Source organism: Pseudarthrobacter sp. NPDC080039 (genome assembly GCF_040702335.1).
Lineage (GTDB): Bacteria > Actinomycetota > Actinomycetes > Actinomycetales > Micrococcaceae > Arthrobacter > Arthrobacter enclensis_A.
The window spans coordinates 1-56,102 of the sequence record NZ_JBFBKY010000022.1; the positions used below are offsets into that span (position 1 = coordinate 1).

The 56,102-nt window shown below is 67.2% G+C and carries 54 protein-coding genes (1 of these 54 running past the window's edge); 32 read left to right on the plus strand and 22 right to left on the minus strand.

Annotated elements, in window-relative coordinates; genetic code table 11:
• The 8 genes from AB0313_RS17765 to AB0313_RS17800 form a co-directional block, all read right to left on the minus strand.
• A partial coding sequence (locus AB0313_RS17765; protein WP_366307168.1) for a Gfo/Idh/MocA family oxidoreductase occupies positions 1-702 on the minus strand: 702 nt, incomplete at its 3' end.
• 46 nt (positions 703-748) lie between these two features.
• Positions 749-1,876: a Gfo/Idh/MocA family oxidoreductase gene (locus tag AB0313_RS17770; protein ID WP_141944553.1), complete on the minus strand. Its 1,128-nt coding sequence runs from the start codon at positions 1,874-1,876 to the stop codon at positions 749-751.
• Positions 1,873-2,625 (minus strand): sugar phosphate isomerase/epimerase, encoded by a 753-nt coding sequence (locus tag AB0313_RS17775; RefSeq protein ID WP_141944551.1) that lies wholly within the window; start codon positions 2,623-2,625, stop codon positions 1,873-1,875. Before AB0313_RS17775 ends, AB0313_RS17770 begins: the two co-directional genes overlap by 4 nt.
• 64 nt (positions 2,626-2,689) lie before the next feature.
• Positions 2,690-3,580 carry a carbohydrate ABC transporter permease gene (locus AB0313_RS17780; RefSeq protein WP_141944549.1) on the minus strand — a complete coding sequence of 297 codons (891 nt, stop codon included), beginning with the start codon at positions 3,578-3,580 and terminating at the stop codon, positions 2,690-2,692.
• Complete coding sequence (locus tag AB0313_RS17785) at positions 3,580-4,542, minus strand: sugar ABC transporter permease (RefSeq protein ID WP_141944547.1); 963 nt, start codon at positions 4,540-4,542, stop codon at positions 3,580-3,582. Before AB0313_RS17785 ends, AB0313_RS17780 begins: the two co-directional genes overlap by 1 nt.
• Before the next feature lie 12 nt (positions 4,543-4,554).
• Positions 4,555-5,880, minus strand: coding sequence for an extracellular solute-binding protein (locus AB0313_RS17790; RefSeq protein WP_141944545.1), 1,326 nt, complete (start codon positions 5,878-5,880; stop codon positions 4,555-4,557).
• A 124-nt stretch (positions 5,881-6,004) separates the two neighbouring features.
• Complete coding sequence (locus tag AB0313_RS17795) at positions 6,005-6,835, minus strand: hypothetical protein (RefSeq protein ID WP_366307172.1); 831 nt, start codon at positions 6,833-6,835, stop codon at positions 6,005-6,007.
• Complete coding sequence (locus AB0313_RS17800) at positions 6,832-7,935, minus strand: Gfo/Idh/MocA family oxidoreductase (RefSeq protein WP_366307174.1); 1,104 nt, start codon at positions 7,933-7,935, stop codon at positions 6,832-6,834. The genes AB0313_RS17795 and AB0313_RS17800 overlap by 4 nt, the downstream gene beginning before the upstream one ends.
• Before the next feature lie 186 nt (positions 7,936-8,121).
• Between AB0313_RS17800 and AB0313_RS17805 the strand changes: the two genes are divergently transcribed.
• A complete protein-coding gene (locus tag AB0313_RS17805; RefSeq protein ID WP_141944541.1) occupies positions 8,122-9,339 on the plus strand; it encodes an ROK family transcriptional regulator in 1,218 nt (405 codons plus the stop codon).
• Positions 9,340-9,369: 30 nt separating this feature from the next.
• Here AB0313_RS17805 and treS read toward each other — a convergent pair whose 3' ends face one another.
• Positions 9,370-11,679, minus strand: coding sequence for a maltose alpha-D-glucosyltransferase (gene treS / locus AB0313_RS17810; protein WP_141944539.1), 2,310 nt, complete (start codon positions 11,677-11,679; stop codon positions 9,370-9,372).
• A gap of 277 nt (positions 11,680-11,956) precedes the next feature.
• On the opposite strand from treS, the gene AB0313_RS17815 reads away from it, so the two are divergent.
• Positions 11,957-12,841, plus strand: coding sequence for a GAF domain-containing protein (locus AB0313_RS17815; RefSeq protein WP_141944537.1), 885 nt, complete (start codon positions 11,957-11,959; stop codon positions 12,839-12,841).
• A complete protein-coding gene (locus tag AB0313_RS17820) occupies positions 12,838-13,770 on the plus strand; it encodes an SGNH/GDSL hydrolase family protein (protein ID WP_141944536.1) in 933 nt (310 codons plus the stop codon). The genes AB0313_RS17815 and AB0313_RS17820 overlap by 4 nt, the downstream gene beginning before the upstream one ends.
• Before the next feature lie 5 nt (positions 13,771-13,775).
• On the opposite strand, the gene AB0313_RS17825 is transcribed toward AB0313_RS17820, so the two are convergent.
• On the minus strand, positions 13,776-15,128 hold the full coding sequence (locus tag AB0313_RS17825) for a solute carrier family 23 protein (RefSeq protein WP_141944534.1): 1,353 nt from the start codon (positions 15,126-15,128) through the stop codon (positions 13,776-13,778).
• Positions 15,129-15,328: 200 nt separating this feature from the next.
• Between AB0313_RS17825 and AB0313_RS17830 the strand changes: the two genes are divergently transcribed.
• On the plus strand, positions 15,329-15,934 hold the full coding sequence (locus tag AB0313_RS17830) for a malonic semialdehyde reductase (protein ID WP_141944532.1): 606 nt from the start codon (positions 15,329-15,331) through the stop codon (positions 15,932-15,934).
• Positions 15,935-16,063: 129 nt separating this feature from the next.
• Entirely contained in the window at positions 16,064-16,591 is a 528-nt protein-coding gene (locus AB0313_RS17835; RefSeq protein WP_366307177.1) for a 2'-5' RNA ligase family protein, read from the plus strand.
• 3 nt (positions 16,592-16,594) lie between these two features.
• Here AB0313_RS17835 and pgm read toward each other — a convergent pair whose 3' ends face one another.
• Positions 16,595-18,259 carry a phosphoglucomutase (alpha-D-glucose-1,6-bisphosphate-dependent) gene (gene pgm, locus AB0313_RS17840; RefSeq protein WP_141944529.1) on the minus strand — a complete coding sequence of 555 codons (1,665 nt, stop codon included), beginning with the start codon at positions 18,257-18,259 and terminating at the stop codon, positions 16,595-16,597.
• 238 nt (positions 18,260-18,497) lie between these two features.
• On the opposite strand from pgm, the gene AB0313_RS17845 reads away from it, so the two are divergent.
• Positions 18,498-19,463 carry a nuclease-related domain-containing protein gene (locus AB0313_RS17845; protein WP_366307179.1) on the plus strand — a complete coding sequence of 322 codons (966 nt, stop codon included), beginning with the start codon at positions 18,498-18,500 and terminating at the stop codon, positions 19,461-19,463.
• Here AB0313_RS17845 and AB0313_RS17850 read toward each other — a convergent pair.
• Complete coding sequence (locus AB0313_RS17850) at positions 19,423-20,349, minus strand: LysR family transcriptional regulator ArgP (protein ID WP_307305356.1); 927 nt, start codon at positions 20,347-20,349, stop codon at positions 19,423-19,425. The genes AB0313_RS17845 and AB0313_RS17850 overlap by 41 nt on opposite strands.
• 95 nt (positions 20,350-20,444) lie before the next feature.
• Between AB0313_RS17850 and AB0313_RS17855 the strand changes: the two genes are divergently transcribed.
• Complete coding sequence (locus tag AB0313_RS17855) at positions 20,445-21,017, plus strand: LysE/ArgO family amino acid transporter (RefSeq protein WP_366307181.1); 573 nt, start codon at positions 20,445-20,447, stop codon at positions 21,015-21,017.
• 34 nt (positions 21,018-21,051) lie between these two features.
• A complete protein-coding gene (locus AB0313_RS17860; RefSeq protein ID WP_366307183.1) occupies positions 21,052-21,558 on the plus strand; it encodes a DUF4190 domain-containing protein in 507 nt (168 codons plus the stop codon).
• Positions 21,559-21,617: 59 nt separating this feature from the next.
• On the opposite strand, the gene AB0313_RS17865 is transcribed toward AB0313_RS17860, so the two are convergent.
• Positions 21,618-22,316: a FadR/GntR family transcriptional regulator gene (locus AB0313_RS17865; protein ID WP_141944521.1), complete on the minus strand. Its 699-nt coding sequence runs from the start codon at positions 22,314-22,316 to the stop codon at positions 21,618-21,620.
• A gap of 145 nt (positions 22,317-22,461) precedes the next feature.
• Between AB0313_RS17865 and AB0313_RS17870 the strand changes: the two genes are divergently transcribed.
• Genes AB0313_RS17870 through AB0313_RS17880 form a run of 3 tightly spaced genes read left to right on the plus strand, consistent with a single transcriptional unit; the run spans position 22,462 to position 26,594 of the window.
• Positions 22,462-23,832, plus strand: a complete 1,371-nt coding sequence (locus AB0313_RS17870; protein WP_366307185.1) for an SLC13 family permease — start codon at positions 22,462-22,464, stop codon at positions 23,830-23,832.
• Between the two features lie 34 nt (positions 23,833-23,866).
• Entirely contained in the window at positions 23,867-25,078 is a 1,212-nt protein-coding gene (locus AB0313_RS17875; RefSeq protein ID WP_141944517.1) for a CoA transferase, read from the plus strand.
• 1 nt (position 25,079) lies between these two features.
• On the plus strand, positions 25,080-26,594 hold the full coding sequence (locus tag AB0313_RS17880) for a carboxyl transferase domain-containing protein (protein WP_366307187.1): 1,515 nt from the start codon (positions 25,080-25,082) through the stop codon (positions 26,592-26,594).
• 86 nt (positions 26,595-26,680) lie between these two features.
• Here the strand turns inward: AB0313_RS17880 and AB0313_RS17885 are convergent, their stop codons facing one another.
• The 4 genes from AB0313_RS17885 to AB0313_RS17900 form a co-directional block, all read right to left on the minus strand.
• On the minus strand, positions 26,681-27,142 hold the full coding sequence (locus AB0313_RS17885) for a LapA family protein (protein ID WP_366307189.1): 462 nt from the start codon (positions 27,140-27,142) through the stop codon (positions 26,681-26,683).
• 202 nt (positions 27,143-27,344) lie between these two features.
• Positions 27,345-27,548, minus strand: a complete 204-nt coding sequence (locus tag AB0313_RS17890) for a hypothetical protein (RefSeq protein WP_366307191.1) — start codon at positions 27,546-27,548, stop codon at positions 27,345-27,347.
• A 157-nt stretch (positions 27,549-27,705) separates the two neighbouring features.
• Positions 27,706-27,930: a hypothetical protein gene (locus tag AB0313_RS17895; RefSeq protein WP_141944510.1), complete on the minus strand. Its 225-nt coding sequence runs from the start codon at positions 27,928-27,930 to the stop codon at positions 27,706-27,708.
• Positions 27,931-28,069: 139 nt separating this feature from the next.
• Positions 28,070-29,476 (minus strand): amidase, encoded by a 1,407-nt coding sequence (locus tag AB0313_RS17900; protein ID WP_366307193.1) that lies wholly within the window; start codon positions 29,474-29,476, stop codon positions 28,070-28,072.
• A 235-nt stretch (positions 29,477-29,711) separates the two neighbouring features.
• Here AB0313_RS17900 and AB0313_RS17905 point away from each other — a divergent pair, with 235 nt between their 5' ends.
• The 3 genes from AB0313_RS17905 (at position 29,712) to AB0313_RS17915 (ending at position 31,328) form a co-directional block, all read left to right on the plus strand.
• A complete protein-coding gene (locus AB0313_RS17905) occupies positions 29,712-30,038 on the plus strand; it encodes a rhodanese-like domain-containing protein (protein ID WP_366307195.1) in 327 nt (108 codons plus the stop codon).
• On the plus strand, positions 30,038-31,018 hold the full coding sequence (pheA, locus tag AB0313_RS17910) for a prephenate dehydratase (protein WP_366307197.1): 981 nt from the start codon (positions 30,038-30,040) through the stop codon (positions 31,016-31,018). The genes AB0313_RS17905 and pheA overlap by 1 nt, the downstream gene beginning before the upstream one ends.
• A 94-nt stretch (positions 31,019-31,112) precedes the next feature.
• Complete coding sequence (locus AB0313_RS17915) at positions 31,113-31,328, plus strand: hypothetical protein (RefSeq protein WP_141944503.1); 216 nt, start codon at positions 31,113-31,115, stop codon at positions 31,326-31,328.
• Positions 31,329-31,389: 61 nt separating this feature from the next.
• Here AB0313_RS17915 and AB0313_RS17920 read toward each other — a convergent pair whose 3' ends face one another.
• Positions 31,390-32,460: a diacylglycerol kinase family protein gene (locus AB0313_RS17920; protein WP_141944501.1), complete on the minus strand. Its 1,071-nt coding sequence runs from the start codon at positions 32,458-32,460 to the stop codon at positions 31,390-31,392.
• Between the two features lie 88 nt (positions 32,461-32,548).
• On the opposite strand from AB0313_RS17920, the gene serS reads away from it, so the two are divergent.
• From serS to AB0313_RS17935, 3 genes are all read left to right on the plus strand, one after another.
• The gene (gene serS, locus AB0313_RS17925; protein ID WP_366307199.1) at positions 32,549-33,829 is read left to right on the plus strand and encodes a serine--tRNA ligase; all 1,281 of its coding nucleotides are present in this window, start codon (positions 32,549-32,551) and stop codon (positions 33,827-33,829) included.
• Between the two features lie 1,175 nt (positions 33,830-35,004).
• Positions 35,005-35,892: an HAD family hydrolase gene (locus tag AB0313_RS17930; RefSeq protein WP_141944497.1), complete on the plus strand. Its 888-nt coding sequence runs from the start codon at positions 35,005-35,007 to the stop codon at positions 35,890-35,892.
• A 67-nt stretch (positions 35,893-35,959) separates the two neighbouring features.
• Positions 35,960-36,544 carry a histidine phosphatase family protein gene (locus tag AB0313_RS17935; protein ID WP_366307201.1) on the plus strand — a complete coding sequence of 195 codons (585 nt, stop codon included), beginning with the start codon at positions 35,960-35,962 and terminating at the stop codon, positions 36,542-36,544.
• A gap of 73 nt (positions 36,545-36,617) precedes the next feature.
• Here the strand turns inward: AB0313_RS17935 and AB0313_RS17940 are convergent, their stop codons facing one another.
• On the minus strand, positions 36,618-37,217 hold the full coding sequence (locus AB0313_RS17940) for a hypothetical protein (protein ID WP_366307203.1): 600 nt from the start codon (positions 37,215-37,217) through the stop codon (positions 36,618-36,620).
• Between the two features lie 258 nt (positions 37,218-37,475).
• Here AB0313_RS17940 and AB0313_RS17945 point away from each other — a divergent pair, with 258 nt between their 5' ends.
• A complete protein-coding gene (locus AB0313_RS17945; protein ID WP_366307205.1) occupies positions 37,476-39,902 on the plus strand; it encodes a phosphoketolase family protein in 2,427 nt (808 codons plus the stop codon).
• 1 nt (position 39,903) lies between these two features.
• On the opposite strand, the gene AB0313_RS17950 is transcribed toward AB0313_RS17945, so the two are convergent.
• The 3 genes from AB0313_RS17950 to AB0313_RS17960 form a co-directional block, all read right to left on the minus strand.
• Positions 39,904-40,659, minus strand: coding sequence for a DUF429 domain-containing protein (locus AB0313_RS17950; RefSeq protein WP_366307207.1), 756 nt, complete (start codon positions 40,657-40,659; stop codon positions 39,904-39,906).
• Between the two features lie 7 nt (positions 40,660-40,666).
• Positions 40,667-42,010, minus strand: coding sequence for a carboxylesterase family protein (locus tag AB0313_RS17955; protein ID WP_366307209.1), 1,344 nt, complete (start codon positions 42,008-42,010; stop codon positions 40,667-40,669).
• A 131-nt stretch (positions 42,011-42,141) separates the two neighbouring features.
• Positions 42,142-42,630: an inorganic diphosphatase gene (locus tag AB0313_RS17960; RefSeq protein WP_141944488.1), complete on the minus strand. Its 489-nt coding sequence runs from the start codon at positions 42,628-42,630 to the stop codon at positions 42,142-42,144.
• A gap of 155 nt (positions 42,631-42,785) precedes the next feature.
• Between AB0313_RS17960 and dacB the strand changes: the two genes are divergently transcribed.
• From dacB to AB0313_RS18030, 14 genes are all read left to right on the plus strand, one after another.
• Positions 42,786-44,291 (plus strand): D-alanyl-D-alanine carboxypeptidase/D-alanyl-D-alanine-endopeptidase, encoded by a 1,506-nt coding sequence (gene dacB, locus AB0313_RS17965; RefSeq protein ID WP_366307211.1) that lies wholly within the window; start codon positions 42,786-42,788, stop codon positions 44,289-44,291.
• Positions 44,292-44,558: 267 nt separating this feature from the next.
• Positions 44,559-45,716, plus strand: coding sequence for a zinc-dependent metalloprotease (locus AB0313_RS17970; RefSeq protein WP_141944486.1), 1,158 nt, complete (start codon positions 44,559-44,561; stop codon positions 45,714-45,716).
• A gap of 117 nt (positions 45,717-45,833) precedes the next feature.
• Complete coding sequence (tilS, locus tag AB0313_RS17975) at positions 45,834-46,907, plus strand: tRNA lysidine(34) synthetase TilS (protein WP_366307213.1); 1,074 nt, start codon at positions 45,834-45,836, stop codon at positions 46,905-46,907.
• Between the two features lie 30 nt (positions 46,908-46,937).
• Positions 46,938-47,489, plus strand: a complete 552-nt coding sequence (gene hpt / locus AB0313_RS17980) for a hypoxanthine phosphoribosyltransferase (protein WP_102977004.1) — start codon at positions 46,938-46,940, stop codon at positions 47,487-47,489.
• A 228-nt stretch (positions 47,490-47,717) separates the two neighbouring features.
• Positions 47,718-49,778, plus strand: coding sequence for an ATP-dependent zinc metalloprotease FtsH (ftsH, locus tag AB0313_RS17985; RefSeq protein WP_141944484.1), 2,061 nt, complete (start codon positions 47,718-47,720; stop codon positions 49,776-49,778).
• 9 nt (positions 49,779-49,787) lie between these two features.
• Positions 49,788-50,432, plus strand: coding sequence for a GTP cyclohydrolase I FolE (gene folE / locus AB0313_RS17990; RefSeq protein ID WP_141944482.1), 645 nt, complete (start codon positions 49,788-49,790; stop codon positions 50,430-50,432).
• A 9-nt stretch (positions 50,433-50,441) separates the two neighbouring features.
• Positions 50,442-51,380, plus strand: a complete 939-nt coding sequence (folP, locus tag AB0313_RS17995; RefSeq protein ID WP_307305419.1) for a dihydropteroate synthase — start codon at positions 50,442-50,444, stop codon at positions 51,378-51,380.
• 12 nt (positions 51,381-51,392) lie between these two features.
• Positions 51,393-51,785, plus strand: a complete 393-nt coding sequence (gene folB, locus AB0313_RS18000; RefSeq protein WP_141944478.1) for a dihydroneopterin aldolase — start codon at positions 51,393-51,395, stop codon at positions 51,783-51,785.
• A 28-nt stretch (positions 51,786-51,813) separates the two neighbouring features.
• Complete coding sequence (folK, locus tag AB0313_RS18005; protein WP_141944476.1) at positions 51,814-52,359, plus strand: 2-amino-4-hydroxy-6-hydroxymethyldihydropteridine diphosphokinase; 546 nt, start codon at positions 51,814-51,816, stop codon at positions 52,357-52,359.
• A complete protein-coding gene (locus tag AB0313_RS18010) occupies positions 52,356-52,901 on the plus strand; it encodes a DUF3180 domain-containing protein (RefSeq protein ID WP_307305423.1) in 546 nt (181 codons plus the stop codon). The genes folK and AB0313_RS18010 overlap by 4 nt, the downstream gene beginning before the upstream one ends.
• Positions 52,882-53,394 (plus strand): PH domain-containing protein, encoded by a 513-nt coding sequence (locus tag AB0313_RS18015; RefSeq protein ID WP_366307217.1) that lies wholly within the window; start codon positions 52,882-52,884, stop codon positions 53,392-53,394. Before AB0313_RS18010 ends, AB0313_RS18015 begins: the two co-directional genes overlap by 20 nt.
• The gene (locus tag AB0313_RS18020; RefSeq protein ID WP_366307219.1) at positions 53,391-55,049 is read left to right on the plus strand and encodes a PH domain-containing protein; all 1,659 of its coding nucleotides are present in this window, start codon (positions 53,391-53,393) and stop codon (positions 55,047-55,049) included. Before AB0313_RS18015 ends, AB0313_RS18020 begins: the two co-directional genes overlap by 4 nt.
• On the plus strand, positions 55,042-55,935 hold the full coding sequence (locus tag AB0313_RS18025; RefSeq protein WP_307305431.1) for a DUF2520 domain-containing protein: 894 nt from the start codon (positions 55,042-55,044) through the stop codon (positions 55,933-55,935). The genes AB0313_RS18020 and AB0313_RS18025 overlap by 8 nt, the downstream gene beginning before the upstream one ends.
• A protein-coding gene (locus tag AB0313_RS18030) for a pantoate--beta-alanine ligase (protein ID WP_141944466.1) crosses the window boundary here: on the plus strand, positions 55,935-56,102 show its 5' portion. 759 nt of this gene lie beyond the right edge of the window; 168 of the gene's 927 nt are visible here — the first part of the coding sequence; its start codon is at positions 55,935-55,937; its stop codon lies off the right edge, out of view. Before AB0313_RS18025 ends, AB0313_RS18030 begins: the two co-directional genes overlap by 1 nt.

The window sequence follows — 56,102 nt, forward strand, 5'->3', positions numbered from 1 at the left end:
GACGAACGTGTTGAGCCGGCCGGAGACTTCGGTGACCTGGTCGCCCAGCAGGAACAGGACCTGGTCGATGGCGTGCGAGGCGATGTCCCCCAGGGCGCCGGACCCGGCGGTTTCCTTCCGCAGCCGCCAGGTCATGGGGGCCTGGGCGTCGGCGAGCCAGTCCTGCAGGTACGCCGCGCGCACATGCCGCACGGTGCCCAGCCGTCCTTCGGCGATGAGTTCCCGGGCGAGGGCCAGGGCGGGGACGCGGCGGTAGTTGAAACCGATCATCGACTGCACGCCCCGGGCCCTGGCTTTGGCGGCCGCGGCGGTCATGAGTTCTGCCTCGGCCAGGGTGTTGGCCAGGGGTTTTTCCACCAGCACGTGCTTGCCCGCCTCGAGCGCCGCGATGGCGATCTCGGCGTGCATCCAGCCCGGGGCGCAGATGTCCACGATGTCGATGTCGTCCCGGGTGATCACGGTGCGCCAGTCCGTGGCCGATTCGGCCCAGCCGTACCTGGCCGCGGCCTCTGCCACAGCGGTGGCATCCCGGCCCACGAGGACTTTTTGTTCGAAGGCCGGGACGTCGAAGAAGCTGGCCACGTTCCGCCACGCGTTGGAATGGGCCTTGCCCATGAAGGCGTAACCAATGGCGGCCACGCCCAACGGGCGTGAAGCCGCTCGGGAGGCCCGGGGCTCGGACTGGTGTGCGGGTGTGGTCATGATGCGTTCCTGCGTGCTTCCTGCTGGCTGGGCTGGGTGTGCCGGGTTAGAGGGTGGCCGTTTCCGGTGCCCAGTCCTCGGGGAGGGCGGGGGATGCCGGGGCGCTGCTTTCGACGTTCACGAACGTGCCGGCGTCGATTGATTCGCTGATGGAGACCATCGTGTCCAACACGTGGTACGCCAGCTCGCCCGGTGCGCGGTGCGGAACGCCGGCCCGGAGGGAGCGTGCCATGTCCAGGACGCCCATGCCGCGGCCGTTGGCGGGCCCGGTGGCGGGAACGGTGGTCCAGTCCTCGTCGCCGGCGCGCCAGAGCTTGATGTCGCCCGTGAAGTAGTTGGGGTCCGGCAGCGAGATGGTGGCCTCGGTGCCGGTGATCTCCACGAATCCCATCCGCGTCCGGGGGGACTCGAAGGAGAAGACGCTGTGCGAGGACGCGCCCGACTCGAACTGGGCCATGGCGGAAACGTGCGTGGGCACCTCAACCGTGAACTCCTCGCCGGCCTTGGGGCCGGAGCCGATGACGCGCACGTCCTTGGCCTTGGACCCGACGGCGGCCACCTTGCGGATGGAGCCGAAGGCCTGGACCAGGGTGGTGAGGTAGTACGGGCCCATGTCGAACAGCGGGCCCGCGCCGTGCTGGAAGAGGAACGCCGGGTTGGGGTGCCAGGACTCCGGGCCGGGGGTCTGGAACGTGGTCATGGCGGTCAGGGGAGTGCCGATGTCGCCCCGGCGGATCAGCCGGAGCGCGGTTTGGATGCCCGCGCCCAGGAACGTGTCCGGGGCGCAGCCCAGGCGGATTCCTGCAGCGTCCGCGGTCTTGAGCAGGCCAAGCCCGGACTCGCGGTCCAGGGAGAACGGCTTCTCGGTCCAGACGTGCTTGCCGGCGTGGACTGCTGCGGTGGCCACTTCCACGTGCGCGGCGGGGATGGTGAGGTTGACGATGATTTCGACGTCGGGGTGGTTCAGGGCCTTGTCAACGCCGCCCCATTCCGGGATGCCGTACTCTTTGGCCCGTGCCTCGGCGGCGTCCTCGAAGAGATCGGCGATGACGTGGACTTTGAGGTCCGGGAACGCCGTGAGGTTGTCGAGGTACTGCTTGCTGATCACGCCGGCGCCGATGACACCGACGCCTACCGGGCCGCTGCGGGCCGGGTTGGCTGCGGGGGTGCTCACGCGTTGGCTCCTTCAGTTGCAGTGTTGCTGGTCAGGAAGGCGAGGCTCTGGGCGATGCCCTCGAAGATGTCGCCGCTGTAGTCATCGAACTCCACCACGCCCACTTCCAGGGATTTGGCGGCGGCGATGACGTCCAGGACAGGAACCTTGCCCTGGCCGGCGGGCTGCTGGGCCTTGTTGTCCTTGTTCAGGGGGCCGTCCTTGATGTGGATGAACTTCACCCGGTCCCCCAGCCTGCCCAGGAGCTCCACGGGGTCCTGGCCACCCACGGCCGCCCAGTAGGTGTCCACTTCCAGGACCAGCTCCGGGTCCAGCAGGCTTTCAAAGTATTCCAGGGCGGTCCGGCCCTCGATAGTGGACTCCAGCTCCCACGCGTGGTTGTGGTATCCCACCCGGATGCCGTATTCCGCGCCCTTCTTCGCGGCTGCGTTCAGCTTGGCTGCGGTGGCCTGGATGTCTTCGGCTTTCTGCCAGTGCTCCGCGGGAAGGAACGGGTCGATGACCGTGGTGATGCCCAGTTCCTTCGCAGCGGCGAAAATCCCGTCCTGGTCCTGGCTCATCAGGGGCGCATGGCCCGAGGGCGCGGTCAGGCCGTTCTCTTTCAGGGCCGCACCCAGTTCCTTGGCAGTGGCCACGAAGTTGTACGGCTCAACCTGGGTATAGCCGATCTCCGCCACCTTCCTGATGGTGCCGGGAAGGTCCTCGGAGAGGGCATTGCGGAGGGTGTAGAGCTGCAGTGAGTAGGACATGTATTTCCTTTTGCGGTTTGTGGTTGGTCGTTGGGGTGGGCGGGCGGTCTTCAGCGGACCGTGGTCAGCGTCCTGCCAGCGATCCGCCGATGCCGCCGACGCTGAAGTACTTGTTCAAGGTGGCGAAGACAATGACGGGCGGGAGCATCATCACCACGGCCAGGGCCATGACGGATGTCCAGTCAGTTGCATTCTGCTGGAAGAAGGACTGCACGCCCATGGGGAGGGTGAAGATTTCGTTCGAGCGCAGGAAAACGATGGCCACCAGGTAGTCGTTCCATGCCAGCAGGAAGGCGAAGATCGCTGTGGAGAGGACGCCCGGGAGTGAATTCCGGAGCACCACTTTGGTAAACGATCCGAAGACCGAGCATCCGTCGATCCAGGATGCCTCCTCGAGGCTGGCCGGGATGGAGTCGAAGTAGGCCGCCATCATCCAGGTGGCCACTGTCATGGTGGAGCCCACGTAGATGATGGTCAGGCCCAGGAGGTTGTCCACCAGGCCCATGCCGGCGAACAGGATGAAAAGCGGCACCACGGAGGTGATGATCGGCAGCGACTGCATCACGAACAGCAGCAGCGAGTAGCCGGACACCGCCTTGCTGCGGCCTCGGGAGAGGACGTATCCGGCGGGTGCTGCAACGGCCACGGACACTACTACGGTGGAGAGGGTGGTGACCAGGCTGTTCTTGAGCCATGTCGCGGCCAGGGTCTTGGAGAAGACGTTGGCGAGGTTTTCGAACGTGAGCCCGGTCGCGGTGCTGTTGGGTCCGGGCGTGAAGGCCAGCAGCACGGTGACCATGATGGGCACCAGCACGATTCCAGTGATGATGAGGATCGCGGCGAAGCGCCACCAGCGGCCCCGCTGGCCGGCTTCGGAGAGGACTTTGCGGCGCTTGCCGACGTCAACGCCCAGGCTCGGGCCGGACTCGGGATGGGCGTGAAGGACTGCGCTCATTATTCGACGCTCGACTTTCGGATCTGGCGGTACAGGATGACCGAGATGACCACCAGGGTCATGGTCATGAGGAAGGCGATGGCCACGCCGGGCCCGGTGGCGAAGTCCTGGAACACGGTCCGGTAAGCAAGGACCACCAGGGACGTGGTGGCATTGACGGGGCCGCCGCCGGTGAGCAGATAGATCGTGGGAAAGTCGTTGACGCAGAAGATGGTCATCAGGATCCAGCTGATGTAGGTGGAGCGTGCGATCAACGGCAGGGTGATCTGGGTGAACTGCTGCCAGCGGCTGGCGCCGTCCATGCTGGCTGCCTCGTACACCGTGGTGTCCACGGAGGCCAGGGCGGCCGAGATCATCATCATCATGAAGGGGAAGCTGACCCACACCTTGAACACCATCACGGTGACGGCGGCCAGGGTGGGATCGGCCAGGAAGAGCGGGGTGCCCATGCCCAGGTTCCGGAACAGCGAAGGAATCAGGCTGTCCGGGGTGGCCACCAGCCAGTTCCAGGCGGTGGAAGACACCACGATGGGCACCACCCAGGGCAGGAGCAGCAGGACCTTGAAGGTGCCGCCGCCCGGGATCTTGGTGCGCAGGAGCAGGGCCAGGCCCAGGCCCACCAGCCAGGATCCGAAGACCCCCACGATGGTGAACCACAGCGTGAACTGCGCTGCCTTCCAGAACGCCGGCGAGGTCAGGACGGTGGCGAAATTCTGGCCGCCCACGAAGTTGCCGGTCTGCAGCAGGTCCCCGTCGTGCGTCGCCTGCACGGCGGCATAGACCAGAGGGTAGCCGTGGATCAGGACAAGGAGGACCACGGAGGGGAGCAGGAGCCAGAAGAACGTCCTGGTGGCCTGCGCGGACAGCTTGCTCTTGCGTTTCCCGGGGACCGTCCCGGTCCCGCCAGGTGCAACCCCGCGGCGGGCCCGGGCCAGGCCGGACTGGGTGGTGGTGCTGGACATGGGCGGTCCGTCCTACTTCTTCAAGACGGATTCGAGGCCCGACTGGAAGGTCTGCAGGGCAGTCTTGGCATCTGCCTTGCCGGTGATGATGGTCTGGCTGAACTGGTTGAGTGCCTGGCCGCCGTCGAGCGCAGCCAGGTTGGCGTTGAGTGTGCTGCCCTGGGCAGCAAAAGTCTTGGCGATGGGCTGCCATTCCTTGACGATCTTCACGTTGTTGGGGTCGTTTGCGAACTCGGGCATCTCGGTGATGGACTTGAAGACCGGCAGGGCGGACATCAGCTTCTTCTGCCACAGCTGCTTCAGCTGGCCCAGGTAGTACACCAGGAATTCCTCTGAGGCGTCCTGCGACGGGGTGTTGGTGTACATCATGATGTTGTTCGGGAACACGATGGTGGCTTTGTCGCCGTGCGGCCCGGTGATGGGATCGGCCACCATGAGGTCTCCCGACGTGTCGCCGACGCGCTGCGGCACGTTGACCTGGAACAGGCCGTAGCCTGCCTTTCCGTCCTTCCACTGCGCTGACATGTTGTCCGTGGTGTAGCTGACGGCAGCGGGGTCGATGATGCCGTTGGACACGAGTTCCAGGACGAACTCCATGGCCTCGACGTTCCGGTCATTCATCAGGTCCAGCTCGCCGTCCTTGTTCCAGACACCGCCGCCGTTGTTGACCATCATCATGATCATGGAGTGGTTGGCGTAGTTGTTGCCTGCTCCTGCGCCGGTGGTGAAGCCAAACGCGCCGACCTTCTTCAGTGCCTTGCCCGCCTCCAGCAGGGACGGCCAGTCAGTGGGGAGTGCAACGTTTGCCTTGTCGAACAGGGACTTGCGGTACCAGAAGACGCGCATGTCCAGCTGCCACGGGACGGCCACGTAGCCCTTGGCCGACTTGAAGGGGTCCAGCACGCCGGGCAGGAAGTCGTCGAACTGGCCGTTGGCCTTCAGCTTGTCGATGACCTTGTCCGCGTAGGCGATCTGGCCCTGCTGTTCGAACTGGAAGGCCTGGAAGCCGCCGCCGGTGGAGACGGCCGGGCCTGTCTTCGAGGCGATCGCTGAGGAGAAGGTCTGGTAGAAGTTGTTCCACTGGATGATCTGGTAGCTCGCCTTGGCCCCGTTGGCGCCGGAGAAACCTTCCGCGATGCCCTTGGCGGCGTCATTGTAGGCCGGCGTTGCCCAGGGCATGTCCCAGAACTTGATGGTGCCGCCCGCTCCGCCTCCGCCGCCCTGCGATGCCGAGCCGCCGCCGCATGCAGCGAGGAGGGGTGCTGCGGCAGCGGCAGCCGTCAGGCCCAGGAAGCCGCGCCGGGAGAAGGAACGGCGCTGTTCGGAAGTTGCGTTCATGATGTGTCCTTTCGGGACCGTCCTGGCCTGCGCCGGTGGTGCGGTCCTGCTCATCGTCGAGAGTGGAGGTGGGACTGGACTGTGCTGCGGGGGTGCTTGTTCGGTTGCGTATCGGAGGGGCTGGTTACGGGGCGGCGAGGGTTGCGTAGAGGTCGGTCAGCCGGGCGAACCCGGCCAGATCGTCTGGACGGGTGCCGGCGTGAAGATGTTCCTTCAGGCGCCGCCACGCATACCGGTGGGCGGATTCGTAGAGGGTGGGGAGCAGGAGTTCGCCGTGCGCCCCCGTAACCCGGACTTCGGCGGGCCACGCTGCGTCCGGGTCGGGAACCTGGACAGCTACCCCGCCGTCGGCAGTGTAGAGGCGGATATCGACGCCGGCCGGGCGGGCAGCGGTGAGCACGCCCTGGGCGGTGAAGGGGGCGCCGTTGCCAAGTCGGCCGCCCACGGTGTATCCGGCGGCATTGCCGTTGAGCAGTGCCACGCCGTCGAGGGGGCCGCACACGGCCAGCAGCGCGGCCAGGTGCTCGCCCAGGATCCGCTGGGGGTCGCTGCCTGGAGCCGCCGTCGCAACGCTGTCCAGCAGGGACGCAGTGCCAAGTGCGCTGCGCACCGCGTCCCGGGCGTCCGGGTCCGCGGCTTCGCCCACCAGTGCGGGATTGGAAGCCCAGCGAAGGTCAAGGACGACGGCGGTACCTGCGGCACCTGCCGCGGCTGCCAGTTCCGAGGTGTCCTCGGGAACCGGGTTGGCCACCACAATGCCCCGGGCGCCGGAGCCGGTCGCGGCAGTGGCTTCGGCGGTCCAGCCGGATCCGCCGGCGATGACCACGACGTCGGCACTGCCTGCCCGGTCCTCCGGGGCTGGTCCGAACGTTGCGGGCAGGGATGCCATGGTCTGGGTGACGGCTCCGCCTGCCACGGCCCCGGGGTTTGCCCAGACGGTGTAGTGGCCGTTCATGCCGAAGCTCCTGCTTTGTTTGCGGCATCTGCGTGCAGTGCCGCCGCACCTGCCACCGTGGCATCCGCGATGGCGAGGGCGAATGTAAGGTCGTCAATCAGCGCCTGCGCGGAGGGAGCCGGCCGGGTTCCCCTGGCCAGTTCAGCCAATTCGCGCCACTCGCCCTCGTAGCCGTTGTGGCCGTAGGGACCGAAGACCGTTCTTTCGGTGCCGCTGCCACGCGAGAAGGCAGCGACGGCGGAGCCCGCCTGGACGTAGGACGGCGTGAAGTCGATATGCAGTGCCGTGTCGTCCGCGATTGCTTCGAACGACCATTCCGGCTTCCAGGTGCTGTTCATGACGGCCCGCAGTTCAATCGTGCGGCTTGGCGTGCGGAGCGAAATGGCGTAGCCGAACGGGCGGACGTGAAATACGTGGAGGAGCTCGACCTGCTGGAAGTCCGGCGTGAATCGGCGCACCAGGGGCAGGTCGTGGATTGCCAGGCCCATGACGCCGCCCTGCAGCGCGGTTTTGATGACCTCGATGTCCGAGTAGTCGGGCTGGGCGGCGGTGGGGCGGGTGATGATTTCAGTTGCGAAGTCTTCGAAGCGGGCATTGGGCGGCAGGACGATGGAGGACCGGATGGTGTGCACCTGCTCCGGAAGGTCGCCCCAGTTCTCTTCTGCCGCGAGCCAGCCGGGATCGAAAGTGTGCATGGCCCCGACGATGATGGGTACGCCGGTTTCAGCGCTGACTGCGGAGATGCGGGCAGCTTCCTCCCCGCTCATGGCGAAGGGTTTCTCGCAAAGAACTGCCTTCTTGCCTGCCCGGCAGGCGGCGATGACCTGGTCTGCATGGAATTGATGGGGGCTGCAGATGGCCACGATGTCCACAGCCGGGTCACCAAGAAGGGTATCCATCCCGGTGCTGGATGTTGCGCCGACGCGGGCTGCAACGGAGGAGGCCACCGCCGGGTCCACATCCATGATGTGCCGCACCTCGAGGATGTCCTGAAGCCGGGCCAGGGCCGGGAGATGGATGGCCTGCGTGACCGGGCCGGCGCCGAGAATGCCGACGCCGAGGAGCCGGTCTGCTGGCGCTGCGTGGTGTGACAAGTTCAATTACCTCTTTGTAAGCGGACTCTGTTGTGGCGGGATCAGTCCCGTGAATGCCTGCTAGCGGAATGACGAATGTGCCGTGAATCACAACGTAGAGGCACTTTTGACGCGCGTCAAGCAAAAGTTGTTTGTTGCGCATCGTTCTTTTGCCGTGATGACAGCACCAAGTAAGAGTGTTATGACTTAGACATGACTCAAGCCACGGGGAAACAGGCCCTTAAAGACGCCGACGTCGGCAGCCTGTCCCGCGCCGGCGATCTTTTCCAACTGCTGCGCGACGGCAGGGCGCGCACCCGGGCCGAACTCGCGTTGACCACGGGACTGGCCCGCTCAACCGTCGCTTCCCGGATTGATGCGCTGATGCTCTCCGGCCTGGTGGGTCCCGCAGGCGAGGCGCTGTCCAGCGGCGGCAGGCCGCCGTCGCGCTTTGCCTTCAACCCCTCCGCCCGGCTGGTGCTTGCCGTGGACGTGGGCGCCACCCACGTGATCGTGGCGGTCACTGATTTGGGCGGGAAGATCCTCGCAGAGCACCGGCTTGAACAGCAGGTGGCCGATGGGCCCGAGGCAGTGCTGGACCAGGTGGTGGCGCAGGGCAAGGAACTGCTTGGCTCCGTGGGACGGGGGGTTGGCGAACTCGCCGGGATCGGCATCGGACTCCCCGGACCCGTGGAACATGACACCGGCAAGCCCGTAAAACCACCCATCATGCCGGGCTGGGACGGGTTCGATGTGGTCAGCTACGTCCAGCGGTCCCTCCCCGTCCACGTGCTGGTGGACAACGACGTGAACATCATGGCCCTGGGGGAGCAGTCCGCCCACTGGCCGGAGCACAACAACTTTTTCTTCGTCAAGGTGGCCACCGGCATCGGCTCCGGCATCATCAGCAACGGCGAACTGCAACGCGGTGCCAACGGTACGGCGGGCGACCTGGGACACGTCCAGGTGGCGCGGGGCGCGGATATCCTCTGCGCCTGTGGAAACTATGGGTGCCTGGAGGCACTCGCGTCAGGTCCCGCCGTCGCGCGTTCCCTGCGGGAGCACGGACTGGACGTGGCAAGGGGCGCCGACGTGATCCGGCTCGCCGCAGACGGCAACCTGCAGGCCATCCAGGCCCTGCGCCAGGCAGGCCGGGACATCGGCGAGGTGCTGGCTTCCGTGGTCAACCTGCTCAATCCGTCAGTCATTGTGGTGGGCGGCAGCTTTGGGGAGACGGGGGAGCACGTGGTGGCCGGCATCCGCGAAGTGGTGTACCGGCGCTCGCCGCCGCTGGCCACCTCGCACCTGCGCATCAGCGTCTCCCGCGCCGGAAGCCAGGCTGCCGTACTGGGGGCAAGCCAGCTGGTCACCCAGTACATCCTGTCGCCAGCCGTCATCGAAGCGACCCTGGCCGGGGCCGCCGCCGGGTGACGCAGGGGATTCCGGCGCCACCCGGGGAACCTAGGCTTCCGCGTCGGGCTCCGGCGCCTCGGTCAGGATCAGTGCCGTTCCGCCGTAGGCTGGCAGTTCCAGGAAGAAGCTGTGCAGGTCGTCCACCTGCCCCACGGTCTCGCCGCTGAACAGGTCCTGGACGTTGGCGCCTGACGGCAGTTCGTTGGACTGGATGCTGCCGGCGATGTCCTGGCCGGAGAAGTTCAGTGCCGTGACCTGAAGGGCTCCGTCCTTGAGCCGGTTGACCAGCACCAGTGCGCCCCGGTTCGAGACGTCCGGAACGTCGAGCAGGGTGCCGGTGGCAATCCCGTTGTCTTCACGCACGGCAAGGATCCGCTGCAGCCGCCTGGCGAACGAGTCCGGGTCCTTCAGCTGTTCCGGCAGCGGCCCGTAGAGGCTGCGTGCCCGGGGCATCCCTGCCGAGGAGGTGGTGGCGTCCGGGCTGGTTCCCATGAGGTCGTGGGCGCCGCGGTTGATCCAGCGCGTATCACCCTGGGAGGTGAGTTCGCGGACGCTGCTCCGGTCCAGGGCCAGGATGCCGGTGAGGTCCCAGCCGGAGAGGGCGAAGACGCCGGGCTGCAGGGCGTTGTACATGGCCAGGAGCAGGTGGACGTCCCTGATCTGCGTTTCCTGCTCCGGGGTGATGTCCGCCGGGTCCTTGATTCCCAGCGCGGCCATGATGAAGCTGACCGTGGTGCAGGCAATGCCGTTGGTGGTGAAGACGGCGTTGTAGGGCCCGTTCTCGCCGGTCAGCCGGTCCCGGAGGGTCTGCTGGATCTGCTCTGCAAGCTGGGCTCCGGTGAGTTCCTCGCCGTTAAGCTCGAACATTTCGTCCCGGTGCCCGGCGGCGAAGTGCAGGAGTTCGTAGGTGAGCTCGTCATGGTTCTGCAGGGCATGCACCAGCGAGGCCTGGTCGACGCCGATTTCCAGGGACAGCCGCAGGGTCAGCCGCAGGAATTCGGTATCCGCGGTGACCAGCGAGTAGTGGTACGCCGGGCGGGTGATGAAGTCGTAGGAGAGGTCCGGCCCGGAATCCGAGGTTGCCTTGATGTCGTCAATGGTCAGGTTCAGCTCCTGGAAGGAGAATCCGCCCACCTTGCGGATCATGGAACCGATGAGCTGGTTGGCGGCCTCGGAGAGCGGGTGCCCTTCGGACCAGCCGGGCTGCTCCTCGGCGCTCTTCTCCACCCCCAGGAAGCCGTTGGCGTCCAGGCGCAGCGCCCCGGTGCCCAGGTCCACCAGCGAGTGCAGGGCGTCGCCCACCACCAGGCGCATTCCTGCGAAGGTGGGGTCCAGCCAGTTGATGGAGGGCTGGCCGGCCTTGAAGTAGTGCAGGTAGACCCAGCGGCGGGTCTTGCCGGTGGTGTCCACGATGGGGCGGGTGACGCTCCAGTTGGTTTCCTTGACCCCGGGTTCGTAGAAGATGACGCGCTGCAGCCGCCCGATGATGTAGCCGGCCTTCTGCAGCGCCTGCTCCGAGTCCGGGCTGAGGTTGACTGAATCGGCGCCCTCGGGAACATCCGGCAAAAGGTGCCAGTCCTCTTCCGGAATATCCACCATGTGGTAGATTCCGGGGTAGTCCCGGAAGTTCATTTCGGCCAGGCGGAAGTCCGCGCCCTTGCCGGTGTGGCCGGGGACAATGTCATCGATAACGGTGCCGTCATGCTCGGCGGCAACCTCGCACATGCGGCGGAACTCGTCTTCCGTGCCGAAGACCGGGTCGATCGCCATGCTGATGCGGTCGAAGTGCCCGTCCACGCTGGGCGTGTGCGACCAGCCGCTGATGCCGCCGGCAAGCTTCACGGGGCCGGTGTGGATTCCGCGGATGCCGATTTCACGGAAGGCCTTCCACATTTCGGGGTCGCCCAGGGCGGAGAGGAATGACTGGCCGGTCGGCGTGATGAAGGACAGGGGATAGGCGGTGAACCAGACGGAAGCGCGTTCGACGGCGGCACGCGGGTTGGGGTGCGCGTACGAGTTCTGCCACATGCTGGCCTGTCCGGACAGCTGCCGCGCCAGCGTGTTCGCGTCCCCCAGCATGGCCTGGTTGCGGAGCCACTCCACGTACGCGGCGTTCCGCCCGTCGAATTCGAAGGACGGCTTGCTGCCTACGAACTGGCGCCGCCGTGCGATTGGCCGCAGTGCTTTGGGCCGGGCCGCGAAGAATTGCTCGTCGAAATTGACGTCCAGTTCCGTGGCCTGCTCCGCAGCACCCGCGTCCAGTTCCGTGGCTTGCTCCGCAGCACCCGCGTCCACTTCCCCATTTACTGCGTCTGCATCCGCTTCCGAAGTGTGTTCGCTGGTGCCCGGCTCCCGCATTAGCTCCTCTTTCCGTTGCTCGTTTCCGTGCTGGCATGGATGCTTCAAGACCCCCTTGCCCAGGGACAGGTACCCAGGCGGGCAGGGAGTATTCGGCGTTCCCTCTCCCGATGCTACTGCGCAGCGATGCCGGTGGAAGGGACACCGGCGCGCCGCTCCTCCCTAAGCTGCCAAAACCCCCTTGTTTTCGCGGTGTCCACCTTCAAGCCGCCCACCGGCCGTATGCTTGGAGCAAAGGTTTTGCAGTGGGCCGGAGCTCTGATAGCAAGGCTGGAACATGGCCGCTGATCCCACGGGGCAGGTTGGCTGGGGACCGCTTCCAGTTACCCCGGAGCCGGTTTTCGACAGTAAAGACGTTGAAACCTACCTCGGGGAAGTCACCCATGACCTGATGGTGGACATTGGGGGCCAGCGGCGTGGCATCGGCTGGGCTGCCACCCTCTTCCGGTTGGGTAAAGGACACGCGCTGGCGGCCAGCACCGAGCAGGCGCGCGAGGCGGACCGGGAGCAGTGCTCGTTTTCCGATGGACCGGTCATGGAGGCGGTTCGCAGCGGAGAGTTCGTCCTGGTGTCCGACCTGGGCCTGGACCGCCGCTGGCCGGGATATTCCAGCATCGCCGCCGGCCACGGCGTTCAATCCCTGCTCGCCGTTCCCATCCTCTCCGAGGGCGGCACCAGCGCGGCCATCAGCCTGTATGCACCTGCCCCGCACATGTTCACCAGCGACGACCTGGTCAGCAGCCGGCGTTACGCACGCCAGGTCGCCCGGGCGCTGCGTGTTGTGCTCCACGTGGCGGAGCGCGCGGAAGCGACGGCGGGTCTGGCCGTCGTGCAAAGTTCCCTGGTGCTGGTGGACCTCGCGGTGCGCAGCCTCATGAACGAATACGGACTCACGCGCGAGGGCGCGCTGCGCTTCCTGCAGACACAGGCACTGCACCACGAAGTGGACCTGCGGGACGCGGCATTGAGCGTCGTTGCGCCCAGTGGAATGGACCGCGGGCCCGCGCAGCCTGCGGGACTGCGGCAGGAAGCGTACGACGGCGTGGCGGAGCTGCCGCGGCCGTCGGCGGCGGGGCGGGACTTTCCAACCGGAACGTCACCCCGCAGGGACGCCGGGGCGGGGAGGGAACCCCCGCCAGCGGCAAAAGGGAGGACGGCATGACCATCGAGAAGCAGGAACTGCGGCCCGTCGCACAAGGAGTAGCCAGGCACCCATGGCACCGGTTCGTTGCCCTGGGCGACTCCTACATGGAAGGAATTGGCGACCCCGAACCGCACAGCCTGGGCGGCCTCCGGGGCTGGGCGGACCGGGTGGCGGAGGAACTGGCGGACGGCCAGCCGGACTTCGCCTACGCCAACCTGGCCATCCGCGGCATGCTGCTGAAGCAGATCCTCGATGCCCAGCTGGAACCGGCCCTGGCCCTGAGACCCGACCTGATCGCCATGTCCGGCGGCGGCAACGACATCGTGTTCCGGCATGGCGACCCCGACAAGCTGGCAGAAAAGATTGACGAGGCCGTGGGCACCTTGGCCGCGACGGGCGCCACGGTGCTGCTGTACGCCGGCCCCGACTGGGGCAGCACGCCGGTTTTCGGAAAGATCCGGGGCCGCGTCGCCATCTACAACGAGCACCTGCACAGGATAGGGGCCCGGCACCACGCCATCATGGTTGACCTGTGGTGCCTGCCGGAGCTTCAGCACGAGGCCATGTGGGACCCCGACCGCCTGCATCTATCCCCGCTGGGGCATCACTCGGTTGCCGTGGCCACCCTCAACGCACTGGGCGTGGCCCACCCGCTCAAGCCGCTCCAGCCGCGGCCGCTTCCGGCCCACGGGTGGACGCAGGCCCGGGCCGAGGACCTGGTGTGGGCGCGGCAGTACTTCGTGCCATGGGTGCTGAAGCGGCTGCGCCACCACCAGGCCGGCGGCCCCCTAATGGCTAAGCGTCCGCAGCCGGAACCGGTGTTCGGCCTTGGCCGTCCCGGTCCCTTCCCGCCCGGCCATCCCGGGGGCCATGCCTCCGGGCGCGGCGTCCCATCCGCTGTGGACATGGGACTCGACCCGGCGCTGGGATCGGACAGGGTGGCCTGAGGCGCCTAGCGCTTCCGGGGAGCGCGCTTGGCGGCAGCCTTCATGGCGGCCTTGGCCGCGGGCGGCAGCGCTCCCGGCTCGGTTTCCGGTTCTGCCACGGTCCCGCGTGCTTTCGCGATGGCCTTCATGCCGTGGTAGATCACCAGGGCGGCGGCCGAGCCAAGGGCGATGCCGGTGAACTTCAGGTCGCCGATGGTCCAGGTGTAGTCGGCGATACCGATGATCAGGGCCACGGCAGCCGTGGTCAGGTTGACCGGGTTGGAGAAGTTCACCTTGTTCTGCACCCAGATCTTCACGCCCAGGATGCCGATCATGCCGTACAGCATGGTGGCCGCGCCGCCCAGCACGCCTGCCGGGACGGTAGCGATCAGTTCGCCGAACTTCGGGGAGAAGCTGAGCAGGATGGCGAACATGCCCGCCACCCAGTAGGCCGCCGTCGAGTAGACCTTGGTGGCTGCCATCACGCCGATGTTTTCTGCATACGTGGTGGTGCCGGATCCGCCGCCGAAGCCGGCCAGCACGGTGGCTGCGCCGTCGGCCAGCAGCGCGCGCCCGGAGACGCCGTCGAGGTTCTGCCCCGTCATGGCGGCCACCGACTTCACGTGGCCAATGTTCTCCGCCACCAGCACCAGGACTACGGGGACGAACAGACCCAGGACGCCGATGTGGAACTCCGGGGTCTGGAAGTGCGGCAGGCCCACCCATGCTGCGGCGTCCATCTTGTCGTACTTCACCTCGCCGCGGAGCATGGCCACCAGGTAGCCCACCACCACGCCCACCAGGATGCTCAATCGGCCCAGGATGCCGCGGAACAGGACGCTGACCAGGATGATGGTGACCAGCGTGACCAGGGCCGTGACGGGGGCCGCGTCAAAGTTCTGTTTGGCGGCGGGGGCAAGGTTCAGGCCGATCAGGGCCACGATGGCGCCGGTGACGATGGGCGGCATCAGCCGGTTGATCCAGCCTGCGCCGAACTTCTGCACCACCGCGCCCACCAGCGCCAGCGTGGTACCGGCGAGGACCACGCCGCCCAGTGCGCCGGGGATGCCGAACTGCGCCTGCGACGCGGTGATGGGGGCGATGAACGCAAAGCTGGAGCCCAGGTAGCTGGGCACCCGGCCCTTGGTGACCACCAGGAAGAGCAGCGTTCCGATCCCTGAGAAAAACAGGGTGGTGGCCGGCGGCATCCCGGTGATGATGGGCACCAGGAAGGTGGCACCGAACATGGCCACCACGTGCTGCATGCCCACGCCGATCGTCAACGGCCAGGCCAGGCGCTCATCCGGCGCCACCACCTGGCCGGGCTTGATGGATTTGCCGGTGCCGTGCAGCTTCCATTTGATTCCGAGCATGCTCATGGGAAGGAAAGCCTTTCAGGGGGATGCCGCGAATGGGCGAAAATCGACTCGCTCCAGAATACCGCCAAGTTTTCCAGGACTGCCGCTGTGGCCAACGTCACCTGCCGCCACGGGAAGAGGAGGAAAGCAGTTGAAGTTGCAACTATGGAAAGCAACAGAAGCCACCCCCCAGGCAGGGCGGCGCAGCGAAAGGTAAGCACATGACCATTGCCCATGATGAGGCGGTTATCGATTCCGCAGCGGTGGACGCCATCTTCGCCCAGGCCCGCACCGCCAACTCCTTCACCGGAGAGGTGACCGAGGAGCAGGCACAGGCCATCTACGAACTCACCAAGTTCGGCCCCACCGCGTTCAACTCCCAGCCGATGCGCGTGACCTACGTCCGCTCGGCCGAGGCCCGCGCCACCCTTGTGGACGCCTTGTCCCGCGGCAACCAGGCAAAGACGGCTTCCGCTCCCCTCGTGGCCATCCTCAGCTACGACACCGACTGGGCCGGCAAGTGGGACGACTTCCTCCCCGGCTACAACGCCCCCAAGGCCATGTACGACGCCGACCCGGCCCTGGCCGCAGCCACGGGCAATAACAATGCCCACCTGCAGGCCGGCTACTTCATCCTGGCCGTCCGCTCGCTCGGTTTCGCCGCGGGCCCCATGACGGGCGCCGACTTCGCCGCGATCGACGCAGCCTTCTTCCCCGCCGGGGACCAGAAGAGCTTCCTGGTGGTCAACATCGGCCAGCCCGGAGAGGAAGCCTGGGGCGCGGCCAAGCCCAAGTTCTCTTACGACGAGGCCGTCCGCACCGTCTAACAGTTCCCGACGCGCCATCACCTACTGCCCCCTTTTCCCCAACGCCCCATCACCTCCTGATGGGGCGTTGGGGTTTTAAGGGCGGGACGTGATGGGGCGTCTGACGGGGGGGAGTGGGAGACTGGGGCCATGCCGATCCGGAACCTGATTTTCGTGGCCTTCGTCGAACCGGTGGCCGAGGGCCAGGTCTTCCCGCGGACTGACTGGCCGCTGCACATCACGCTCGTGCGGTTTGACGTGAGGTTCGACGCCGGCACTCCAGCAGGTGCCGAACCCGCCGAACGCATCGCCGGGCTGGCGGACGGGACGGCCACCGCAGCACTTGGTGCCCCGCTGACCGTAGCGGAGGACGCGGGGTTTGGACGGAACGCGTCCGTCCCCGTCAACCTGGTGGAACCGCACCCCGCCCTGCAGGAACTGCATGAAAAGCTCGTGCAGGCCGTGGCGGATGTTGGCGGAAGGATCCTCACGCCGCACCACACCCTCACGGGTTACCGGCCGCACGTCTCCCACCAGGTGGGCACCGGCCCAACCGCCACCAAGCGCCTCCACCCGGGCGACGCCGTCGTACTTGACCGCGTCGCCCTGGTGGACATGGCTCCCGGCGGCGACCACACCATTAGGCGCGTCCTCCGGCTCTGGAGCCGCGAAGGGTGAAAGCTAGGCGATGACGCTGTCCACCAGCGCCTTGGCCTCGGCCTGCACCTGCTTCAGGTGTTCCTCGCCCTTGAAGGACTCGGCGTAGATCTTGTAGACGTCCTCCGTGCCGGAGGGCCGGGCCGCGAACCAGGCGTTCTCGGTGACCACCTTCAGCCCGCCGATTGCTGCGCCGTTGCCGGGCGCCTCGGTGAGCTTGGCGGTGATCTCTTCGCCCGCAAGCGACGTCGCCGTGACGTCGGCAGCGGACAGCTTGCCCAGCTTGGCCTTCTGTTCACGCGTGGCGGCGGCATCGATCCGGGCATACACCGGGGCGCCGAACTGGTCCGTCAGTCCCTTGTACAGCTGGGACGGGGACTTGCCCGTGACCGCGGTGATTTCGGAGGCCAGCAGGGCCAGCAGGATGCCGTCCTTGTCCGTGGTCCACACACTGCCGTCCAGCTTGTTGAAGGACGCGCCCGCGGATTCCTCGCCGCCGAACGCGCCCTCGCCGGAGAGCAGGCCAGGCACAAACCACTTGAAACCGACCGGGACCTCGACGAGCTTGCGGCCCAGGCTCTCTGCCACGCGGTCGATGATGGAGGAGGACACCAGGGTCTTGCCCACCACGGAGGCTGGGTTCCAGCCGCTGCGGTTGCGGTAGAGGTAATCGATGGCCACGGCCAGGTAGTGGTTGGGGTTCATCAGGCCCCCGTCAGGGGTGACAATCCCGTGCCGGTCGGCGTCGGCGTCGTTGCCGGTGGCGATGTCAAAGGCGGGCTGGCCGGAGGCCGCGGCGTCGGACATCCGCTGGATCAGCGAGGCCATGGCGGACGGGGAGGAGCAGTCCATGCGGATCTTCTCGTCCCAGTCCAGGGTCATGAAGGCCCACTGCGGGTCCACCGTGGGGTTCACCACGGTGAGGTCCAGGTGGTGGCGTTCAGCGATTTCGCCCCAGTAGTCCACGGAGGCTCCGCCCATGGGATCGGCCCCGATCCGGACGCCGGCCTCCCGGATGGCGTCCAGGTTCAGGACGGACGGAAGGTCATCCACGTAGCTGGAGAGGAAATCGAACTTGCCGGTGGTGTCCGCGGATTGGGCCTCGGCCAGCGGAATCCGCTTCACGCCGCGCAGGCCGTTTTCCAGCAGCTCGTTGGCCCGGTTTGCGATCCAGCCCGTGGCGTCCGAGTCGGCCGGGCCGCCGTGCGGCGGGTTGTACTTGAAGCCGCCGTCGGCCGGCGGGTTGTGGCTGGGGGTCACCACGATGCCGTCCGCCTGGGGCGCGCCGGGCGCAGCCTTCCGGTTATACGTGAGGATCGCGTGGCTCAGTGCCGGAGTAGGGGTGTAGCCGTGACGGGCGTCGACGAGGACCTGGACGCCATTGGCGGCGAGCACCTCCAGGGCCGAGTTCTGCGCCGGCTCACTCAGGGCATGGGTGTCCTTCGCCAGGAACAGCGGACCGGTGACGCCCTGCGCTGCCCGGTACTCAACGATCGCCTGGGTGATGGCCACGATGTGCGGCTCATTGAAGGACGCCTTGAGGCTGGACCCGCGGTGTCCGGACGTGCCAAACACCACGCGCTGGCCGGGGTCCCCCAGGTCCGGCGTGATGTCGTAATACGCGTCAAGGAGCGCAGTGATGTCAACAAGGTCCTGTGGTTGGGCAACTGTGCCCGCGCGGCTAGCCATGGCTCCAGCATGCCAGAACCTGGCAGGAGTCAAAACGACCCGCCCAAAATCCGGCCCCTGTGACACGCAATGACGCCGCCAAACAAGTAGTCCACCTGAGTACCTGGCCCGGAAAGTACCTATATACCTGCCCTCCGGCACCCTGCTAATTTCAAGAAAATTCCACGATGCAACGAAAGGAACGGACGACGGCGGGCCGTCGCCGTCGTCATTTCCGCCAAGGAAACGGGGACGTCCAATGGGGGCAGGAGACGGGGCAGGGGAGCAGTCCAGGCTCGCCGCCGAGCGGGTTGCGAGGCTGAAACGCCGGCTGGACCAGACGGAGCGCTCCACAAAGTCGTGGGACGCCGGCGCCGTGGGGGAGCAAGTGGTGGCGGAAAAGCTCAGCGAGCTGGTGCCGCGCGGCTGGTACGTGCTCCACGATGTTCACTGGCCGGGCCGTCCCAAGGCGAACCTGGACCACGTCCTGGTAGGACCGGGCGGTGTGGTGGTGGTTGATTCCAAGAACTGGACGGGTGAGGTCCGGGTGGCATCCGGCGTGCTGTGGCAGGGCCGTTTTGCGCGGACCCAGGCCGTGGAAGGTGCCCTTGCCCAGTGCGCTGCCGTGGCCTCGGTGCTGACTCCACCGCATCGCAGGCTGGTGCGGCCGCTCATCTGCATGGCCGCGCAGCCGGACCTGTTCGGCGTGACGAACTCGGACGTTGCCGTTGCGGGCTCCCAACGGGTGGTGGCCGCTATCGAGGCGCTGCCGCCAGTGCTGGACCAGCAGGAGGTAGTGGGGCTGTATGCGCAGCTGGGCCAGCAGCTTACGCATGAGCAGGAGCCGGGCATTACCGCGTTGCGGAACGTGCGTCCGGGTACCGTGGTGCGCCCGCCGGACGCTTTACCGCCCGGAGGCTCCACTGCAGTTCCCCGCATGAAGCCCGGGCCCCGGAAGGCGGCAGGTCCGGACGGAACAGGACGAAGCCAAAGCGCGGCCCGGCACCCTGCGGGCAAGGCCCTGCCCCCCAGGGCGGCGAACGGCGGGCGGCAGGCGGCAGAGCGGGCCGGGACGCCGCCAGGATCACGGGCCGGCGCCGCTGCCGGCGCCCACGGCCGGAACGGCAGTGCCCATCAGCGCGGCACCACGAGCGGAGGAAAGCTGGCGCTGCTCGCCGCCTTCGTCATTTTCGCCGTCTATATCCTGCCCTACTTGGGCCGCTAGCCTCCGGGGCACCTCCGGCCCGCAGCCGGTCTGCCGCAGCGCTGCGGACGGCGGCAGTAACCCGGTTGAGCCGCTCCGAATCGAGGGTCCAGGCCTGCCAGTAGAGGGCCACGTCCTGGTGGTCGGCTTTCTCCAGCCGGACCAGCGCGCCGGACTCCAGCTCGTCGGTGAGCTGCAGCTCCGGGATCATCCCCCAGCCCAGGCCGGCGGTCACCGCGGTGAGGAATCCCTGCGAGGACGGGACGGTATGCGTGGGAGGTTGTTCGCCCACGCCCTTCGCCGCAAGGAGCTGCTGCTGCAGGTTATCTTTTGTGTTGAATCTGAGGACCGGCATGGCCGCCCAGTCGATGCCCCTTGAGGTGGAAAAACGGCGGTGCAGTGCGGGGGCAGCCACCGGGATGTACCGCATGGAACCCAGGAGTTCCACTCGGCAGCCACTGACCGGGACGGGGTCCGAAGTGACGGCGCCCGTGACCTCGCCCTCGCGCAGGAGCTGGCTGCTGTAGCCCTGGTCCTCCACGTGGAGGTCGAGGGCTGAGTCGTCCCATCCGGCGGCCTGCTGCAGCACGGGGACAAACCAGGTAGCCAGCGAATCGGCATTGACAGCCACCGGGAGATGGGCCCGGGAGGACGCTCCGGAGCCAAGAGCAGCGGCCGTTTCCGCCTCCAACACCTGCACCTGGCGGGCCATCCGCAGCAGCAGGGCGCCGGCGTCGGTGGCGGTGCAGGGCAGCCGGCGGCGCACCAGGACCTGCCCCACCGAGGCTTCCAGCGCCTTGATCCGCTGGCTGACGGCGGACGGCGTGATCCGGAGGAAATCCGCCGCTGCCTCGAACGTACCTTCGTCCACCACAGCGACGAGGGCCTTCAAGTGTTCCAGGTTCATGAAGATATTCTAAGGAAAGGGAAGAATGTTTTATTTGCCTGCATGTGGCGCAGGATCCTACCGTCGTTGATATGTGGACCGCGGGGATTACCGGAATGCTGACAGGGCTCGCGCTCATAGTGGCGATTGGGGCGCAGAACGCGTTCGTGTTGCGGCAGGGGATCAGGCGGGAGCACATTGGGGCCGTGGTAGCCGTCTGCATGGCCGGTGACGCCCTGCTGATAGTGGGCGGGACAGCGGGCATCGGAGCGCTGGTGGCGCGGTTCCCCGGAGTGCTGGAGGTCCTGCGCTGGGCCGGCGCGGCCTACCTGCTTTGGTTCGGGGTGCGGTCCTTCACAGCGGCGGCGAAACCCTCTGCGCTTTCGGAGCAGGCGCCCAGGTCAAAGAACTCCGTGGTTGCCGCCACTGCAGCACTGACTTTCCTCAACCCGCATGTCTACCTGGACACCGTGGTGTTGTTGGGCAGCGTGGCCAACCAGCAGGGCGCCGACCTGCGCTGGGTCTTCGCCGGCGGCGCAGTCGCCGGCAGCGTGCTGTGGTTCTCGGCCCTGGGGTACGGGGCGCGGGCGCTGGCAGGTGTCCTCCACAGGCCGCAGACCTGGCGCTGGATCGACGCCGGGATCGGGGTCCTGATGGTCTTCCTGGCCATCCGCCTGGTACTGCACTGAAGTAGGCTGTAGGCAGATTCGCAGGGGAGAAACCATGACCAACCAGCCATCCCAGGGACCTGACTACCAAGGCAATGGCTCGCCCTGGCCCGGCCACCAGCCGCCGGCAGGGAACAACCAGGGACAGTACGGGCCGCCCGACTATGGCCGCGGATCCTATGGCCAGGGACGGTTCGGGACCCCGCAGTACGGCCAGCCGCAGTACAACCAGGCCCCCTACAACCAGGCCCAGTACGATCAGGCCCAGTACTTTGGCCAGCAGGCGTACTACGGCAGGCCGGAGCCGAAGACCCTGAGCATTGCCAGCATGGTCTGCGGCATCGCCTCGGTCATCATGGGCTGGCTGGTGCTTCCGCAGGTCGCCGCAATCATCACCGGCCATCTTGCCCTCCGCCGGGAACCTTCGGGCAGGGGCATGTCCATCAGCGGCCTGGTCCTGGGCTACCTGTGCCTGCTGGGCTACGGTGCACTGTGGCTGCTGCTCATCATTGGCCTGGCCGTCGCCAGCACGTCCGGTTCGAATAGCGGCGGCACGTTCTAGTCCCGGCCGGCCAAGGATGCGGCGACGGCACGGGCGCTTCAGCCGGGGCGCCGTCGGTCCTAGCGGAGCAGCTCCACGTCAGAGACAAGGTCGATGTGGGCCAGCATGGCGTCCGCGGCTGAGGCGCCATCCTGGGCGCGGATGGCCTCGGCGATCTTCCGGTGCGAGGCCAATGACTGCTCGGGGCGCCCGGGCTGGCCCAGCGATTCCATCCGGGTCTCCAGGATCATCTCCGCGATGAACGCCATCAGCTGCGCCAACACCGACGAGTGCGCAGCGGCCGTGATGGCCTGATGGAACAGCTCATCTCCGTGGGTGCCGCGGTCGCCGTCGTGGATTTCCTTTTCCATGACGTCCAGGGCGTTGTCGATGGCCGCCAGGTCCTGGTCAGTCCGTCGTTCAGCGGCAAGGGCGGCAAGCTTCACTTCAAGCGTGCTGCGGGCTTCCACGATTTCCGGGAGGCGGCTCTGGTGGGCGCGCAGACCTTTGATGACGGAGGCCACGCTGGGCCGCCTGGCCAGGACTGCCCCGGTGCCGTGCTGCACGTCGATAACGCCAAGTACTTCAAGGGCCACCAGGGCCTGGGCCAGGGTGGCGCGGGACACGCCGAGCCGCTCCGCGAGGTCGCGTTCTGCGGGCAGGAGGTCGCCGGGCTTCAACTGCGCGGACTCGATGTAGGCGAGGATCTGCTCCACCAGTTGCTCGTAGAGCCGCGGACGTGAGACCCGCTCCAGACCCAGTCGTGCTGCCTTCTCCACAAAGCCCTCCCTCGGACGTACCGGATCAGGATACCTCCTTCATCTATTGACAGATAGACTCACTGTCTAAGAGGCTAGTCCAGTGAGCCAGTAACTCACGTCACACACTCGCTCCCCCTAGCTTCCCCAAAATGGAGGACCAACGATGTCCGCTCCTGTGTTATCGATCATCATCCTGGCGGTGATGTTCCTGCTCGCCACCGTCCTGCCCCTGAACATGGGTGCGCTCGCGTTCGTGGGCGCCTTCCTGCTGGGCGCCGTAGTCCTTGGCATGTCCACCAACGAAATCCTGGCCAACTTCCCCGGCGGCCTCTTCCTGACCATCGTCGGCGTCACCTACCTGTTCGCCATCGCCCAGAACAACGGCACCATCGACCTGCTGGTCCGGGGTGCCGTCAAACTCGTGGGCAGCCGCGTTGCCCTCATTCCCTGGGTCATGTTCGCCATCACCGCCGTCATCACGGCCGTAGGCGCCCTGTCTCCCGCCGCCGTTGCCATCATCGCCCCGATCGCCTTGAGCTTCGCCGGCAAGTACAGGATCAGCCCGCTCCTGATGGGCATGATGGTCATCCACGGTGCCCAGGCTGGCGGCTTCTCGCCCATTGCCGTCTATGGCGTCACGGTCAACGGCATCCTTGCCAAGACGGACCTGGCCTTCAGTCCCACGGCACTCTTCCTCTCCAGCTTCATCTTCAACCTGGTCATCGCCCTGGTGCTCTTCATGGTCCTGGGTGGAAGGAACCTCCTGTCCTCCAGGGTGGGGCACTTCGTGGAGCAGGCAGCCGAAGCCCGCATGGCCGTCAGCGTCGGCGCCAAGGCAGCCGGTGGCGACGTCCCCTTCAAGGGCGTCGGCTCCGGCATGTACGGCCCCCGCGACCCCGCAGGCGACGGCGTCGCCGCCACCAAGGAGCGCAAGGAACGGATCCCGCAGTTGGTGACCATTGCCGGCCTGATCGTGCTGGCCGTCGTGGCCCTCGGCTTCAAGATGGACGTCGGGTTCGTATCCATCACCATCGCCATCGTGCTGGCCCTGGTATCGCCCGCAGCCCAGAAGGGCGCCATCAACAAGATCAGCTGGTCCACCGTGCTGCTGATCTGCGGCATGCTGACCTTCGTCGGCGTACTGGAGGAAGCCGGCACCATCGAATTCGTTTCCAGCGGCGTTGCCGGAATGGGAATGCCGCTCCTTGCGGCCCTCATCATCTGCTTCATCGGCGCCGTGGTGTCCGCCTTTGCCTCCTCCACCGCCATCCTGGCGGCACTCATCCCGCTGGCCGTGCCGTTCCTCTCCACTGGCGAGATCGGTGCCGTCGGCGTCATCTGCGCCCTGGCGGTCTCCGCCACCATCGTGGACGTCTCACCGTTCTCCACCAACGGTGCCCTGGTGCTGGCCAACGCGCCCGAGGGTGTGGACAAGGACCAGTTCTACAAGCGGATCCTCGGCTACAGCGGCGTGGTGATCGTGGCCGGTCCCGTCCTGGCCTGGCTGGCACTGGTGGTTCCCGGCTGGCTCTAGCCACCACCGCCGCACTTTAGAAAGGAAACCCAGCATGTCTACAACCGAAACTTCCCAAGGACCCCTGGCCGGGCACCTCGTCGTCGACCTCAGCCGCGCACTGGCAGGTCCGCACGCCGGGATGATGCTGGCCGATCTCGGCGCCCGCGTCATCAAGGTGGAGAGTCCCGGGACCGGAGACGACACCCGGGGCTGGGGGCCGCCCTTCGTGGGGCCGGAGGACGACCTCCAGTCCACCTACTTCATGTCCTGCAACCGCAACAAGGAGTCCATCACCTTGGACCTGAAGAGCGGCGACGGGCAGGCGGTACTGCGCGGGCTGCTGGAGCGCGCGGACGTGGTAATCGAGAACTTCCGGCCCGGCGTCATGGACCGGCTGGGCTTCTCCACCGCCGCCATGCACCAGCTCAACCCGCGGCTGGTCATCCTGTCCATCACCGGCTTTGGCCACGACGGGCCCGAATCCCAGCGCAGCGGCTACGACCAGATCCTCCAGGGGGAAGCAGGCCTCATGTCCCTCACGGGCTCGGGGCCGGACGATCCCCAGCGCGTGGGCGTCCCCATCGCGGACCTGCTTTCCGGGATGAACGGCGCTTTTGGTGTCCTCGCCGCTTTGGTGGAGCGGAACAGGACCGGGCAGGGCCAAGTGGTGCGGACCTCGCTGCTGGCATCGCTGATCGGGGTCCACGCCTTCCAGGGCACCAGGACCACCATCGCAGGTGAAGTCCCGCAGGCCCAGGGCAACCACCACCCGTCCATCGCCCCCTACGGCCTGTTCAACTGCAAGGACGGGAGCGTGCAGATCAGCGTCGGCAGCGAGAAGCTCTGGCAGTCCTTCGCCGCGGCCTTTGGCCTGGACCCGGCTGCCCCGGGCTTTGCCAGCAACGCGGAAAGGGTGCGGAACCGCGATGAGGTGATTGCCGCCGTCGAACGCGCGTTCGCGGACTATGGCGCTGTTGAGCTGCTGGAAAAACTGAACGACGCCGGGATCCCGGCAGGGAAGGTCCGCTCGCTGGACGAGGTGTACGCGTGGGAGCAGGTGGCCTCGCAGGGCCTGGTGGTCGACGTGCAGCATCCGCTGCTTGGAAAGATCAGCCTGCCGGGCCCGCCCCTGCGGTTCTTCGCACCCGGGGACGCGGCCGAAACCACCCGGACCGGCCACGACGCGCCACCGCTGCTCAACGAGGACGGCGCCGCAATCCGCGAATGGCTGGGCCTGGGTGCCACGCCTGGCGGCTCCAAATAGCATGGCGACGGCAGAGAATGTACGGCACATGAAGGCAACCGAACTGCTGGACGCGGTGGTGGACCCGGGGTCGTTTGTCTCCTGGGATAGCGAACCGGAGCAGCCCGCGCTGTCGGAGGAGTACGCCCGCGACCTGGCCAAAGCAAGGGAGCGCAGTGGCGCCGACGAATCGGTAATCACCGGCGCCGGCCTCATCCGCGGGCGCCCGGTGGCACTGATCGTCAGCGAATTCTCTTTCCTGGCCGGCTCCATTGGGCATGCTGCGGCGCAACGGATCGTTGCCGCCGTCGAACGCGCCACCGCGGAGGGCCTGCCGCTGCTGGCCGGCCCTGCCTCCGGCGGAACCCGCATGCAGGAAGGCACGCTCGCGTTCCTGTCGATGGTGAAGATTACCGGCGCTGTCCGGGCACACCGCCAGGCCGGGCTGCCCTATCTGGTCTACCTGCGGCACCCCACCACCGGCGGCGTCATGGCGTCGTGGGGATCGCTGGGACACATCAACGTTGCCGAGCCGGGTGCCCTGCTGGGCTTCCTGGGGCCGCGGGTGTACCAGGCCCTGTACGGCGAAGCGTTCCCGGAGAACGTGCAGGTCGCCGAGAACCTTTTCCACAAGGGGCTGATCGACGGTGTGGTGGAGCCCGGCGACCTGGCCGACTTGGTGGCCCGGGCCCTGGACCTCCTCTCTCCCGGACATCCGGCGGCTGCGCCGCCTGCTCCGCCCGAAACCCTGAACATCCGGCCAGCGGCCGTTGACGCCTGGACCTCCATCGAGCTCTCCCGGCGGCCCCGGCGCCCTGACCTGCGCCAGCTGCTGAAGTTCGGCGCCACGGACGCCCTCCCCCTTAACGGGACGGGACAGGGCGAGAAGGACCCGGGCCTGCTGCTGGCGCTGGCGCGCTTCGGCACCCAGTCCTGCATCGTGCTGGGACACGCGCGCCCGCTGCGCAAGGATGGTGCCGGGATGGGGCCAGGCTCGCTGCGGGAGGCCCGCCGCGGGATGAAACTGGCAGAGGAGCTCAGGCTTCCCCTGCTCACTGTCATTGATACTGCCGGTGCGGCGCTGTCCCGGGAGGCGGAGGAGGGTGGTCTGGCCGCGGAGATTGCCCGCTCGCTGCACGAACTGATCGGGCTTGGTTCGCCGTCGGTCTCGGTGCTGCTGGGCCAAGGCGCCGGGGGAGGGGCCCTGGCGCTGCTGCCCGCGGACAGGACCATCGCTGCCCAGCACAGCTGGCTGTCGCCGCTGCCTCCGGAGGGTGCCAGCGCCATCGTCCACCGGACCACCGCGTTCGCTCCCGCCATGGCCCAGGCGCAGGGGGTGAACGTCGCCGCGCTGCACGCCAACGGCCTGGTGGACCACATTGTTGATGAGCGTGCTGATGCCTCACTGGAGCCGCGGGAGTTCTGCACCCGGATGGCCCGTGCCATTGAATATGAATTGGGCAGGGTGGCCGCTGTTCCGGTGCCTGAACTCGTGGCCGCACGGGCCCGGAAGTTCGCCTCCCTGGGACGGCGCTGACGCTGTGCCGGGGGCTGGAATGGGGTCGGCTCCCGGTTCTTACCCCCGGTCCGGCACGCGCAAAGCCATGAGTACGCCTGGGGCGCTTACCTCCGCTGTCGCGCCCGGTCCCGGTGGACATTCATGCGCAGCTGCAGGATGCGGGCACCGCCTGCCACTGCCACCAGCACCCCTCCGGTCACCGCGGCGATGAAGAGCGCCATGCCCAGCGGGACAGAACCTTCAAATCCCAGGAAACGGACCAGGGCCTGGTCCTGGTTCTGGAGGATGAAGATGATCAGCAGGATCAACAGCACAAGCGCGGCAACCACGGCGGCCCAGATAACACCTGCGCGGGTGACTTTGCGGTCCGGGGCGGCGCCTGCCCCGTGGGCCGCGGCCGTGGGCGCCGCCGTGTCCGGTGTGTCTGCCCGGTAAGAGGGTGCGTTGCCGCGCCCCCCGGCGGGGGCCGCCGGTGCTGCCGGTGCTGCCGTGGAGTCGGGCTGCGTGGTGCCGGGTTCAGTTTCCGGCCGGCGGTCCGGTCCCGGCGTGTACTGTCCTGCGCTCATTGTCGTCCCTCTTCCCAGGATGGTAAGCATGCTTATTGTTCAACCATAGACGTCAGGATCCCCGCAGCACAACGACTGGAACGACGGCGTGCGGCGCGTCAGGGACAGGCCTGGCATGGAGCTGTCATGGAGCCGCAACGGCGGAGGGGGCCCCGGGCGGGGACCCCTCCGTGACTCCTGTCCGGGTCGGTCGCCCCGGTCGTCACACCCTCTCCTTGCTCCGCTCGGCCGAGGGGGTGCGTGGCGCAGGCGTCCGGCGCCACTTGGGGAAGGCCCAGAACGTGAATTCCTGTGCCTTGTCCGGCTCCTCCGGGGCCTTCTCGGGAGCCTCCGGTTCCGCTTCAGGCTGACGCTTGGTTTCTTTCCTTGCGCCCCACCCGAAGTCCTTGCTCGATGCGTAGCACATCACAGACCTCCTTATGGTGACTGCCCTTTAATCGTCCTCCGGTTTGGTGCGGGAGTCGATAGACCGGCGAAGGGGCAGGGGGCCGCGGAGGCAAGGCCCGCGATGGGCCGGGACATCAGGACCAGGAGGCTTCCAGCCGCTTCCAGCCGGGCGCCGCTCAGCTGCCAGGCACCATGTCCTGCGCCTCCTGCGGGCGGTGGAACTCGCAGGGCCCCTGGTGGCGGAGGGGGAGGAGGCAGGTCCGGCCCGTGGGAAGGTGGACCAGGGCGCACCGGCCCGTCATGGCCAGGTCCTCGCGGACGTTGGAGTTGCTCAGGTCCGGCCGTTCGTCGTCGGCCATCCCGGTGGTTCCGGCGTTGGCAGCAGGGTTCTCTGCGTTCATGGTGGGGCAACTCCTCATCGGGCTGAGGGCGAATGGAGGGTGCTGAATGGTGCTTCTTCCAGTCTGTGCCGTGAGGATTACGGGCGGGTTAAGCGGCCGTTAGGTTCAGGTCAACAACGGCCAACAGCAGTGGCTGGCGTCAGTACCCTATCTGGTGCGCCACCTGAAGGAGGAGTACCTCCGAGCCCATGGGGCCCACCAGTTGTATGCCCATGGGCAACCCGCTGCCGGGGGTCCCGCCGGTCCAGTACACGGGAATGGTGATGGCCGGCAGGCCGCACACGTTGACCATGGAGGACCAGGGCGCGAATTCGCACTGCTTCCGGTAGTCGCCGTCTGCATCGCCCGGCCATTGGGCCGCGGGCCAGCGCTCACTGCCATGTCCGGTGCCGGTGAACCATCCCACCGGCCGCGGGGTCTGCGCCAGCGCCGGCATCAGCATGAGGTCCCACTGCCCGTACTGGGCCACGGTGTCGTGCTGGAACTGCCGGAGGAAGGCCAGCGCCTCTGCGAGCTTCGCGGGGCTGCGCTGCTGGGCGCGCCGCCGGAAAGTCCGGGTCAGGGGTGCCAGCAAGGCTTCGCGCGTGGGGCTGATCCTCGCCGTGCCCACCCCGGCGGTCCAGGCCGTGGTGAAGGCATCAGGGTAGCGGTTGTCATAACGGATGGCAGCGTCGGCAAGGACATGGCCCGCGTGTTCCAGGAGGGCCTCGCCGGCGCGGAGGGCGTCAAGTGCCTCGGCGTCGGGCGTGAAGGGAAAGGTGCCCGACCATGGGCTGTCCAGCGTGACGCCGATGCGGAGCCGGGAAGGCTCCTGGCGCAGTGCCTGGAGGTATCCGTTCCCCGGTGCCAGCGCATCCATCATCAGTGCTGCATCCTCCGCGCTGCGCGCAAGGGGCCCGGGCGCCACCAGGCGGGCCGGATCTCCCGCGCTTTCCCCGGCCAGCACCAGGCCCCGGCCCGGTTTCAGCCCCACCAATCCGCACGCCGCGGCCGGAATCCTGACCGACCCGCCGCCGTCGGTCCCCGGCGCGAACGGCAGCAGCCCTGCCGCCACCGCCGCGGCGCTGCCGCCGGACGAACCTCCCGAACTCCTGCTGGGGGCATGGGGATTGCGCGACGGCGGGGCGATGCGGTTTTCGCTGTAGGCCGTCAGTCCGAATTCGGGCACCTGCGTCTTGCCCAGCGGAATCACGCCGGCGTCCTTGAAGAGGGACACCAGGGGAGCGTCCGACGGCGCAGGCTTGTGCTCCAGTGCAGCACTGCCGTGCGTGGTCACCACCCCGGCCACGTCGGTGAGGTCCTTGAAGGCCAGAGGCATGCCGTGCAGCAGGGGAAGGTCGCTGTCCAGGGCGCGGGAGTAACGGGCGTCAGCTGCCCGTGCCTGTTCCATGGCCTGGTCCCCGGTGACGGTGATGAAGGCCCCCAGACGGGGGTTCTGCTGCCCGATCCGCGCGAGGAAATGGGCGGCGGCATCTGCGGCGGAGACCGTTCCACTGCGCAGGAGATTCCGCAGCTGCATTGCCGAAAGGTCGTGGAGTTCAGCCACGAAGACGTGCCTTCCGCTGCGGCCCCAGGGTGTTCCGCTCCGCCCGTGCGCGCGGACGCGGCGCTGGCGCGGTGGTGGCCACGGGCTTTCGGGACATGGAAACCTCCTTGTGCTCCACCAGCCTAACCCGCTGCTTTCCGGCATCTGTTTCGAGCGTTCCGGCTCCGGTCGGGGCGGAAGCAGGTGGAAGGGATAGGCTTAAAAGTGACTCTGATCCGCCAAGACAGGACTTCCGATGAGTGATTTCGATACCGTCCCCGTCCATGACGTCCCTACCGATGCGGTAATCCTGGACGTCCGCGAGGACTACGAGTGGGTTGCCGGACATGCTGACGGCGCACTCCACATCCCCGTGGACCAGGTCCCGGCCCGGCTGGGCGAGCTCGATCCCGATGAGGACGTCTACGTCATCTGCCGCACCGGCGGCCGGTCCTTCCGCGTTGCCCAGTGGCTCACGGGCCAGGGGTATACCGCCATCAACGTCGCCGGAGGAATGGACCAGTGGCTCGAATCCGGCAAGCCCCTGGTCTCGGACAACGGACTCAAGCCCTTGGTGCTTTAGTGCCCGCTGCTTCCCATACCTACGCCTTCCTGGGGCCGGAAGGTACCTTCACCGAGGCTGCGCTCCTGCAGGTTCCGGACGCGCTCCAGGCGGTCCGCGTTCCCGCGTCCAACGTCAACGCTGCCCTGGACCTGGTGCGCGACGGGGCGGCAGATGCTGCGATGGTCCCGATCGAGAACTCGGTTGAGGGCGGAGTCACCGCCACCCTGGATGCAATCTCGGGCGGGCCCGAACTCCGCATCGTCCGTGAGGTCCTGGTTCCCATCACCTTCGTCCTCGTGGCCCGGCCTGGCGTGCGGCTGGAGGACGTGCGGAGAATCTCCACCCACGGACACGCCTGGGCCCAGTGCCGGCTGTGGATGGACAAGAACATACCCGAAGCGGAATTTGTCCCGGGGTCCTCCACTGCGGCCGCCGCCCTGGGCCTGCTGGACAAAGACTGCCACTACGACGCGGCCATTTGTGCTCCCCTCGTGGCACGGGAACATGCTGGACTGTCGGTCCTTGCGGAAAACATTGGTGACAATCACGGCGCCGTCACCCGCTTCATCCTGGTCAGCCGCCCGGAAGTGCTTCCGGCCCCTACCGGCGCGGACAAAACCACGGTGGCTGTCCCGCTGCCGGAGGACCGCCCGGGTGCACTCATGGAGATCCTGGATCAGTTCGCCAGCCGCGGCGTCAATCTCAGCCGGATCGAATCCCGCCCCACGGGACAGTACCTGGGCCACTACTTCTTCAGTATTGACGCTGACGGCCACGTGGGCGACGCCCGGGTGGCTGATGCGCTGGCAGGGCTTCACCGCATCAGCCCGGCGACGCGTTTTTTGGGCTCCTACCCCAGGGCGGACGGCCAGGCCTCCCAGGTGGCGCCACACACCTCCGATGAAGCGTTCTCGGCCTCCCGATCCTGGGTTGAATCCATCCTGTCGGGGGAACGCCCCGCAGGTGAAAACGGTTTTGCGGCTTCGCCAACAGCGTAGGCAAAAGCGCTCCGAAGTACTTCCCCGGGGTGTGGACAATGCGTATGCTTACCTGATCCACACGGGGTATGGCCCCTGACGAAGGGAGAGGGTCATGACCAGCAGCACCGAAAACGACGGCCAAGGGATGATCGTCAACCCCAAGCCGTCGGGAGACAACCAGGACTGGGACGGGGACGACGCGGACCGGGCTGACCGCCTGCGCTTCGAAGAGGAGCAGGCCATGATCCGCGAGCAGTCCGAAGCCCATGCCGCCGCCAAGCACGGCACGCACGTGGAGAAGGAACCAGAAGAGGAAGCCGGCTCCTGACCAGACCGTCATCCGGACGCCGGCCCTCCCCTAAGCGGGCGCCAACCTGGCCCCGGAGTCTTCATCCCATCGCTGCCTGGACCTGCCCTTTCACCCTGACCAGGAGCGACCGGGGCTCCACCCGGACCGTAAGCTGCGTCGCCTCACCGGACGTATCGCCGTCGAGCTGCGTGGGCATGGGCTCGGGACACTTGATGACCACCTTGGTGGAGCGGTACACGGTCATGATGGGCAGCTTTCCGCTGTGCTTGAACATGATCTTCATGTACATCAGCAGCCAGCCAAGGGCGCTCCGGGGACTCATCACCACCACGTCCAGCATGCCGTCGTCGATCATGGCCTGCGGAATGAAATCGATGCCGCCCGGTACCAGGCCGCAGTTGGCGAACAGCACGCTGCGGATATTCCGGATCTGCTCCGGGCTGCCGTCCAGGGCGATGGATACCTTTTTGCGCCGGCCGGGAAGGTGGCGGACGCCGGCCTCCGTGTAGGCAAGCCAGCCCACGGCCTTCTTCAGCCCCGCGTTGGTGTCGGCCAGCACCTCCGCGTCCATCCCGATGCCCGCGATCACCAGGAAGAGGTGTTCCGAGTAATGGCCGGTACGGGAGTTCTCGATGGCCATCCGGGCGGTGTCGATGTAGCGCTGGCGGCCGAAAAGTGCGGTCTGGATGTTGCCATGCAGATCGTTGACGTCCAGGTCTACGTTGCGTGCCAGCAGGTTTCCCGTGCCCAGGGGGATCAGGCCCATTGCCACGTTCGTGTTGGCCAGGGCCTCAGCCACCACGCGTACAGTGCCGTCGCCGCCGCCCACCAGGACGACGTCGGGCTTGCCCGCAAGGGCGGCCTGCATCTGGGAGAAGCCGGGGTCCTCCGCCGTGGTTTCGAAAAAGACCGGCTCTTCCCATCCGGCTGCCAGGCAGGCCCGCTGGATCGTTGCCCGCGCCTCGGCTGCCCGCGCCTTGATGGGATTCAGGACCACGGCCACCCGCTGCTGCCCCAGCCCGGATTCGTAGGCTTCCCCGGCCACGGCGCTGCGGACGTGCAGGGCTTTGAGGCGCCGCACCCCCCACCAGCTGGACGTGGCGAAGGCAAGCGCCACCGCAATCAGCAGGTAGAGAATCCAGTCGCTCATGGTGGTTCAACACTAGCCCGGCGCGCGGCAGGCGGGGGCACGGAGGCCGCCGCCCGCCGTCGTGCACCGAATTGGATACCCTTGTCTGGTGATCGACGTAAAAGACCTCAGCGAAAACCCGGACAAGTACCGTGCCAGCCAGCGTGCCCGCGGCGCGGACGAATCAGTGGTGGACGCGATCATCTCCGCGGACTCCACCCGCCGTGCCGCCCTGCTCCGCTTCGAAAACCTCCGCGCGGAACAGAACGTGTTCGGCAAGAAGGTGGCCAAAGCCAAGGGCGAGGAGAAGCAGGCCCTGCTGTCCGAGGTCAAGGAGCTGGCCAATTCCGTCAAGGCAGCCTCCGCGGAGGCCGATGCCGCCCAGCTCAAGCAGGAAGAACTGCTCCGCACCATCCCCAACCTGGTGGAGGACGGCGTTCCCGAAGGCGGCGAGGACGACTACGTGGTGGTCAAGACCGTTGGCACGCCCCGCGAATTCCCCGACTTCGAGCCGCGTGACCACCTGGAGATCGGTGAGCTGATCGGCGCCATCGACATGGAGCGCGGGGCCAAGGTCTCCGGCGCCCGCTTCTACTTCCTCAAAGGCGTTGGAGCCCGGCTGGAAATGGCCCTGCTGCAGATGGCCATGGACCAGGCCATCGAAGCGGGCTTCGTCCCCATGATCACCCCCACGCTGGTGCGCCCGGAGACCATGCAGGGTACGGGCTTCGATGTTAAGCACGACGCCGAGATCTACCGTCTCGCCGAAGACGACCTTTACCTGGTGGGCACCTCCGAGGTGGCGCTGGCCGGGTACCACGCCGACGAGATCCTGGACTTCTCCGCCGGCCCCATCCGCTACGCCGGCCAGAGCTCCTGCTACCGCCGCGAGGCCGGTTCGCACGGCAAGGACACCCGCGGCATCATCCGCGTGCACCAGTTCAACAAGGTGGAGATGTTCATCTACACCACGGTGGAGGAGGCCGCCGCCGAGCACCAGCGCCTGCTGGCCTGGGAAGAGGAAATGCTGGCCAAGTGCGAGTTGCCGTACCGCGTGATCGACACCGCGGCTGGCGACCTGGGCACTTCGGCCGCACGCAAGTACGACTGTGAAGCCTGGGTCCCCACGCAGGGCGCCTACCGCGAGCTGACCTCCACCTCCAACTGCACCACCTTCCAGGCCCGCCGCCTGAACATCCGCGAACGCATCGTCAACGCTGAAGGGGTCTCCAAGGGCACCCGTGCCGTGGCCACCCTGAACGGTACGCTGGCCACCACCCGCTGGATCGTGGCCCTGCTGGAGCACCACCAGAACCCGGACGGCTCGGTCAACGTGCCCAAGGTGCTGCAGAAGTACATCGGCGGCCTTGAGGTTTTGCCGGTCCTGTAGGTTTCTTTTTTGCTGGTGCACCCGGACCTGGACACGTGCCAGATGGTCTGCTCCGGGCGACCGGCAGGCCTGCCTGCCGGAGGCATGCCGCGAAGCGGGCGGGGTCGGACGCTGTTGCCCAGTCCCATCGAACAACCGGGAAGCCGGCCGCCCGCAGCCTGTCCTCGCGTTTCTTCTCCGCCAGTACGGCCTGCCGTGCCGTCCGGGTGCCCAGGTAGTGGTCACTGAGATACTTCGCGTCGCCGTCGAACTCCCCGATAAGCCGGTACTTAGGCCAGAAGAAGTCAGTCCGGGCGAGGAGGAACCCGCCTGCCGGAACTTTGAACTTTGCCTGGAGCATAGGAGCCGGGGAGCCGGGCAGCCGTGCCCAGCAGTTCATCCTTGCTGAGCGCAGGTCCCGAAGTGCGGCGGCTGCTAATTGCGTGGTCCGTCAGCACTACTCCTGCCGCGAAGCTTTCCGTCGCGATGACTCCTACTACGGTCTCGGGCAGGGGGGTTACCTGAAGCCCTGCGTGCTCCACTGCGGCAGGGTGGCCACGATGCCTGTGAACGCCGTAAGCGCTGATGTGTTCGATGCCTGTGTGACCGGACCTGTTGCACGCCGCGGAAGTGGTGGGTTGCTTCCGGCCGGTGCCCCCTCGATGCCCCGGACAGATGGACGCATCCAGGAACTGCAAGCAGGTCCAAGTTCCAAACAGCAATCGCTGAGTTCAGGCAGAATGCGGATCCCGGAAGTTCCAGGTCCACGGCGCGGACTGTCTGGAGGTATCTTTCCCACGGAGCCAGGGATACCCACTCTTCCTTCCGGGCGTAAACACCTTTGCGGACGCGGACAAGTTCACCCTGGGCATAGCGCCTGCTGAGTGAGCGGGCATCCCCCGTGGTGAGGCGGAGATCTTGAGCCGAGTTCAGGTGCATGCCCCTCATCGTCACAGGATGATGCACCGTCGTTGAAGCGGGCAGCAGGTGCATGTGGACAACCAGGGATCTCATAACCGCACCTGCCAATGGACATGGCACCGGCGCGTGTGGGGGTGCGGTGTCCGTCGGCGGGTACATAACGAAGGAGACGCCGGCACAGCAGCCATGTGGAAATCCGCCATGTTAACCAACAGTTCAGTAAACGTGTGGTCCCCGTCCTAGCGCGTGTCAGTTACGTCTGGTTCACTATGTGGATGACAACGCTGACTGAAACCTCAGTCGCCGGCAACGATGACCGGCGAGAGAATGACCAGAACAACAACCTGAACAACATCGAGTTCACCGCTATTGACCGGAAATTCATGGTCGCACTGGACGTGGACGGCACCCTGGTCAACCATGACGGCCACATGTCCCCCGGGGTGCGGGATGCCGCGCAGGCCGTAGTGGCCGCCGGACACGAGGTGATGATTGCCACCGGCCGGTCGCTGAATGCCACGCTTCCCATCATCGAGAAGATCGGCATCGAGCGCGGGTATGCGGTCTGCTGCAACGGCGGCGTGACCCTGCGGCTCCACCCGGAGCTGGAAAACGGTTACGAGGTGATCCACAAAGCCACGTTCGATCCCGCGCCGGCCCTGCGCGCCCTCCGCGAACGCCTCCCGTCCGCCAAGTATGCGCTGGAGGACGCCGACGGTAATTTCCTGTCCACGGAGCGGTTCCAGGATGCCAGCTTTGGGGTCGAGGCGGTGGGCGTGGACTTCCACACCATGCTGGAGGCAACCGCCGTCCGCGTGGTGGTGTTCAGCACCGAAAACACCCCCGAGGAGTTCAACGAGGCCATCAACCACGTGGGCCTGGCCGGAGTGACTTACTCCGTGGGCTGGACCGCGTGGCTGGACATCGCCGCCGCCGGCGTCACCAAGGCCAGCGCCCTGGAAAACCTGCGCGTCCGGCTCGGCTTCGAGGAGCACCTCACGGTGGCTGTGGGTGACGGCAGGAATGACATCGAAATGCTCGCCTGGGCAGGCCGCGGCGTGGCCATGGGGCAGGCTCCGGCAGAGGTGGTGGCCGCTGCCGATGAGGTCACCCACTCGGTGCACGACGACGGCGCGGCCCACGTGCTCCGCAGCCTGCTGTAAGGCGCTGCAAGACACTTTCCGCTGCCGCGATTCCGGTGCCGGTCCGCGGCCAAGGCAGAATAGGGGCATGACCCTTACGACGTTCGCCCTCGTCCGCCATGGCCAGACCGACTGGAATGCCGAGCGCCGGCTGCAGGGATCAACCGATATCCCTCTGAACGACGTCGGACGCGGCCAGGCGCGTGACGCGGTCGCCGTCCTCGCCCCTTACGAGTGGGACGCCATCGTTTCCTCGCCCCTGAGCCGCGCCGCGGAAACGGCTGACCTGATCGCCGAAGGGCTCGGGCTGACGGTATCCCGGCGCGTCCCGGAGCTCACCGAGCGCAGCTTCGGTCCTGCCGAAGGGATGCAGGCGGGCCCGGAGCTGGAGGCGCTCCGGGTTCCCGGCGGCTTCACGGGTGCGGAAAGCGAAGACGAGGCCGCAGACCGGGGCCTCGCCGCCCTGGAAGCCCTGGCAGAGGAGTTCCGCGGCCAGCGGCTCCTGGTGGTCACACATGGCACGCTGCTGCGCGTCAGCCTCAGCCGCGCCATCGGCCAGACCCTCGCCAGCGTGGACAACGCCGCCCTGAACCTGGCACACCACCACGCGATGGACGGCTGGAAGCTGGAGTACTTCAATGGCGAACCGGTAATGGCAGCCGCCGGCAGCTAAAGCCGGGCGCGCACGTCCAGGCAGGAATGACGACGGCGGACCACACGCCTAAGCGGGTTACCCCGCCCCCGGGTTACGTGGCTGCGAGGATCAGCGCCAGCAGTCTTGCGGCCGCGGGCCGGGCGGCATGTTCCTCGTTCCACTGCGACCGTGCCACCGCTTTGCTGACAGCCTGGGTGGTGATGCCCAGTTCCTGCGCCACCGCCTTCTGCTGCCCGCGGACGCCAGGTGTCAGCAGGTCCAGCACCCGCCACTCTGCGCCCGAACGGTCCCGCACGATGTGGCCCAGGAGGCGAAGGACGGCCTCGGCGTCGTGGGCTGCATCAGCCAGGGGCCCCTCTACGGCCACCGGGATGCGTTCCTTGCTGTTGCGAAGCCTGTCGACGGCGCGCCGCGCGTACACCAGGCCGTGGCCCGACGCGTCCTTGACTTGGTTGGGCAGCGGTTCATTCACCGGTCCTGCGCCGATTCCCACGTACCAGTACCCGCTGCGGAGCGCGATCAGGGCGGTGTCCACGGCCTGGTGCGGACACTCGACGATCCCTTGGACTTCGTCCTCCACGGACCGGTCGAAATCCAGGCGCGCGGGAATGTGCCGCAGTGCCTTGAGCAGCTGCGGAACCTGGTCGCCGTCGCGCCGGCTGTCCGTCTGGTTGATGGTCAGGGTGAACATTCTGGGTCCACACTACCCGGAAGTAGGAACGGCGGAACCGGCATGTTACGAGTGGTCAGCGCCCCTGGATCCCCGCCGGAATGTGGGCCCGTGGGTCAGTCTTACTGTTCCGCGGCCGCGCCGTCTGCCGGGAACCTGTGCCATGCGCTGTGCGGCAAGGGCGGAAAAGCCCGACGGCGGGGGTTGCCTGCCTGCCCCTTCATCTGTTGCGATGGGGGAACGGCCGCCTGCAGCGGCACACCCGACGTAAGGATGGTCATGGCCGGCAGCGCAGGGCAGGACGGGCAGCAGCAGGACCGGATGCAGCAGGACGCATTTCCGCAGGAAGAACTCGAGCTCGTTGATAAGTGGTGGCGGGCCGCGAACTATCTTTCCGTGGGCCAGATCTACCTGCGGTCCAACCCGCTCCTGCGGGAACCGCTGCAGGCGGAGGACACCAAGTCCCGCCTGTTGGGCCACTGGGGGACCACCCCTGGGCTCAACTTCATCTACGCGCACCTTAACCGCGTGATCCGCCGTGACTCACTGGAGATGCTCTTTGTGGCCGGTCCCGGCCATGGCGGCCCCGCCGTCGTCGCCAATGCATGGCTGGAGGGAACCTACTCTGAAATTTATGGCCATGTGGGCAACGATGAGGCCGGCCTGGCGGAACTGTTCCGGCAGTTCTCCTACCCCGGCGGCATCCCCAGCCACGCCGCCCCGGAAACTCCCGGCTCCATAAGCGAAGGCGGGGAACTCGGGTACTCCCTGGCGCACGCTTACGGGTCGGTCTTCGATAACCCCCAGCTGGTGACCGCCGTCGTGATTGGCGACGGCGAGGCGGAAACCGGGCCACTGGCCGCCAGCTGGCACTCCCACAACTTCCTGGATCCCGCGGCGGACGGCGCGGTGCTGCCCATCCTGCACCTGAACGGCTACAAGATCGCCAACCCCACCATCCTGGCCCGGATGCCTGAGCAGCAGTTGGAGCAGCTGCTGCGCGGCTATGGGCACGAGCCGTACTTCGTCACCGTGGCGGACCCGGACAGCACGGAACAGGCACACCAGGATTTCGCCGCTGTCCTGGACCGTTGCCTGGCGGACATCAAAGCCATCCAGGACACCCACCGGCAAGACCTCTCCGGTGAGGAGGCGGGGGAGGGTGGACACCGCTGGCCGATGATCGTCCTGCGCTCGCCGAAGGGCTGGACCGGCCCCCGCATGGTGGACGGGCTGCAGGTGGAAGGCACGTGGCGGGCGCACCAGGTGCCGCTGTCGGAGGTCCGCACCAACGGGGAGCACCTGAAGCAGCTGGAGGAGTGGATGCTGTCCTACCGGCCCAACGAACTGTTCGACGGCGACGGCAGGCTCAGGCCCGACATCGCGGAGGGTGCGCCCACGGGAGATTTCCGCATGAGCGCTACGCCGCACGCCAACGGCGGGCTGCTCCGGCGCGCGCTGAAATTGCCCGCGTGCCGGGACCACGCCGTGGAGGTGCCCACTCCCGGCATCGAGCGGGTCAGCCCCATGGTCACGCTTGGCTCCTGGATGCGGGACGTTATTGCGCAGAACATGGAGAACTTCCGGCTGTTCGGCCCGGATGAGACGGCGTCCAACCGGCTGCAGAACGTCTACGAGGTCACCGACAAGGTGTGGCAGTATCGGATTGACGACGTCGATGAGCACCTGGCGCGGTCCGGCCGGGTGATGGAGGTGCTGAGCGAGCACCTGTGCCAGGGCTGGCTGGAAGGCTACCTGCTCACCGGCCGGCATGGGGTCTTCAACTGCTACGAGGCCTTCGTCCACATTGTCGACTCCATGTTCAACCAGCACGCCAAGTGGCTGAAGGTGTCCCGCAAACTGCACTGGCGCCAGCCCGTGCCCTCGCTGAACTACCTCCTGTCCTCGCATGTGTGGCAGCAGGACCACAACGGGTTCTCGCACCAGGACCCGGGCTTCATCGACCATGCAGTCAACAAGAAGGCCGAGGTCATCCGGGTGTACCTGCCGCCGGACGCCAACACTCTCTTGTCCGTCATGGAGCACTGCCTCGCTTCCACGGACTACGTGAACATTGTGGTCAGCGGCAAGCAGCCCTCGCCCACCTGGCTTGGCCCGGGGGACGCCGCCAACCACTGCCGCCGTGGCTTGGGGATTTGGACGTTTGCGGGGTCCGAGGTGCCCGGCGAGGAGCCCGACGTCGTCCTTGCCTGCGCCGGTGACGTACCCACGGTGGAGACCGTGGCGGCGGCCGAGCTGCTCCGCGAGGGCGCACACGGACTCAAGGTCCGCGTGGTCAACGTGGTGGACCTGATGCGGCTGCAGGACGAAAGCGAGCATCCGCACGGCCTCCCGGCCCACGACTTCGATGGGATCTTTACCCCGGACAAGCCTGTTATTTTCGCCTACCACGGGTATCCCGCGCTGATCCACCGGCTGGCGTACCGGCGCACCAACCAGCAGGGCCTGCACGTGCACGGCTACAAGGAAGAGGGGACCACCACCACGCCGTTCGACATGGCCATGCTCAACGGCATCGACCGCTTCACCCTCGCCATCGATGCGATCGACCGCGTGCCGGGCATGGCGGAGAAGCACTCGCTCCTGCGCCAGGACCTGCAGGACCGGCGCAGCCGCGCCCGCGCGCACACCCGCACGCACGGCGAGGACCCGGAGGAGATCCGGAACTGGAAGCTGGGCGGCTGACTTACTGCCCCGGGAGTTCGTCCAGCGTGCAGCTGGGCAGGTGGATCCAGCCTTCGCTGCGGGCGGCCTGGGCGTGGGCACCATCCGGCAGGAGCGTACGACGACGGGCCACGGCACGGGCGGTCAGTGCGGCTATGACGGCGTCGAACAGGTCGTCCGAACTGGTCAGTCTGTCCCGGTAACCGCCCAGGTCCAGCCACGGTGCCTGTTCCTCCAGGGCAGCCAGCAGGAGGCTGAGGCGTTCGGCTTCCGGGGCACCCCGGCCCTTGTAGCCGCGCCCGTTCAGGCCCCAGATCTTCAGCGATGCCGCCGGATACACCTCGGCGAGGCGTCCGGCCCCGTCGCGCCGTTGCGGACCGTGCAGCGCGGCGATCTTTGCCTGGATCACAGCGCAGCGCATGGCAGGATGGGCCAGCCGGTCCGCGGAGACGCTCAGCGGGATCAGGCCGGTCTGGGCGGTGCAGAACCGGTCCGTGTCCCGGTAGGCAAGCAACCTGCGGCCTGCGATGCCGTCGTGTTCGAGGACCGGGGCCGCAATGTTGTTCAGGTGGCCGGTGAGGAACGGGATGAGCGCGTCGGGCCAGCCCACGGGGCAGTCGACGCCGGTCATGTCGCAGGTGCCGAACAGCTCCACGATCTCCTGGTCACCCACGTCCAGGGCCAGGCGGGTAAGGCGGGCCCGGTAACCGCCCCAATCGATGACCGCAACCCCCGTCTTCTTGGTGGCTGCCGCCAGGTCTACGCCGAGGGTCTTCATGCCGGGCTCAGACGGCTCGGTAACGCATGACACCCGGGATGCCGCCGGATTTCCCGAGGTCCCCGCCGCGCGCGAAGCCGGCCCACAGCGCGCGCATCTCCCGGCCCGCGGCCTCAACATCCTCCCAGCGGGCGCCCTCGATCAGGCCCACGCCCTCCCAGGTCTTCCGGGTGCCCAGCAGCAGGGGCAGGTCCACAGTGTGGGCGGCGCCGAAGATGTTCCCGGGGGCGTGCCAATCCAAAACGTAGCGGTGGGCACGGCCTCCCGCTTTGGCGTGCCGGCGGGCGAACCGCCTGGTGGCCCGGCCGTATACGGTTTCGGTGACCACCCAGTCGATGGCGCGGACGGCGGCAGCCCCCACCAGCGGAACGGCGGCCAGCCGCATGAGCCGCGGGTTGCGTGGCAGGAACAGGCGGGCCTCCTCAGAGGTGTGGCCAATCAGTACCTCGATTGCGGGTGCGCTCCGGTTCCAGGCTGCCTCGATGCCGGACTCCTCCGGGAGCGGCTCGTGGCCGTACTGGGTTCCAAACGGCATGGCGGCAAGCATGCCAAACTTCCTGGCCACTTGGGTAACTTCTGATTCACGGGCCACCACGTCCAGGGCGGGCGTCTCCTCCGTTACGGAATCCGCGGCGATGCCCATGGCGTGGTTCATCTTTGCCCGGCCGCGGGTGATGCCCAAGGGTGCGCTCTGGATGATGGCACGCTGAAAGAGTGCGGGCGCACCGGGAGTGGCCATCAGGTGGGCAATCGCGTCGCCCCCTGCGGACTGGCCGAACGCCGTGACCCGGCGCGGGTCGCCCCCGAATGCCGAAATGTTCCGCTGCACCCAGCGGAAGGCCTCAAGCTGGTCGAGCAGGCCCAGGTTGCCGGGCCGGCCCGTGGGAGTGGCCAGGAACCCGAACAGGCCCAGCCGGTACGTCACGGACACCACGATGACGCGGTTTTCGGCGACCAGCCGGGCGGGGTCGAAGATGGCCAGGTCCCCGGAACCGGTGGTGTAGGAGCCGCCATGGATCCACACCATGACCGGCAGTTTCTCACCCGGCATCAGGTCACCGGGCATCGTGACGGACAGGTTCTGGCAGTCCTCGCTGCCAGGGAGCTCGCCGTACCTGGTGCCCAGGACGTCATCGAGGAACGGCACGGGTGCCTGCGGGCACGCAGGGGAGAGGGAGGTGGCGGCAAATTCCGCAGTCCAGTCCGGGGCCGGGGCCGGCGGCTGGAACCGTTGCGCCCTGGCGTACGGGATGCCGGTGGCGCGGATGACCCCGCCGTCACGCCAACCGGAGACGGGCCCGCAGGGAGGCTGGAACAAGAGCTGGGACGTCACGGCGGGCTCGGAACTCACAGCTTCACCATGCCACAACTTCCTGGAACAACGACGGCGGGTGCCCGGCTTCGAAAAGCCGGGCACCCGCCGTCGGACTGGTCGTTGGAGTGGGCCGTCAACAAGGAGGTGGGCCCACGCCGTCAGGGGGACTAGTGTCCGGTGGGCACGTAGCGCTTGATGGAGGCCTCCAGTTCGGCTTCGGCGGCGGCGCGGTCGCCCCAGCCTTCGGCCTTGACCCACTTGCCCGGCTCCAGGTCCTTGTAGCGCGTGAAGAAGTGCTCGATTTCCTTGATCAGGAACTCGTTGACGTCGCTGACTTCCTGGATGTGGTCGAACCGGGGGTCCACGGGCACGCACAGGATCTTGGCATCCCCGCCGCCGTCGTCGGTCATGTTGAAGACGCCGATGGGGCGGGACTCGACGATGACACCCGGGTGCAGGTCGAAGTCCTGCAGGAGCACCAGTGCGTCCAGCGGGTCGCCGTCCTCGCCGAGGGTGTTTTCGAAGTACCCGTAGTGCGTGGGGTACTGCATGGAGGTGAAGAGGACGCGGTCCAGGCGGACGCGGCCGGTCTCGTGGTCAACTTCGTACTTGACGCGCGATCCCTTGGGGATCTCGATGGTCACGTCGTGCTTCATGGAATGCTCCTCGGCAATTGCAGGGGGGTGCGCGGCACACTTGACGGGCCCGTAAATGAGAGTGTCGGTGCCGCCGACTAGTATTGAGGATATAGCGAGAGGCCCTGGAATCAGGAACTTGTGGGGAATTTCAGGACTTGAGGACCAGCACCAGCATGACCAAAACAACCAGCCGGGAACCCACGCGTGACCGTTTGTCCCGCCGCCCGGGAAACGGTGGCGGGCGGCCGCGAAAGCCCTGGCACTTGGCGCTGGCGGCATTGGTCCTGCTCATCCTCGCCGTCCCGGGCGCCCTGCTGGTGGCTCCCGGATTCCTCGGCCCCGGATTGTTCGGCTCCAGCGCCCCCGCGTCCACTCCCGCCACTCCTGCCTGGCAGCAGGCTCCGGCAACCCTTTCGGCACCGCAGGTGCTCGCCCCGCTTCAGCCGTCCGCGCCAGTGCCGGTCCGGCCAGCGGTAACAGCCCAGGTGGAGCCGGCGTTGATGACCGACGGCGGCGGTACTTTCACCGGCACGGTGCAGGATGCGCTCACGGGCCAGGTGCTCTTTGACAGGGGCGGCGCGGACGGCCGGGTTCCGGCGTCGAACCTCAAGCTGCTGACGGCGGTGGCCGCACTGCGCACGCTGGGACCGGAGCACCGCTTCACCACCAAGGTGGTGCCAGGCCCCGCGCCGGGACAGGTGGTGCTGGTGGGCGGTGGCGACGTTCTCCTCGGGGCAGGGGAGTCACAGCCGAACCAGGTGATGGGCCACGCAGGCCTTGGCACCCTTGCCGCCCTGACGGTCCGGGCCCTGCAGGCCGCCGGGACCACGGGAACCGTCAAGGTCCTGGTGGATGACTCCCTCTTTACCGGGCCGGCACTGAATCCCAACTGGCAGTCGGGCGACGTTGAAGCCGGCGAAATAGCACCCCTCTCTCCTCTGGCGCTCAACTCGGCGCGGTTCGATCCCGCCGTCACCACAGGTCCGCGCCCGCAGGACTCCGCGATGGCCGCGGCAGAGGCGTTCGCCGGGCAGCTGCGCGCGGCAGGTGCCGGTGCGGGACTGACGGTGGCGGCCGGCGTCGAACGTTCCCCCGCCGCTCCCGGCGCTGCAGCCCTGGCGGGCATTGACTCGGCCACCGTGGGAGAGCAGGTGGACCTGATGCTGCAGGTATCGGACAACTACCTGGCCGAAACCATGGGCCGGATGGCCGCGGTGGCCACGGGCAGGCCGGGCAGCAACGATGGCGCTGTGGCCGCCGTGGCTGCCGAACTCGGGGCAGCCGGGATCGCCGCGGACTCTGTGAAGCTGGCGGACGTGTGCGGGCTGGCCATGGGCAACCAGGTCCCTTCCGGCCTGTTGGCGGAGGTGGTGCGTGCCATGACCACCGGTACCGACACCAGGCTGCGCGCCGCCCTGGACGGGTTTCCGGTTGGCGGCCTGTCCGGAACGCTCGACGCCCGCTACGGCGATGCCACAACGTCCGGCGGCGCGGGGCTGGTGCGGGCCAAGACCGGAACCCTGAACACGGTGCTCGCGCTGAGCGGCTACGTGGTGGACGCTGACGGGCGGCTCCTGGTCTTCTCGTTCATCGGCAACGGACTGACGCCCGGGGCCGCCGGCAACAAGGAGGCCCTGGACCGGGCCGCCACGGCGCTCGCAGGCTGCGGCTGCCGCTAGGAACTACTGCGGCTGCACGCCCAGCAACGCGGCCCTGACGACGGCGGCAAGCACTGACGCCCAGCCCTTGCGCTCGCCTGCGGTCAGGGGAGGAATGGGACGGTAGGGGATCATGGCGGCCTCTTTCGGCAGGGACTTTCGGGGTGTTTCCAATCTCCCGCGGCACACTGGGACGCCGCTTTTCCCCTCCTGTGCAGGGGCTGTGGAAGTTTCGCCGGTCAGCGAACTTAAGGACGGGCCGCGGCCTGCTGTGTTCTGATGGGAACCATGGAGTCCACTGCGCGCGAGTCCGCACCGTCCGTATCCACAAACGGATCCCCCACGGCCCAATCCAGTCCGGCCCAATCCCTGATTAACTGGGACCTCGCTGCTTCTGCCGCAGCGCGGCTGGCCCCAGCCGGACCGGTGCTCGACGAAAAGGCCATCGGCGAGGCGGTGGACAGCCTGCGCAGGCTCGCGGACGCATCAGTGCCGCACGTCCACGAGATCACGGGCCTGGAGGCGGCACGCGATCTTCGGGACTCCTCGGTGCTCGTGGTGGACCGGGCGTCCTGGGCCAAGGCCAATACCCAGAGCTTCGCGGTGATGCTCAAACCCGCCATGCAGAAGATGCTGGACAGCCGGCGCGGAAACCTCAGCCCCGGGGCTGCCCAGGTCAGCGGCGCGATCACCGGCAGCCAGTTGGGCGCCGTCCTGGCCTTCCTGTCCAGCAAGGTCCTGGGCCAGTACGACCCCTTCGCCGCGCTGGCGGAAAACTCCTCTGCGCCCGCGGCCGGCAGGCTGCTGCTGGTGGCCCCCAACATCGTCTCTGTTGAGCGGGAACTCAATGTCGCGCCGGAGGATTTCCGGCTCTGGGTGTGCCTGCACGAGCAAACCCACCGCGTCCAGTTCGCGGCCGCACCCTGGCTGCGCCACCACATGCTCGAACAGATCGACAACCTCAGCGGCCACTTGCTTGGCAACGTCGATTCGCTGATGGAACGGGCTTCGGCCGCTGCACGGTCGTTGAAGGACCGGTCGGCGAACGGAGAGGCGCCCCGCCGCGGCGCCATCCTGGACCTGCTGCAGGACCCCGAGGAAAAGGCCGCGATTTCACACCTCACCGCCGTGATGAGCCTGCTCGAAGGCCACGCAAACGTGGTGATGGACGGCGTGGACGCCAGCATCGTGCCCTCCGTCAAGACCATCCGGCAGCGCTTCAACGACCGGGGCAAGGACCGCGGCGTGATCGAGAAGTTCATCCGCAGCCTCCTGGGCCTGGACGCCAAGATGCGCCAATACTCCGATGGGGCGCGCTTTGTCCGCGCCGTGGTGGACGTGGCCGGGATGGAGGGGTTCAACAGGGTATGGGAGTCGGCTGACCACCTGCCAACGGAACCCGAGATCCATGACGCCAAGCTGTGGCTTGAGCGGATGGGCCTGTAATTGCCCCACGCGCCACTGCCTGACAATCCACCTTCACCTCCGCCGGCACATGCCCCCACGCGCAGTGGGCGACGCCGACCCGGCAGGCTCGCGCCCGTCGTCGGCACAGCACGCAAAATGCTGCAGGACGCCTTGTCCGGGGCAGGCTATCCCCGCCACGTTGTTGTTGCGTGCAGCGGCGGCCCGGACTCCCTGGCGCTCGCCGCCGTCGCCGCCTATTTTGCCCGCCGCGGGCACGTGGACGGCCACCCCCTTACGGTTGGCGCCGTGGTGGTTGACCACCAGCTGCAGGAGGGCTCAGCTGATGTGGCCACGCACGCGGCGCGGGTGCTGGCGGAGCTGGGCCTGGCACCTGTTGAGATCCGCACTGTCACCGTGGCCGGCGCCGGCATGGGCCCCGAAGCCGCCGCCCGGGAAGCCAGGCACGCCGCGCTGGAAGCCGCCGCTGTTGAACAGGGCGCGGACGCAATTCTCCTGGGCCACACCCTGGACGACCAGGCTGAACAAGTGCTCCTGGGCCTTGCCCGCGGCTCCGGCACCCGTTCGCTTGCCGGCATGCGGCCTGCCCGCGCAGGTGCGGGGAAGACCCTTCTGCTGCGGCCGTTCCTCGGACTCCGCCGGGCGGACACCGAGGAGATCTGTGCCGTGGAGGACCTGGATCCCTGGCACGATCCCACCAACGCCGATCCCGCGTTCGCCCGTTCGCGGACCCGGGTGGAGGTCCTCCCGCACCTTGAGGACAAACTCGGTCCCGGCGTCGCTGAGTCCCTTGCCCGCACCGCCGCCATCCTGCAGCTGGACGCCGACTACCTGGAGGAAGTGGCGGAAAGCACCTACGCCTCGCTCGTGGGGCGGGAGGGGACCGGACTGAGCCTGCCGGAGGAGGCGCTGCGCGACCTGGCCCCCGCCATCAGGTTCCGGGTCATCGCCAAGGCGGCGGCCGGCGCCGGCGGCCAGCAGCCCGGTTATCAGCGCCTTTTGGCGGCGGAAGCGCTGCTGCGGCGGAAGGGTTCGGCAGGTCCGGTCCAGCTGCCCGGCAATGTGAGCGTGTACAGGTTGTCGCTGGCGGAACTTGAGGAATCCCGGGGCGTTGCCGTCGCCGCGGCCCCGGAGGACGCCGGTTCCGTTCCCCGCGAACGGGCGCGCTGTGGGAAGCTAGTATTCCGGCCCCAAAAGCCACCCGCAAAATAGTCGCACCCCGCATCTAAACAGGAGCCATTGGTGGATTCAAACGACGTCCAGGCAGACCTCAAGCACGTTCTATACACCAGGGAACAGATCCAGCAGCGGATCACCGAACTCGCAGCGCAGATCGACAAGGACTACGAAGGGCGCGAGATCCTCATTGTGGGCGTCCTCAAGGGCGCCGTCATGGTCATGGCGGACCTGGCCCGGGCACTGCACAGCCACATCTCCATGGACTGGATGGCCGTGTCCTCCTATGGTTCGGGAACCCAGTCCTCCGGCGTGGTGCGCATCCTCAAGGACCTGGACACGGACCTGATGGGCAAGGACGTGCTGATCGTCGAGGACATCATCGACTCCGGCCTCACCCTGTCCTGGCTCAAGACCAACCTGGAATCCCGCGGCACGGCGTCCGTTGAGATTTGCACCGCCTTCCGCAAGCCCACTGCGGCCAAAGTGGAGATCGACGTCAAGTACGTCGGCTACGACATCCCCAACGAGTTCGTGGTGGGTTACGGCCTGGACTACGCCGAAAAGTACCGCAACCTGGACTTCGTGGGCACCCTGGCCCCGCACGTCTACGAGTAGGCCTCCCCAGGACTCCCCGCCGGACGACAGTCCCGTCCTTGCCGGTGTTGCGCTGAAGCGGGCGTCCGGCGGTCATCCGCGCAAGCTACGCCGACAGGGAACTTTTGCTTTCGGCTATGCGTGATCTAGTCCGGACGGTGTATAGCTAGAAGCTGACGCAGCACCATCACGCGCGCAGATTACTCGCCGTGAAGCACTACCGGAAGGGACGGGGCCAGCCCCGAACAGATGAAAGCTAAGAACTTCTTCAAAGGCCCGGGCATCTGGATCGTCGTTGTGGTCGGTCTGCTCCTCGTGGCTTTTGCAACGCTCGCCCCCGGCGGTGCCGCCCGGATCGATACGGACAAGGGCCTGGAACTGCTCTCCAGCAACAAGGTGGAGCAGGCCAAGATCTTCGACGGTGAGAACCGCGTTGACCTCACGCTCAAGGATGACCTGCAGGTGGATGGGCAGGACAAGGGCAAGAGCGTGCAGTTCTTCTTCGTGGATGCACGGGCACAGGACGTAGTAAAGGCCGTCACCGACGCCAAGCCCGCCCAGGGCTTCACCGACCAGCCGATCGAGAGCAACTGGTTCTCCGGCCTGCTCTCCCTGCTGATCCCGGTCATCCTGCTGGGCGCCCTCTTCTGGTTCCTGATGACCCGCATGCAGGGTGGCGGCTCCAAGATCATGCAGTTCGGCAAGTCCAAGGCCAAGATGGTCAGCAAGGACATGCCGCAGGTAACCTTCGCTGACGTCGCAGGTGCGGACGAAGCCGTGGAGGAACTCCAGGAAATCAAGGAATTCCTGCAGGAACCGGCCAAGTTCCAGGCCGTTGGCGCCAAGATCCCCAAGGGAGTCCTGCTCTACGGCCCTCCAGGTACCGGTAAGACCCTGCTGGCCCGCGCCGTAGCCGGCGAGGCAGGCGTACCCTTCTTCTCCATCTCCGGTTCGGACTTCGTGGAAATGTTCGTCGGCGTCGGCGCCTCCCGCGTCCGCGACCTCTTTGAACAGGCCAAAGCCAACTCGCCCGCCATCATCTTCGTCGATGAAATCGATGCCGTCGGCCGCCACCGCGGCGCCGGCATCGGCGGCGGCAACGACGAACGCGAGCAGACTCTCAACCAGCTGCTGGTGGAGATGGACGGCTTCGACGTCAAGACCAACGTCATCCTCATCGCCGCCACCAACCGGCCTGACGTCCTGGACCCCGCACTGCTGCGTCCCGGCCGCTTCGACCGCCAGGTCTCCGTGGAAGCGCCGGACCTGATCGGCCGCGACCAGATCCTGCAGGTGCACGCCAAGGGCAAGCCGATGGCGCCCGGCGTGGACCTGAAAGCCGTGGCGAAGAAGACCCCCGGCTACACCGGCGCCGACCTCGCCAACGTCCTTAATGAGGCCGCACTGCTCACCGCGCGCTCCAACGCCAACCTGATCGATGACCGCGCCCTGGACGAGGCCATCGACCGCGTCATGGCGGGCCCGCAGAAGCGCAGCCGCGTCATGAAGGAACACGAGCGCAAGATCACCGCCTACCACGAAGGCGGCCACGCCCTGGTGGCGGCTGCACTCCGCAACTCCGCGCCGGTCACCAAGATCACCATCCTTCCGCGTGGCCGGGCCCTGGGTTACACCATGGTGGTTCCGGAAAACGACAAGTACTCCATTACGCGCAATGAACTCCTGGATCAGATGGCCTACGCCATGGGCGGCCGGGTGGCGGAAGAGATCGTGTTCCACGACCCTTCCACCGGTGCCTCCAATGACATCGAGAAGGCCACCGGCACCGCCCGCAAGATGGTCACCGAATACGGCATGAGCGAACGTGTCGGCGCTGTCCGCCTGGGCCAGGGCGGCGGGGAACCCTTCCTGGGCCGCGACGCCGGGCACGAACGCAACTACTCGGACCAGATCGCCTATGTCGTGGACGAGGAAGTGCGCCGCCTCATCGAGCAGGCACACGACGAGGCCTACGAGATCCTCACCGAAAACCGGGAAATCCTGGACATACTGGCCCTTGAACTGCTGGAGCGGGAAACGCTCAACCAGGCAGAGATCGCCGACATCTTCCGGGACGTGCGCAAGCGCGACTTCCGTGAGGTGTGGCTGTCCAAGGAGACCCGCCCAGTCCTGGCCGGTCCCGTGGAAACCCGCCGCGAGCGGGCAGAGCGCGAAGCCCAGGAGGAAGCCAAGAAGGCCCGCCTGGACGAGCCGCTGGACGCCCAGCCCCCGCACGCGCAGGGCGTCCCGGAGGATGCTCCCTTCAAGGGCGGAGTCACCGACTCGGGGCCTGACACCCTTCGCGGCTAAGCTTTCCCTGTGACTTCCTTCGACGACGACGACGTTCCCGCCTCCGCCGGATACCTGGCGGAGGCCGGTTCCCACCATTCGACGAGCCAAAAGGTGGACCGGCCCCGGATTGAGGCGGCCGTCCGCGAGATCCTCCTTGCCATCGGCGAGGACCCGGACCGCGGCGGCCTCGTCGACACTCCCAAAAGGGTCGCAAAGGCGTACGCCGAGGTGTTCGCCGGACTGCACCACGACCCCGCGGACGTCCTGTCCACCACCTTCGACCTGGACCACGAGGAACTGGTCCTGGTCAAGGACATCCCCTTCTACTCGACGTGCGAGCACCACCTGGTGCCCTTCCACGGGGTGGCCCATGTCGGTTACATCCCGTCGCACGACGGAAAGGTGACGGGTCTGAGCAAGCTGGCGCGGCTGGTGGACATCTACGCACGGCGCCCGCAGGTGCAGGAGCGGTTGACCACTGAAATAGTCGAAGCGATGGTGCAGCACCTCAAGCCCCGCGGCGCCATCGTCGTTGTTGAATGCGAGCACATGTGCATGTCGATGCGCGGCGTCCGCAAGCCCGGAGCGAAGACCGTCACCAGTGCGGTCCGCGGGCAGCTTCATGACCCGGCCACCCGTGCCGAAGCCATGAGCCTCATCCTCGGAAGGTAACCACACACCATGGATTCACTCGCTGCAGCCCCCGGAACGGGGCCCGCAACCTCCCCGTTGCCCATCCTGCGCAAGCCGCGCCCGGCTGCGCGGTTTGACGACCTGCCCACTGACAGGACGCTGGTCATGGGCATCCTGAACGTCACCCCGGATTCCTTTAGCGACGGCGGCAAGCATGCCACGGCGGATACCGCCATTGCTGCCGGCCTGCGCATGTTCTACGCGGGTGCGGACATCATCGACGTCGGGGGAGAGTCAACCCGGCCGGGCGCGGATGATGTCAGCCCGGACGAAGAGCAGCGCCGCGTCCTGCCCGTCATCGAGGCGCTGGTGAAGGCTGGTGCCCTGGTGAGCATTGACACCACCCACGCCTCCACGGCGGAAGCGGCAGTCAAGGCGGGCGCCGCCATCATCAACGACATTTCAGGCCTGAGTATCGAGCCCGAAATGGCCGAGTTCGTGGCTGCCGCCAAGGTGCCCTACGTCCTCACCCACCGCCGCGGAGACGCCCGGACCATGAATTCGCTCGCCGAATACACGGACGTGGCCGCCGAAGTGGTGGCTGAACTGGCGGGAGTGCGGGACAAGCTGTACGCGGCTGGAGTGAGCCAGGAGCAGATCATTATTGACCCGGGCCTGGGGTTTGCGAAGAACGACGCGCAGAACTGGGAACTCCTTCAGAACCTGGACCAGCTGGACAGCCTGGGCCACAAGGTCCTGGTAGGTGCCTCCCGCAAACGGTTCCTGGGCACCCTGCTTACCGTGGCGGGCAAGGCCGCCGCTCCCGAGGAGCGCGACGGTGCCACGGCGGCGATCACCGCCATCAGTGCCTACCGCGGGGCCTGGGCCGTCCGCGTGCATGACGTGGGATCAAGCCTGGACGCCGTGAAGGTGGCTGCGCGCATGGCCGCCGTGTCTTCAGCCGCAACCGTACCCAAAACGCAATAGGGCCGGGGACCCATGGACAGGATTACGCTGACCGGAGTAACCGCAGTCGGCCATCACGGTGTCTTCGATTTCGAACGCCGGGAGGGCCAGCCCTTTGTTGTGGACGCGGTGCTCTACCTCGACTTCACCGAGGCGGCGCAGTCCGACGATGTCCGGGACACCGCACACTACGGTGAGGTTGCGCAGCGTATTGTCGACTGGATTTCCGGGGAACCACTGAACCTCATCGAGGGGCTGGCTGTGCGCATCGCGGACAGCCTCCTGGCCGAATTCAAGCTCCACGCCGTCGACATCACCGTCCACAAGCCCCAGGCACCCATCGAGGTCCCGTTCGGCGACGTCGCTGTGGCTGTCCACAGGGAACGTGCCGCCGCCGGACCCGTCCTTTCCGGAGCGGATGCATGAGCGGCTGCGGCATGATCGGGGTGCGCGGATGAACGGGACCTACACCAAGGCCGTGCTGGCCCTCGGCAGCAACCTTGGCGAACGCAATGAGACGCTGACCGAGGCCGTGGCGGACCTCGTGGATCCGCCGGAAGTGCGCCTCCTTGCCGTCTCGCCCATCGTCCAGACCAAGGCGGTGGGAGGTCCTGCGGGGCAGCCGGACTTCCTGAACATGGTCATCACCGTGGAGACCTGCCTCAGCCCAATGGAACTGCTGGCACACTGCCAGGCCGTGGAGAACAAGCACCTCCGCGTCCGTGAGGTCCACTGGGGTCCGCGGACGCTCGACGTCGACATCATCACCTACGGCGACCTGCACAGCGACGACCCCCACCTGACCCTTCCGCACCCCCGGGCGGCGTCCCGGGCCTTCGTCCTCTACCCCTGGTCGCTTATTGAGCCCAGCGCCACACTGGCCGGCGAACGGATCAGCATCCTCGCGGCACAGGCGGACGATTTCGCGGACCTGGCTCCGTTCGACGGGTTCGGCGACTTCAACGGGCTGCCCACGGCAGGAGCGGTCGAGGAACGATGAAGCCCATCAACCCCCTGCGCCTCCTGCTGATCTGCGTCATCCTCGCCGTCGCCGGCTGGTCTGCCACTGTTGTCACCAGCCGGTACAGCATGGCTACGCCCGTGCTGCCCCTTACCGCCCTGGCCACCATGGGTGTCATCGTGGCCATCACGCTGGTCCTGGGAATCCGGGTCCTGAGATGGCGCAACAGCCACAAGCCCAACAGCACTGCCAAGAAGACCCACCTGGATCCGCTCCTGGCCGCCCGGACCCTGGTCCTGGCGCAGGCCTGCGCCTATGCCGGGACAGTCTTGCTGGGCTGGCACGTGGGCATCTTCCTCGACCAGCTGCGGGTATGGAGCCTGCGCAGCGACCAGAGCATCACCTGGCTGGCCCTGGCCATGGCCGGCGGCGGGCTGGTGATGATCGTGGTTGGTCTCGTCGTGGAGCGGTTCTGCCGGATTCCGCCGGAAGACGGCGACCCCAACCTGGACAGCAAAAAGGGCCGCCCTGCCCGCGGGGAAGCCGCAGGGGAAGGCGAATATGCATACCGGGGCGATTGACCCGCCCGGTATCGCCTGGCAAAGGGTTTCGCCGCAGTACGTCTCCGTCCGGCTGGTGGAGTGGGCCGTCGCCAACCTCGCCGCAGTCCTCATCCTGTCCGCTCCGCTGGTGTTTGTCCTCCTGGGATGGTGGCGGTGGCCCCCACTGTGGCTGGCCGTCACCGTTCCCGCCGTCGCGCTGGTGGTTGCCTTGTGGCGGCTGGCCCTCATTCCGCGGCAGGTCCGGGCCATTGGCTACGCCGAGCGCGGCGACGACCTGCTGATCAGGAGCGGCATCTTCTTCCAGCGCAGCATGGCCGTGCCTTACGGACGGATGCAGTACGTGGACATCGCCGTCGGCCCGGTGGAACGGGCGCTGGGGCTGTGCACCGTAAAGCTCCACACAGCGTCGCCGGGCACCAACGCGCGCATCCCCGGCCTCCCGGCAATGGAAGGCGTGCGGCTGCGTGAGCAGCTGGCTGCGCGCGGCGAAGCCAGGCTGGCAGGGCTGTGACCGCGGACGGCCAGCTGCCCGGACCGCCCCTGCTGCCCTCCGCTGCATCCGGTCCGGAAAGCAACGCAACGTCCGACGGCGAATGGCTTCGTGTCCATCCCGCCTCACCTTTTGTCCGCGGCTGGTTTGCCCTGGCAGCCATCGCCTTCTTCTTTGGCAGGGACCTTTTCGAGCGGGCCCTGCAGGGCCAACCCGTTTTTGAAGAAGGGTTCGCCAGGCGTGCCCCTTGGCTGCTGGGCGGGGGAGCGCTGGTGCTGGCGGTGGCGGTGCTGGGGTTCGTCCTTACCTGGTACTTCACCAGATACCAGGTGTCGGGCGGCTACGTCCGGGTTAACAGCGGACTCCTCTTCAGGCAGCACCGCCAGGCACGGCTGGACCGGGTGCAGGCCATTGACATCGTGCGGCCCCTGCTGGCCCGGATCTTTGGGCTGGCTGAACTCAAGTTCGAAGTTGCCGACGCCGGCGAGTCCGCGGTCCGCCTTGCCTACCTGAGGATCGATGACGCACGACAGCTGCGCGCCACCATCCTGGCGCGCGCTTCCGGGGCATTCCCTGCTGCTGGTCCCGGCACGGCTTCCGCGGCCGGCATGAGTGCCCCGTCCGTCGCGGGCCGTTGGGACCCGACCGTCGCGGGACTTCCAGCCCGTCCCGCGCCCGAGGCGCCGGAGCTCGCAGTGCTGGCCGTGCCGCCGTCGCGCCTTATTGGATCGTTGCTGCTGAGCGAGCAAAGCTTCTTCATTGTGGTGGGCGGCGTGGCTTCCGTGATCCTGTCCGCAGTGACGGACAACCGCGCCTTCTACTTCTACCTGGTGCCCGCCGCGCTGGGCCTTGCGGCAAGCTACTGGAACTTCTTCAACAAGGGGTACAACTTCACCGCCGCCATTTCCCCTGACGGAATCCGGCTGCGTTACGGACTCCTGGACACCCAGGCGCAGACGCTTCCGCCCGGGCGGATCCAGGCGGTGAAGATTGCGCAGCCCCCGCTCTGGCGCCCGTTCGGCTGGTACCGGATGCAGGTCAACGCGGCGGGCTACGGAACGTCGGGCAACGCGGTCGAAGGCAACACCCGGACCATCCTGCTGCCGGTGGGGAAGTTCCCCGAGGTCCTGGCCATGCTCTCGCTGGTCCTGCCCGACCCCGGAACCGCCCAGCCTGCCGTGACGTTCGGCGCCGGGCTCACCGGCAGGGATACCGGCAGCGGGTTTGTTACCACGCCGCGCCGAGCCTGGCTGCTGGCACCTCTGGCGTGGCGGCGGAACGGTTTTGCGGCCACTGACACGGCCCTGCTGATCCGTTCCGGCCGCTGGTGGCGCGAGCTTGTGCTGGTGCCGCATCAACGGACGCAGTCAATGGCGCTGCAGCAGGGGCCCCTGGCGCGCTGGTTCCGAGTGGCAGACCTGGTCCTGCACACCACGGCGGGGCCGGTTGCCCCGCGGCTCAGGCACGCGGGGCTGGACGAGGCGAGGCGGCTCTTCGACGAGCAGTCGGCGCGCGCCCGGTTGGCCCGGAAGCGGCAGACGACGGAACAATGGCTGCGGCAGGTTGTTCCGGCGCCGCAGCCCAATCCGGTGGGTGGGGGCGAAGCGGTGGTTGAGCCCGTCGAAACTATGGATTCCCGAATGCATAACCAACAGGAAGGCCAGCAAAATGGCTAAGCCCGGACGCCTCGGCGTCGGAATCATCGGCGCCGGCAAGGTGGGGGCCGTTCTTGGCGCCGCCCTGCGGGCAGCCGAGCACGCCGTCATTGGAGTGTCGGCGGTTTCCGATGCGAGCCGGGAGCGGGCTGAGTCTTTGCTCCCCGGCGTGCCCATCCTGGAAGTGCAGGAGATCGTTGAGCGAGCCGAGCTGGTGCTGCTGGCGGTACCGGACGATGCACTGCCGGATTTGGTGGAGGGGCTGGCGAAGCTCGGCGCCTGGCAGCCCGGGCAGCTCGTGGCGCACACCTCCGGCCGGTTCGGCGTAGGTGTGCTGCATCCTGTGCGTGCCGCGGGCGCCATTCCCCTGGCACTTCACCCGGCCATGACTTTCACCGGCATGAGCCTGGACCTCACCCGGCTGCTTGACTGTACCTTCGGGGTGACGGCCGACGCCGCCATGCTCCCCATCGCCCAGGCGCTGGTGGTGGAGATGGGGGCGGAGCCGGTCGCCATCGCCGAAGCGGACCGGACTCTCTACCACGCCGCCCTGGCCCACGGCTCGAACCATCTCGTCACGTTGGTGGCGCAGGCATCGCAACTGCTGCGCGAGGTGGGCGTCGAAGCCCCGGAGCGCATGCTCGGTCCGCTGCTCCGGGCAACCCTGGAGAACGCGCTGGCCTCCGGGGAGTCCGCGCTGACCGGCCCCGTGGCGCGGGGCGACGTGGGAACGGTCCGTGCCCATGCGGAAGCGCTGCGTGAGTTCGACGACGGTGGGCATGGGGATGTGCTTGAGGCGTACCTGGCAATGGCACACGCCACTGCCCGCCGTGCTGAAGGTCGCGGCCTGCTGAAACCTGACCAGCTGAAGGGGCTCCGCGACGCCCTGGATCCGAAGGAGGACTGATGTCCATTCAACTCGTGACCACTGTGGCCGGACTGAAGGCCGAAAGCGCCCGGCTCCTGAACGCCAAGCAGGGCACTTCACAGGCGCTGGTGCCCACCATGGGCGCACTCCACGAGGGCCATGCAACATTGGCGCGCACCGCCGTCGAAAACAATGACGTGGTGGTT

Bases quoted from the DNA above. Each gene is read 5' to 3' on its own strand.
- AB0313_RS17885 (WP_366307189.1), bottom strand. From the start codon at position 27,142: ATGAGCGCAGGACAGTACACGCCGGGACCGGACCGCCGGCCGGAAACT.
- AB0313_RS18015 (WP_366307217.1), top strand. From the start codon at position 52,882: ATGCATACCGGGGCGATTGACCCGCCCGGTATCGCCTGGCAAAGGGTT.
- AB0313_RS18025 (WP_307305431.1), top strand. From the start codon at position 55,042: ATGGCTAAGCCCGGACGCCTCGGCGTCGGAATCATCGGCGCCGGCAAG.
- pgm (WP_141944529.1), bottom strand. From the start codon at position 18,259: ATGGCTAGCCGCGCGGGCACAGTTGCCCAACCACAGGACCTTGTTGAC.
- AB0313_RS17895 (WP_141944510.1), bottom strand. From the start codon at position 27,930: ATGAACGCAGAGAACCCTGCTGCCAACGCCGGAACCACCGGGATGGCC.
- AB0313_RS17860 (WP_366307183.1), top strand. From the start codon at position 21,052: ATGACCAACCAGCCATCCCAGGGACCTGACTACCAAGGCAATGGCTCG.
- AB0313_RS17930 (WP_141944497.1), top strand. From the start codon at position 35,005: ATGACAACGCTGACTGAAACCTCAGTCGCCGGCAACGATGACCGGCGA.
- ftsH (WP_141944484.1), top strand. From the start codon at position 47,718: ATGAAAGCTAAGAACTTCTTCAAAGGCCCGGGCATCTGGATCGTCGTT.
- AB0313_RS17795 (WP_366307172.1), bottom strand. From the start codon at position 6,835: ATGAACGGCCACTACACCGTCTGGGCAAACCCCGGGGCCGTGGCAGGC.
- AB0313_RS17830 (WP_141944532.1), top strand. From the start codon at position 15,329: ATGACCATTGCCCATGATGAGGCGGTTATCGATTCCGCAGCGGTGGAC.
- tilS (WP_366307213.1), top strand. From the start codon at position 45,834: ATGCTGCAGGACGCCTTGTCCGGGGCAGGCTATCCCCGCCACGTTGTT.
- AB0313_RS17790 (WP_141944545.1), bottom strand. From the start codon at position 5,880: ATGAACGCAACTTCCGAACAGCGCCGTTCCTTCTCCCGGCGCGGCTTC.
- AB0313_RS17780 (WP_141944549.1), bottom strand. From the start codon at position 3,580: ATGAGCGCAGTCCTTCACGCCCATCCCGAGTCCGGCCCGAGCCTGGGC.
- AB0313_RS17835 (WP_366307177.1), top strand. From the start codon at position 16,064: ATGCCGATCCGGAACCTGATTTTCGTGGCCTTCGTCGAACCGGTGGCC.
- AB0313_RS17805 (WP_141944541.1), top strand. From the start codon at position 8,122: ATGACTCAAGCCACGGGGAAACAGGCCCTTAAAGACGCCGACGTCGGC.
- AB0313_RS17970 (WP_141944486.1), top strand. From the start codon at position 44,559: ATGGAGTCCACTGCGCGCGAGTCCGCACCGTCCGTATCCACAAACGGA.
- AB0313_RS17940 (WP_366307203.1), bottom strand. From the start codon at position 37,217: ATGTTCACCCTGACCATCAACCAGACGGACAGCCGGCGCGACGGCGAC.
- AB0313_RS17870 (WP_366307185.1), top strand. From the start codon at position 22,462: ATGTCCGCTCCTGTGTTATCGATCATCATCCTGGCGGTGATGTTCCTG.
- treS (WP_141944539.1), bottom strand. From the start codon at position 11,679: ATGCGGGAGCCGGGCACCAGCGAACACACTTCGGAAGCGGATGCAGAC.
- AB0313_RS17880 (WP_366307187.1), top strand. From the start codon at position 25,080: ATGGCGACGGCAGAGAATGTACGGCACATGAAGGCAACCGAACTGCTG.
- dacB (WP_366307211.1), top strand. From the start codon at position 42,786: ATGACCAAAACAACCAGCCGGGAACCCACGCGTGACCGTTTGTCCCGC.
- AB0313_RS17950 (WP_366307207.1), bottom strand. From the start codon at position 40,659: ATGAAGACCCTCGGCGTAGACCTGGCGGCAGCCACCAAGAAGACGGGG.
- AB0313_RS17855 (WP_366307181.1), top strand. From the start codon at position 20,445: ATGCTGACAGGGCTCGCGCTCATAGTGGCGATTGGGGCGCAGAACGCG.
- AB0313_RS17935 (WP_366307201.1), top strand. From the start codon at position 35,960: ATGACCCTTACGACGTTCGCCCTCGTCCGCCATGGCCAGACCGACTGG.
- folK (WP_141944476.1), top strand. From the start codon at position 51,814: ATGAACGGGACCTACACCAAGGCCGTGCTGGCCCTCGGCAGCAACCTT.
- AB0313_RS17905 (WP_366307195.1), top strand. From the start codon at position 29,712: ATGAGTGATTTCGATACCGTCCCCGTCCATGACGTCCCTACCGATGCG.
- AB0313_RS17890 (WP_366307191.1), bottom strand. From the start codon at position 27,548: ATGTGCTACGCATCGAGCAAGGACTTCGGGTGGGGCGCAAGGAAAGAA.
- AB0313_RS17915 (WP_141944503.1), top strand. From the start codon at position 31,113: ATGACCAGCAGCACCGAAAACGACGGCCAAGGGATGATCGTCAACCCC.
- AB0313_RS17920 (WP_141944501.1), bottom strand. From the start codon at position 32,460: ATGAGCGACTGGATTCTCTACCTGCTGATTGCGGTGGCGCTTGCCTTC.
- AB0313_RS17775 (WP_141944551.1), bottom strand. From the start codon at position 2,625: ATGTCCTACTCACTGCAGCTCTACACCCTCCGCAATGCCCTCTCCGAG.
- AB0313_RS17960 (WP_141944488.1), bottom strand. From the start codon at position 42,630: ATGAAGCACGACGTGACCATCGAGATCCCCAAGGGATCGCGCGTCAAG.
- AB0313_RS17815 (WP_141944537.1), top strand. From the start codon at position 11,957: ATGGCCGCTGATCCCACGGGGCAGGTTGGCTGGGGACCGCTTCCAGTT.
- folP (WP_307305419.1), top strand. From the start codon at position 50,442: ATGGATTCACTCGCTGCAGCCCCCGGAACGGGGCCCGCAACCTCCCCG.
- AB0313_RS17945 (WP_366307205.1), top strand. From the start codon at position 37,476: ATGGCCGGCAGCGCAGGGCAGGACGGGCAGCAGCAGGACCGGATGCAG.
- AB0313_RS17845 (WP_366307179.1), top strand. From the start codon at position 18,498: ATGGGGGCAGGAGACGGGGCAGGGGAGCAGTCCAGGCTCGCCGCCGAG.
- AB0313_RS17785 (WP_141944547.1), bottom strand. From the start codon at position 4,542: ATGTCCAGCACCACCACCCAGTCCGGCCTGGCCCGGGCCCGCCGCGGG.
- folB (WP_141944478.1), top strand. From the start codon at position 51,393: ATGGACAGGATTACGCTGACCGGAGTAACCGCAGTCGGCCATCACGGT.
- AB0313_RS17875 (WP_141944517.1), top strand. From the start codon at position 23,867: ATGTCTACAACCGAAACTTCCCAAGGACCCCTGGCCGGGCACCTCGTC.
- AB0313_RS17820 (WP_141944536.1), top strand. From the start codon at position 12,838: ATGACCATCGAGAAGCAGGAACTGCGGCCCGTCGCACAAGGAGTAGCC.
- AB0313_RS18010 (WP_307305423.1), top strand. From the start codon at position 52,356: ATGAAGCCCATCAACCCCCTGCGCCTCCTGCTGATCTGCGTCATCCTC.
- AB0313_RS17850 (WP_307305356.1), bottom strand. From the start codon at position 20,349: ATGAACCTGGAACACTTGAAGGCCCTCGTCGCTGTGGTGGACGAAGGT.
- AB0313_RS17825 (WP_141944534.1), bottom strand. From the start codon at position 15,128: ATGAGCATGCTCGGAATCAAATGGAAGCTGCACGGCACCGGCAAATCC.